The sequence below is a fragment of the Lysobacter sp. 22409 genome (genome assembly GCF_052045105.1).
Classification (GTDB): Bacteria; Pseudomonadota; Gammaproteobacteria; order Xanthomonadales; family Xanthomonadaceae; genus Lysobacter; species Lysobacter antibioticus_B.
The window spans coordinates 1-57,671 of the sequence record NZ_JBQEOE010000027.1 but is presented as its reverse complement, the minus strand read 5'-3'; the positions used below and the strand labels follow the sequence as shown (position 1 = coordinate 57,671).

Genomic DNA, 57,671 nt, shown 5'->3' with positions numbered 1-57,671 from the left:
TTCCTGGCCCTCAACGTCGCCCGCACCCTCGGCGGCAGCATCACCGCGCAGAACCGCAGCCCGCGCGGCGCCATCGTCGCGATGACTCTGCCGCTGTCGGCGCTGACCCTGGTCGAGGCCGCCGATGAGCCCTGATCTCAAGAGTGAAGATCCCGGCCCGCCCCGGGACGCACCGCGCGAACTGCTGATCGTCGAAGACGATGCGGCCTTCGCCCGCACCCTGACCCGCTCGTTCGAGCGCCGCGGTTATCTGGTGCGCAACGCAACCGACCTCGGCGAAGTCGATGCCCTGCTGCGCGAACACTCGCCCGGTTTTGCGGTGGTCGACCTCAAACTGGCCGGCGGCGACTCCGGCCTGGCCTGCGTGCAAGCCCTGCACGCCCACGACCCGGACATGCTGATCGTGGTCCTGACCGGCTACGCCAGCATCGCCACCGCGGTCGAAGCGATCAAACTCGGCGCCTGCCACTACCTGGCCAAGCCCTCCAACACCGACGACATCGAAGCCGCCTTCGGCCGCGCCGGCGGCGACGCCACGGTCGAACTGACCGAGCGCCAGACCTCGATCAAGACCCTCGAGTGGGAGCGCATCCACGAGATGCTCGCCGAAACCGACTTCAACATCTCCGAGACCGCCAGGCGGCTGGGGATGCACCGAAGGACCCTGGCGCGGAAGCTGGGGAAGCATCGGGTCAAGTAGATCGAGCACGGAACTCGCTGACGAGCCCGGCCAATTATTCAATCGTTATCAATACCTTGAAGCGATAACTTCGCCTCTGCATCGGTGCGTCCGGGATCCTCTTCTGGCTCGGAGCGAGACGCTACCGCCGGTCGGAATCCCCCCGATGTTACGTAAACGAACACCCCCACCGTGACCGGCGCGGGGATGGCGCCGCGTTGATCGTCCTGCAACACCTCGAAAACCTCCGGCTTGGCCTGGCGCCCCACGGCGCCGCGCCGTGGTCGGTTGCGCGGGTATCTGGCGGACTGTCCCGGTCATGGAGGCGTGCGATGGAAGTCCCCCGATGGGCCGTGGTTCCGCTCGCAAGCGCGCCTGCAGAAACGCGCGACGTGCGCGAGGTGCTCGCGGCGTTGTCGTGTTGCGCCTCGGTCGAGCTGTCGCCATCGGGTTATCTGCAGGCGGCGATCCAAAGCGCGGACGGCATCGTCCTGGTCCCGGGCCTTGACGGGCTGGCGACGATTCCCGAGTCGATCGCCGCGATCCGGCACGAGCGTCCGCAATTGGCGATCGTGGTGGCGACCCGCGATGCCGGAGACAGCGAGCTCGATGCCCTGATCCTGGCCGGCGCCTCGGACTTCGTATCCCTGCCCTCGACCGTGTCGGAATGGCGGGTGCGCCTGCATCGTGCGCTGCACACCGCTGCGGCGCCTTGCCGCGGCGAGCCGGTACAGGAGGAGGAACCGCACATCCGCGGTTTCGTCCACGGCAGCAAGGTCTGCGCGGCGATCGCGGCGCGTCTGCCGACCCTGGCCCGCTGCGACGCCAGCGTGTTGATCACCGGCGAGACCGGCACCGGCAAGGAGGTCTGCGCGCAGGCCATCCATTACCTGTCGATGCGCGCCGACCGCCCCTGGGTCGCGGTCAACTGCGGCGCCATACCGGTCGAGCTGGTCGAGAACGAACTGTTCGGCCACGTCAAAGGCGCCTATACCCATGCCCACAGCGCCTGCCCGGGCCTGGTGCGCGAAGCCGAGGGCGGCACCCTGTTTCTCGACGACGTCGACTGCCTGCCGCTGTCGGCGCAGGCCAAGCTGCTGCGCTTCCTGCAGGAACGCGAATACCGGCCGGTCGGCTCCAACACCGTCCATCACGCCGACCTGCGAGTGATCGCCGCCAGCAACTGCAATCTGTGCACGCTCTCGCAGAGCGGCGGCTTCCGACAGGACCTGTATTACCGCCTCAACGTCCTCAACATCACTCTGCCGCCGCTGCGGCAACGGCCGGAGGACGTGCCGATCCTGGCGCGCCACTTCGCCGCCCATTTCGCCCGCGAGTTCGGCCGCGCGCCTGCCGGTTTCTCCTACGGTGCGCTCGAACGGCTGCTGCGCCACGATTGGCCCGGCAACGTGCGCGAGCTCAAGCACGTGATCGAGCGCGCGGTGCTGTTGTCGAGCGGCCAGGTGTTGGTCGCAGAAGACATCGAGATCGAACCGGCCTCGCCCGACCTGCCCCTGCCGCGCTCGTTCGGCCTGGCCGCCGATTCGTTCCGGGCGGCGAAACAACGCGTGGTCGAAGACTTCGAGCGCGGCTACGTCGAGCACCTGCTCGCCGCGCACGCCGGCAACGTCACCCACGCCGCGATGGCGGCCAAGAAGGACCGCCGCGCCTTCTTCGAGCTGATGCGCAAGCACCGCATCGAACCCAAGCGCTTCCGCGCGTTCGAGTCGCAGCTCACCTGATCGCAGCGCTATCCGCGACGGCGACGGCAACCGCCGTGCCCGCGGCATCGTCGCGCCTGCATGTACGGCCGAACGGGTCTCCCGGATATGCGCCGTTCGACGATGCGGTCGGCCTGTCCGTGCGCTCACAGGACAAAGCCACGCACTGCGCGGACAAAAACATCCTGGCTGCGCAGGCTTGAAAACACGGCGTTTGCGGCCGGCAATGTGACGGCCGTCGGGTTCGCGCCCGGATCAAAACATCCGCCCTCGCTCGCCGTGCCGCATCGATAACGCCCACTGCGCAAGCGTTTGCGTCATCCATCGCCGTTGGCATCGCTCTTGCATTGATCTGGTGCGCAGAGGGTCGATCGCGATGGACGAAAGCTCCGCGGTATCGGCATGTGTGAAGGCATTGGCCAGCTATATGCGAGCCAATCCGCACGCGTGCGATACCGCCGAAGGCATCCATCGCTGGTGGTTCGGAAGCGAGCACGAGGTCGCCATGGACGAATTGCAGGAGGCGCTGGACTGGATGAAACGCTGCGGGGTGATCGAGGAGACCGTGGCGGCCGACGGCCGCAGGCGCTACCGGCGGCTCGCCGGCGATGCGCTGCTCGGCGCTTTGCTGACGCAACGGCGCGGAGACTGAGGCCATGGCGAACTACCGCGCCATCGCCGCCACCAGTACCGCACTGGCCGGTCTGCTGCGCGATCGCTATCCGCGCGACGAATTCGGCGCCGGCCTCGACATCAGCCTGTACCAGGCGCGCGACTTCGAGTCGCCGATGCAGGACGGCTTCTCGATCTACCTGTTCCGCGTCGCCGTCAACGGCGCCATGCGCAACCTGACCCTGCGCCGTTCGCCCGACGGCCGTCGCTATCGTCCGTCGCTGCCGCTCGACCTGCACTACATGATCACGCCCTGGGCGCAGGACAGCGAACGCCAGCAGCGCATGCTCGGCTGGGTGATGCGCTTGATGGAAGACACCAGCGTGCTCAGCGCCGGCCATCTCAATCACTACATGCCCGAAACCGACACCTTCGGCGCGCAGGAAGGCATCGAGGTGGTGTGCGACCCGCTGTCGCTCAACGACTATCTGACCCTGTGGGATCGCCTGCGGCGCCTGCCGTCCTCGGCGACCTATGCCCTGCGCATGGTGCTGATCGATTCCGACGTCAGCGTCGACGACGCCGCCGCGGTGCAGAGCCGCCGCTTCGAAGTGCACGAGGCGATCACGTGAGCGCGGTCCTGTTCGAACTCGAAGTGCTGCAACGCAATGCCGCGCTGGGTCTGCGTTTCTGGGACATGGCGACGGCCAGCTCGGTCATCGACGGCCTGGTCGTCGAGGTCTACCCACGCAGCGCCCCGAACGCGCGCAAACGCGCCCTGCCCAATCCCAGCGGTATCTACGTGGCGCATCGGGTCAGCGGCCTGATCGATTTCGAGTTCGACCAACGCGAACCGGTCGAACAACCCTGGATCGATGCGTTGAACGCGTCGCCGCCGGCCTCGGGCTACCGCATCGAAGTCAGCGACCCGTTCGGCCGCTTTCTGCCGTTGGCCTTCGATGCCGAATTGCCTGCACGCGGGCTGTTCACCTGGCTGGCGCCATGGATCTCGCCGCCGCAGCCGCTCGCCCTGCCCGGCACGGCCTCGTCGCCGCCGCAGTTGCTGATCGAACGCATCCCGCTGTTCTCGGCGCCGAGCCGCCCCCTGCCGCAACCGCTCGCCGTGACCTATGCGCAGTTGCGCGAGGCCGGCACCCAGCGCGTGCCGGCCTGGAGCCTGCTCGCGGTCGACATCGACGGCGCGCCGCGCGGCATCGGCATGGCCGACCGCGACGGCCGGGTAGCGGTGATCTATCCCTACCCCGAGCCGCCGCGCACGCCGCTGTCGTCGCCGCCGGAAGCGCGCAGCGATTTCCGCTGGATGGTCGAGCTCAGCGCGTTCTGGTCGCCGGCCTCGCCGCCGATCGAAGCGCCCGCCGTACCCGATCTCGCCGACGTGCTGGCGCAACTGGCCACGCCGTGCACGGTGATCGATTCGCTGTCGTCGCCGGCGCCGCCCCGGCGCCTGGAGTACCGCCGGCCGATGACGGCCAGAACCGAAGGGCAGCCGGCGGCGGACGCTTCCTGGCTGTTGGTATCCACCGCATGACCGCGCCGCGCCACTACGCCGACACGCGCGCCAAGACATGCGCCGTCTTAGGCAAGGAGAACTGCTATGTCTGAGTACCTGGCTCCCGGTGTCTTCGTCGAGGAAGTCTCCTTCCGCGCGAAATCGATCGAGGGCGTGAGCACCACCACCACCGGCTTCGTCGGTCCCGCCCGCTACGGCCCGCTCGACATCGAGCCGGAAATCGTCACCAGCCTGGTCGAGTTCGAACGCACCTATGGCGGTCGCGACAAACTGGTGTTCCAGGACGCCGGCGAAGTCGACAACCACCTCTGGCACGGTGTGCGCGCCTTCTTCGAGGAAGGCGGCAAGCGCCTCTACGTCAGCCGCGTGTTCACCCCCATCGACGCGACCGACGAACGCCCGGGCTGCGCCCGCGGCGGCCTGCCCGGCAGCCCCTCGTCGATGATGGTGTACGCGCGCTTCCCCGGTCGCGCCGGCAACGCACGGGTCGGCTTCACCTTCAACGTCGGCCAGAGCCTGCTCTCAGACGTCGACGGCGTCACTTTCGCCAACTCGCTGCAATCGCGCGACGTGGTGTGGATCCGGCCGCGCGCCGGCGCGCCGTCGCCGGCGGTCGAGGACGGTTATTACCTCGCCCTGTGGGATGCGGCCAACGAAAGCTGGGCCTTCGTCTCCAGCGGCGACGACATCGGCACCGCCGAGGCCACCCTGACCGACCTCAGCGCCGCCAACTACGAGCTGCGCGTGGTCACCGTAACGGTGGTCGTGCAGCCGCTAGGCGGCGGCGACGCCTTCGTCGCCCCCGACCTGCCGCTGGACCCGCTGCACCAGCGCGCCGGTTCGCCGGATTCGCTGTTCGCGTATTTCGCCGAGTTCCCGGCCAGCCTCAGCCGCGCCCGCACCCTGCCGATCGTGATCCGCGCCGAAGACGTCGCCGCCATCGGCACCGGCACCGAATTGCTCGGCGCCTTCTTCGATGCCGACCCGAACGCGTCGCTGTCGCCGCCGGCGGGCTTGCGTGCGGCCATGCAGAACTCGCAGAGCACGCCGGCCGAACGCAGCCTGGCGATCCTGATCGACGACGGCGACGACGGCCTGCGCCCGTTCGCGTCCGCCTACGAGGGCGAGGTCGACAGCGCCGACCGCAAGACCGGCCTGCGCCAGTTCGAGGACCTGGAAGACATCTCGATCGTCGCCGCGCCGGGCTCGACCTTCGGCTACGGCGCCGGCTATGCGACCCATGCGCCGTCGATCGTGCGCGCCCTGATCCGCCACGCCGAACGCATGAAGTACTGCATCGCCGTGCTCGACAGCGGCGACAACCAGGCGATCAGCGAAGTGCGGGCGATGCGCGCCCAGCTCGATTCCAAACACGCCGCGCTGTACTACCCCTGGGTGCGCGTGCTCGATCCGCTGACCCAGCGCGAGACCCATATGCCGCCGTCGGGCTTCGTCGCCGGCATCTACGCCCGCAACGACGTCAACCGCGCGGTCTACAAAGCGCCGGCCAACGAGGTCGTCAACCTGGCCCTGGGCTTCGAGCGCTTCCTCAACAAGGCGCAGCAGGAAGTGCTGAACCCGGAAGGGATCAACTGCTTCCGCTATTTCGAAGGCCGCGGCATGCGCCTGTGGGGCGCGCGCACGATCAGTTCCGACCCGGAATGGAAGTACGTCAACCTGCGGCGCTACTTCGCCTATTTGGAGCGCTCGATCGACAAGGGCACGCAGTGGGCGGTGTTCGAGCCGAACGGCGAACAGTTGTGGGCCAACGTGCGCCGCACCATCGAGGACTTCCTCCTCAACGAATGGCAAAGCGGCGCCTTGCTCGGCGACAAACCGGAGAAGTCGTATTTCGTCAAATGCGACCGCTCGACCATGTCGCAGAACGATCTCGACAACGGCCGCCTGATCTGCCTGATCGGCGTGGCGCCGCTGCGGCCCGCCGAGTTCGTCATCTTCCGCATCGGCCAGTGGACGGCCGACCGCAAAGTCTGATCGGAGAGCAACGTCATGGCCACCCTTCGCGACCGCCCGTACGTGCAGTTCAATTTCCTCGTCGACCTGGGCGACGGGGTCACCGACGGGCCACAGGCCGGGTTCCAGGAGCTCAGCGGCATCGGCATGGAAGTCACCGTGTCCGAATACCGCACCGGCAACGCCAAAGAAAACAGCGTGATGAAGATCACCGGCATGAACAAATCCACCGACGTGACGATGAAACGCGGCGTGATCGGTTCGCTCAACCTGTACCAATGGCTCGACCAGATCCGCAACGGCGACCAGAAGGCCATGCGCACGGTGACGATCCATCTGCAGAACGAGGACCACACCCAAATCGTGCAGACCTGGAAGCTGTTGCGTGCGCGGATCATCAAACACACCAGCGGGCCGTTCAACGCCAAGGGCACCGATGTGGCGTTGGAAGAGCTGACCCTGTCCTACGAACGGCTCGAGATGGAGTGAGGATCGTGGCGAACGCGCGCCGGCTGCCGGGCATCCAGGTCGACGTGGCTCCGCCGCTCGCGGCGGAGGCGTTGCCGCGCCTGGACGTGGCGGTGTTCGTCGGCTTCGCCTCGACCGGCCCGCTGCACCTGCCGGTCGCGGTCGAAAGCGCGGCGCAGTACGCGACCGTGTTCGGCGCGGACGCGGCACTGGCCTGGGACGAACGCCGCGGCGAGCGCGTGTATGCGCATCTCGGCCCTTCGGTACGCGCCTTCTTCGCCAACGGCGGTCGCCGCTGCTGGGTGATACGGGTGGCGCGCAGCGCCGAGATGGAACGCGTACGCACCGAGGTCGACGCCGACGCCGATCCCTCGCTCGCGGTCGCCGACGGCAACCGCTTCGCTCTGTCCGGAATGCTGTCGATTGTCACGGCCGGCGGCGAGGCCGAACCGGCCATCGTCGCCACGCGCTGCGAAGGTTCCTGGTCGGATCCATTGCGTGTCAGCGTGTCGGTGCAGTCGCGCGGTTTTGCCCTCGACGCCTGGTCCGGCGTCGATTCGCCGGCTTCGGGCCGATACGAATTCCTGACCCGGCACGCGCTGCGCGGCGGCGACCTGCTGCAGTTCGGCCGCAGCGTCGGCGAATGCGCCTATGCCCAGGTCGAAGCGGTCGCGGCCGGCGCGACCCCTGCGGCGCCGTACCAGGTCTCGGTGCGTATGCTGGCCGCGTTCGAACGCATCGTCGCCGAGCCCTCGCCGCCGGGCGAGCTTGCCGGTGTCGCCCACCTCGCCGGTCTGGAACTGCCGCTCGCGGCGACTCTACTGGCGCCGCCGAGCTTCGACAGCGATCCCGATTCGGCCGCCGAACCCGCACCGCTTGCCTTGCGCTTCGACGAGCCGCTGCCCGAATACGCCTTCGAGGTCGGCGCCTGGGTACGTTTCGATGCCGCCGGCGCGGTCCACTGGTTGCGCATCGACGAAGCCGACCGCGCGCCGGACCTGTCGGCGAGCCCGCCGTCGGCGACGACCTTGCAGGTGCTTGCGACCGTGCATGGGCCAGCCTGGCGCAGCGCCGATCTCGCCACCGCGCCGCTCGGCACGGTGGCCTCGGCGCAAGTGTTGGAAATCGAACTGCTTGCGACCTCGGAGAACGGTCCGCAAACGCGGCTGCGCCAGTTGGCATTGACGCCGAGCCGGCCCGGCAACTTCTGGGAACTGCAGCGCGATAGCGAGTTCTATCGCGTGCACGACGATCTAGCCGCCGCGGCGCCGGCGCAATTGCAACGGTTTCCATTGGCGCCCGATGAAGCGCCATTCCCCCTGGCCTGGCTGCCGCTCGGTGCCAGCGGTCTGTTCGGCGCGGCGGTCGGCCCGCTGCACCGCGAGCAGACCGCGCTCGAACGCGATGGCCTGGCAGCGTTCGACAGCGGATTGTTTCTCGACCCGGAACTCGCCGACGACGGCGTCGACGCCCTGCTCGCGCATGCCGACGACATCCGCCTGATCCGCGAGCAGACGCGCCCGCTATACGGGCTGCACGCCGTGTTCGGCATCGGTGCCGGCGGCTTGTTCAACGAGGCCAGCCTGATCGCCGTGCCCGACGCCATACACTGCGGCTGGCAACGGCGCGCTGCGGACGACCCGGAACCCGCGCAAGCACCGCCCCTGACGACGCCGGCGCATTGGCGCGCGCATCGCGGCGCCTGCCTGGCGACGGTGCCGGCCGACTCCGTCTTGGCGACACCCGATTTCGGTCGCTTCCTCGATTGCCGCACACGCCTGATCGAAGCGCCGCTGCTCGACGGCCCCGATGCGCCGATGCCGCCCGGTACCTATCGCTTGAGCTGGACCGAGAGCGAGCCCGGTGCGGTCTATGCTCTGTTCGAAGCCGGCAGCGCCGATTTCAGCGACGAGCGCGAGATCTACCGCGGCGCCGACGGCGAGTACGTGGCGATGAGCCAACGTGAAGGCCTGTATCACTATCGCGTGTTCGCCTGGGTCGGCGACGAAAGCAGTCAGGGCTCCAACCCGGTCACGGTGCGCGTGCGCGCCGACGACTGGGAACAGGTGGCTCCCGAATCGGCCGGCGACCTGCACGAGGCCGACTGGCTCGAGGTGCATCGGGCCAGCCTGCGCTTGGCCGCGGCCTGCGGCGATCTGTTCGCGGTGCTGTCGATGCCGCGCCATTTCCGCACCGCTCAGGCCCTGCGCTACACCCAGCGCCTGCGCGCCGTGCGCACGCCGACCGATCAAGCCGGGCCGAGCGATCCGCACGCCTTCGGCTTCGACGAAGCCCGCGCTCTGAGCTACGGCGCCCTGTACTTCCCCTGGTTGCAATCGGACGCGCGCGCGAGCGGCGCCGACAACGCCGGTCAACGCCCCTTGCGGGTGGTGCCGCCGGACGGCGTCTCGGTCGGCGTGCTGTCGAAGCGGGCCTCCATGCGCGGCGCCTGGATCGCCGCCGCCAACGAACCGATGAAGGATGTGGTCGCATTGACCCCGCCGATCGCCGACAGCGACCGCCAGGCGCTGCAAGACGCGCAGATCAATCTGCTGCGCAACGATCCGCGCGGCTTCTTCGCCCTGTCCGCCGACACCCTGGCCCTGGACGAAGCGCTGCGGCCAATCAACGTGCGCCGCTTATTGATCCTGCTGCGGCGCATGGCGCTGCGCCACGGCACTCGCTACGTGTTCGAGCCCAATGGGCCGGTGCTGTGGCGTTCGGTGCAGCGCGGCTTCGACTTGCTGCTGACCGATCTGTTCCAACGCGGCGCCTTCGCCGGCGCCACCGCCGCGCAGTCCTTCCGCGTGGTCACCGACGAGGGCGTCAACACGCCGCAGTCGGTCGACGCCGGCCGCTTCGTGGTCGAACTGCGGGTGGCGCCGTCGCTGCCGATGCGTTTCATCGCCGTGCGCCTGGCCCAGAACGGCGAGCGCCTGGCCGTGATCGAGGAGCTCTGAGCATGGCCGCCCAGCCCTACCCGTTCACCAATTTCAACTTCGCCGTCGAGATCAACCGCGGCGACGACGCCAAGCCGCTGGTCAATGCCGCGTTCGCCGAATGCGACGGCCTGGAAGTGAACATGGAAGTGAAGACCATCCGCGAAGGCGGCGCCAACGACCGCCAGATCCGCCTCAACGGCATGGTCAGTTACGGCCAGCTCACCCTCAAGCGCGGCATGACCGAAAATTTCGACCTGTGGCGCTGGTTCAAGGACAGCGTCGCCAACCCGCGTTTGCGCGCCAATGCCGAAGTGGTGCTGTTCGCCGCCGACGGCAGCACCGTGCGCGCGCGCTTTCAGCTCTCGCGCTGCGTCCCGGTCAAGCTCAAGGCGCCGGCGCTGAACGCGCGCGACGGCCAGGTGGCGATCGAGGAACTGCAGGTGGCCTACGAGACCCTGGCCCTCAAGGAGCTCGACGCATGAAACGCGCGGAGGCCACGTCATGAGCCTGGAAAAAGCCCAGCTGATCGAACTCGACCAGAGCTTCGCCAACGAGAAATCGGGCGGGCGCAAGGTCGCGGTGCAGTTCAATCCGGAAACGCTGAAGGTCACCTTCGCCAACCAGATCGTGCAACCGCAGGGCGGCGACCAGGCCGCCGGCAACGCCGGCCGTCAGTTCGTCGGCGCCGGCACCACCAAGCTCGCGCTGCAGTTGTGGTTCGATGTCACCGCGATGGAGAAGGACGCGGTCGACGATGTCCGCCGCCTGACCCAGGACGTGGTCTATTTCATGACCCCGCAGAAGTCCGAAGAAGACCCGAAGAAACTGTCGCCGCCGGGGCTGCGCTTCCACTGGGGCACGTTCCTGTTCGACGGCATGGTCGAGGGCATGGAAGAAACCCTCGAGTTCTTCTCGCCCGACGGCAAGCCGCTGCGCTCCAGCATCACCATGACCCTGTCGCAGCAGAAGATCCTCGAAGCCAAGTTCGAGGGCGAAGGCAAGGTGCCCAACCAGCCCGGCCAGGCGCCGTTGAAGAGCGCCAACGAGGGCGACTCGCTGCAATCGATGGCCGGCAAGAGCGGCAAGCCGGACTGGCAGGGCATCGCCTCGGCCAACGGCATCGAAGACCCGCTGCGCATGTCACCGGGCCAGTTGGTCGATCTCAATCTTTCCGCCGGCGCTTCGATCGGCGGCGGTGTCGGCATCGGCGTCGGTGTCGGCATAGGCGTCGACGCGGGCATCGGCGGCAGCGCCTCGGTCGGCGCCGGTTTCGGAGCCGGCATCGGCGGCAGCGTCGGTGTCGACGCCGGTGCCAGTGTCGGCCTCAACGCATCCCTCGGCGGCAGCGCCGGCGGCTCGATCTCGTTCGGATAAGGACCACCGCCATGGCCGTAGTCATCAACGAATTCGAAGTGTTGGCCGAGCCGCGACCGGCGGCGAAGTCCGATGCGAACAGCGGCGCCAAGTCCGAGGGCGAGGCGCCGGAGAAGCTCGAACCGCGCGACGTGCAGATGGCCTTGCGCTACATCGACCAGCAATCCCTGCGCGTCTGGGCGCATTGACGGAGCCATAGCCAGCCCATGGGCGATACCGCGACATTGCCGATCAAAGCTTCGCGTCCGTCGGTGGAAATCGACGGCAAGCGCGAGGCCACGCTGACCAGTTCGCTGATGTCGCTCGACATCGTCGAGTCCGAGGCCGGCCTGGCCCGCTGCGAGCTGGTGTTCGGCAACTGGGGCGGCCCGGACAAAGGCGGCTTCCAGCACTTCGGCCGCGACCTGCTCGAGTTCGGCAAACCGCTCACCATCAAACTTGGCGACGGCAAGTTGTTCGAGGGCCGCATCAGCGCGCTGTCGGCGAAGTTCCCCGACGGCGGCACGCCGCAGATCGGCGTCTGCGCCGAAGATCGTCTGCAAGACCTGCGCATGACCCGGCGCACCCGCGCCTTCGCCGACGCCAGCCTCGCCGACATCCTGCGCAGCATCGCCGGCGACCACGGCCTGCAGGCGCAGGTCGACGTGCAAGGCGAAACCTACAAATTACTGGCCCAGGTCAACCAGAGCGACCTGGCCTTCCTGCGCGACCTGGCCCGGCGCGAAGACGCGCAGATCTGGGTCGAGGGCACCCAGCTCAAGGCCGCGCAACGCGCGCAACGCAACGGCCAGTCGCTCGAGCTGTCCTGGGCCGGGCCCTTGCGCGAGTTCGAAGTCTGCGCCGACCTTGCCCATCAGCGCACGCGCCTGGTCGGCGCCGGCTGGAGCGTCGCCGACAAGCGCGTGGCCAAGCACGAGGCCGATGAAGCCGCGATCCGCGCCGAACTCAACGGCGGCCCCAGCGGCGCCGAGACCCTGCAACAGGCCTTCGGCGCACGCGTCGACGCGCTCGCCCACGGCCTGCCGAGTTCCGACGGGGAAGCGCGCGCCTTGGCCGAAGCCAGCTTCCGCCACATGGCGCGGCGCTTCATCACCGGCCACGGCGTGGCCGAGACCAAGGATGCCCTGCGGGTCGGCACCAAGCTGAGCATCAAGGGCGTGGGGCCGCTGTTCGAAGGCGACTACACCGTGACCGAAGTGCAGATCCGCTTCGATCCCAAACTGGGCGTGCGCACCGAATTCTGGTGCGACCGGCCCGCGATCGGACGGGGCTGAACCATGCGCATCGTCGAGCTGCCGCCGTTCGAACAACTGCTGAGCGAACGCCTGCCGAGCGGCTGGGGCGGTCGCTGGTACGGCGTGCTGGTGGCGCTGGTCACCGACATCAAGGACCCCGACAACCAGGGCCGCGTGCAGATCACCCTGCCCTGGTCGCCCGACGCCAGCGGCCAGCGCTACGAAGGATGGGCGCGGCTGGCGACGATGTTCGGCGGCAACAACCGCGGCAGTTGGTTCGTGCCCGACGTCGACGACGAAGTACTGGTCTGTTTCGAACACGGCGACCCGCGCCGCCCCTACGTGATCGGCGGCCTCTGGAACGGCCGCGACCAGCCGCCCGAGTCGATGGACGGCGCCGGCAATAACTACAAGAAAGTGCTGCGCTCGCGCAACGGCGTGAAGATCACCCTCGACGACCAGGACGGCCGCGAACAACTGGTGCTGGAAACGCCCGGCGGCCAAAGCTTCACCCTCAAGGACGGCCCCGGCGCGGTCGAGATCGAAGACAGCAACGGCAACTCGGTGAAACTGGAAATGTCCGGCATCACCGTCACCGCCGCGGCCAAGGTCACCGTCAACGCCAGCCAGGTCTCGGTCAGCGCCGGCATGGTCACGGTCGACTCGGCGATGTCGCGTTTCTCCGGCGTCGTGCAAGCCGACACGGTGATCTGCAACAGCATCATCAGCGCCTCCTACACCCCAGGCGCGGGGAACATCTGGTGAAGCCGATGACCGCCACGCGCCGAGCTCGCCCGCCATACCCGCGGAGGGCGCCATGAACGCCCATCCCTTGCGCTGGCAAGCGCCGCAACCGCTGTGGTCGCGCTTCGGCGACGCCGCCGGCGCCGCGGCCACGCCGGAGCAGGCGCGCCCGGCGATCCTGCGCTTCGCCAGCGACGACTTCATGGAGCAGTTGCTCGGCACCCTCGCGCGCGACCCGACCCGCATCGACAAACTGGTCGCGCGCTACGAGACCTGGCGCAAGCCGATGGTCGACCCGCCCGACCTGGTCGAACGCGCGCCGATGCCGCAATTGGTGCAGGCCTCCAGCCGCAGTGCCGCAGCCAGGCTGCCGAAGCCGCGGGTAGCCCCGGCCGACGCGGATGCGCCGCCATTGAAGCTGTATCAGCCCGCGCATCAGCGCCATTACGTGGCCACCGCGAGCCTGGTCTGCGGCATCCAGGGCCTGCCCGAGCACGCGCTGGTGCGCGGCGGCGGCGAAGAAGTCGGCATGGTGCTGCGGCGCCTGATGCCGGTGCCCGGCGACGCCAGCGGAACGCTGCACGAGTTCGCCTACCTGAAGGATCTGCAGGGCGCGCGTTGGCAGCGTTGCAACGACAACAGCGACTTCGTGCCCGGCGAGGACCGCCTGCCGGCGTTCGCCTTGAGTTTTCTCGACGACGGCCAGCATCGACGTGCGCTGTGGGCCGGCAGCGTCCCGGTCGGCCGGCGCGAGGAGTACCTCGGCTGCCGGGTCGATACCGCGCCTTCGCCGGCGTACGCGGCCGCCCAGCGCGAACAACTGTCGCCGAGCGTTCCGGCCCCGGCGAACTCCAAGCTCGCGCGCACCTCGCAGTTCCAGATCGACGTCAGCGAGCCGTGGAAGACCATGATCCGCTCGGCCTTCAAGCTCGCCGCCGCGCCGGCCTCGACGCCGACCATCGGCGACGAAGCCGAACCGCCCGGCGATCGCGTCACCCGTGCGTTCAATTTCAATCTGCAGCAGCAAAGCGCGTCGTGGCTGGTGCTGCTGGATTGCGCCGACCATCTGCAGACCTATCTGCCCGATGTCTGGAACGCGATCGACAACAACGGCGCCGGCTATGCCGCGCTGTCGAGCAACCGCCGCGCGCTGTACGACTGGCTCGGTACAGTGGTCATGAGCGCGCCCTTGATCGCCGCACTGCAACCGACCGCGCAATACCCGGTCGCCGCCTCGATGCGCGCCGCACTCAAGGCCATTCGCGCGCCCGGCGTGCGCGAAAAGCTCGAAGCGAGCACCGCGACCTTCGCCGCCACGCCCGACACCCGCAGCCTGCCGGACTGGCCGCGCTTCAGTTTCTGCCTGGCCGGGGTCGAGCAAAGCCTGGCCGCGAACGGGCCGTACAGCGCGCTCGACAGCCTCGGCGACGATGCCTCGATCGATCCCGACCCGGTCGCCGGCAACGTGCCGGGCCAGGACGTGGCGCGCAAGGTCGACCGGTTCACCGCGCTGTACGCGCGCGCACTCGAAGCCACCACCGAAACCGACGCGCCGCCGGTGCCGTTCGCGTTGCAGGTCAAGAACGCGCTCGGCAACAACCTCGGTGCCAACCTCGGCGACGGCGGCTGGTTCGTGCTGCGCTTCGTCCACGGCCGCCGCGACTGCGGCCCGCTGCATCCGCCGCTGTTGTCGGCGCCGACCGAACGCTTCCGCCTGGCGAGCTTCTTCGATTCCGATGCGCCGGCGCGGCCGATCCGCATCTCGCTGCCGGCCGACACCAGCCCCGCCGGCCTGCGCAAGTATCAGAAGAACACCGCCTTCGTGCTCTCGGACATGCTCTGCGGCCAGGTGCAACGCGCCAAGGGCATGGGCCTGGTCGACCTGGTGCTGTCGGTGCTGCCGTGGCCCTTCCACAAGGACCTGCCCGCCGGCGACGGCGCGCCGTGCCAGAGCGGCGGCATCAACATCGGCATGATCTGCTCGCTGTCGATTCCGATCATCACCATCTGCGCGCTGATCCTGCTGATCATCATCGTCATCCTGTTCGACCTGATCTTCCGCTGGCTGCCCTACTTCGTGATCTGTTTCCCGGTGCCCGGGCTCAAGGGCAAAAAGGACTCCTCATGAGCATCTTCGGTCGGAGCCTGTCGTTCCCGCCGCGGGTCGGCGCCGACGGGCGTTTCGTCTGGTCGTCGGGCGAGGACAACATCCGCGAATCGATCGCGGTGATCCTCAAGACCGAGCCCGGCGAGCGCGTCGGCGTGCCCGAGTTCGGCGCCGGCCTGGCGCGCTTCCTGTTCGAGCCCAACAACCCGGCCACCCATGCGCGCATGCGCGATGCGGTGCAACGCGCGCTGACCCGCTGGGAGCGGCGCATCGAAGTCGAAGCGGTCGAGGTGGCCGCGCACGCCACCGAAGCCGAGACCGCGGTGGCCACGATCACTTACCGGCTGGTGGCGACCGCCTCGCGCGAACGCATCAGCCTCGCCATTCCGCTGGCCGTGACCTGAGGCCCGCATCCATGCCGCTGACGCCCCCGCCCATCGACGATCGCCGCTTCGCCCAACTGGTGGAAGACACGCTGGCGCGGGCGAGCGTGCACACGCCGGAGTGGACCAACTTCAACCAGAGCGACCCGGGCGTGACCCTGGTGCAGTTGTTCTCCTTCCTCACAGAGAACCTGCTCTACCGCGCCAACCTGACCCCGGAGCGCAACCGCCTCAAGTTCCTGCAGATACTGCGCATTCCCCTGGCCAGCGCGAGCGCCGCGCAAGGCCTGGTGGCGATCGCCAACGAGCGCGGCCTGCCCAAGGTCGAAACCTTGCCGGCCGACCTGGAAGTACGCGCCGGATCGGTACCGTTCCGCACCCAGCTCGGGCTGGACGTGTTGCCGGTCGAGGCGCGCGTCTACTTCAAGCGCCGCCTCGACGATCCCTCGCAGGAACTGCTGGATTACTACCGGCTGCTGTACGCGTCCTATCAACTGCCGTTCCCGTCCGAGGTGCAGCTGTACAAGACCCTGGCGCTGGATCGCAAGGTCGTCGACAGCGTCGACCTCAATGCCGACACCGTCGACCGCTCGTTGTGGATCGCCCTGCTGGCGCGCAAGACCGATGCGCCCGGCGATCCCGAGGACCCGTGGAAGTCGGTGCGCGATGCGCTCGGCGGCCGCACCCTGACCCTCGGCCTGGTGCCGGCGCTGGATGCGGTGAGCGCGCAACTGCTGCCGGCCGGCAACGCGCAAAGCCGGCAGCTGCTGCGCTTCGAATTGCCGAGCGTGCCGGCCGACGGCCGCGTACCGCGCGACGCCAGCGACCGTCCCGCACCGAGCTATCGCCAACTCGAACCGCGCACCGAAGTCGATCTGTTGTCGGTGCCCGGCGTGGTGCAACTGGCGCTGCCGCCGGCCGCGCAACTGAAAGTCTGGCAGGACATCGACCCGCTCGAAGGCGGCGTCGGCGACATGCCGCCGACCCTCGACGACGCGGCTCTGGCCGGACGCGTGATCACCTGGCTGCGCGTGCGCGCCGACGGTGCGGCGCAAGCACGGATGCGCTGGGCCGGCATCAACGCCACGCCGGTGCGGCAGATCCAGCGTATCGCCGCCGAACCGCTCGCCGACGGCGACGGCCGGCCCGATCAAGTGCGGCGGTTGTCGCGCAGGCCGGTGCTGCGCCATTCGGTCAGCGTGTCGACCCGGGTCGGTGCGGCGGCGCCGCGTCGTTGGAGCGAAATCGACGACCTGGCCGCGGCCGCGCCGGAAGTGCCGGTCTCCGATCCGCGTTCGAGCGCGCGCGACCTGGCCTGCGTCGAAACCGGCCCGACCGAGGTGTTCGAGCTCGATCCGGAAGCCGGCGAACTGCGCTTCGGCGATGGCCTGCGCGGGCGCCGCCTGCCGCTCGGTGCACGCGTATTCGCCGCCTACGAATTCTGTCTCGGTGCACAGGGCAACGTCGCCGAAGGCAAGATCGACAACGCCCCGCAGCTGCCGTCCGGCTTCGCCGTGCTCAACCCGGTACAGACCTGGGGCGGCGCCGATGCCGAATCGGCCGACACCGGCGAGAAGCAGGTGCGCCGGCATCTGCAACATCGCGACCGCATGGTCAGCATCGACGACTTCGAGTCGGTCGCCTATCGTGCGCCCGGCGTGCAGATCGGCCGCATCGAGGTGTTGCCGGCCTTCCATCCCGACCTATCGCCGAACGAACCGGGCTCGGCGCCCGGCGTGGTCACCTTGATGGCGATCCCACGCTCCGACCCGACCCAACCCGATGCGCCGCGCGCCGACCGTCTGTTCCTCAACGCGCTGTGCCGCCATCTCGATCCGCGTCGCTTGGTTACCACCGAACTGGTCGTGCGCGGCGCCGAGTACAAGGGCATCTGGATCTCGGTGGGCATCGAAGCCGCGGCCGGTTATGCGATCGCCCAGGTCGTCGACGACGTCAAGCGCCGTCTGCGCGAAGTGCTGGCGCCGATCGGCCCGGCCGGCGCGATGCCGCGCAACGGCGCTTTGTTCACGCCGCGCGGCGCCGACCCGGCACGCGGCTGGCCCTTGCGCACCGCCGTCGCCAGCCGCGTCTTGCTGGCCGAAGTCGCGCGCGTGGCCGGCGTGACCTCGGTCGCCGACGTGCTGCTCGCCGAAGGCGAACTCAGCGCCAGCGACGTGGTCGAGATGAGCGGGCTGGAACTGCCGCGCATCCTCGGTATTTCGGTCGTCGCCGGCGAAGCCATGTCGCTGGATGCCCTGCGCGGTGGCGGCAGCGCCGGCGGCAGCGGTTCGACGGGCTCGACCACGCCGCTGTTGCCGGTGCCGGTCGTGCCGGAGACCTGCTGATGAACGTCAACGGCGCCCGCTTCCAGATGCTGTACGGACGCGACGACTGGGCGCGTTGCACGACTGCCGACTTTGCCGAGGCCACGTTCGCCGAGTCCGCAGCGACGCAGCCACTGGCGTTCTGGTGGGAAGTCTTCGCCAGCCCGATGCCGATCCCTCCAGCGACCCTGCCCGGATGGGACCCGTCGCGCAGCGAGATCACCCTGCAGCCGCAAGCGATCGAACTGCCGGCGACGCTCGGCGAAACGCCGCTGAGCCTGGACGCGCGCCGCCCGGCCGCCGCCGATCGTCACGGCAATGTCTATCGCGTGGCCGACGATGCCGCCTCCCTGCGGGTCGCCTCGACCGAAGGCGGCAGCGAAGCGCCGTTCTGGCCGGCCGACCCGGCCGACTGCGCGCAGACCCGCCGCGAGCGGCGCCTCGCCTTCGAGACTCATCAGGCCGCGCAGGCGCACGCCGCCGATCGCTACCTCGCGGTGGTCGTTACCGAAGACGACTACCTCGTCGCGGCGTTCGCGCGCGGCGATCTGCGCGGCCTGATGAGTTTCGACCTGATCTCCGGCGGTCCGCCGCTGGAAACCAGCTGGCCGGCGGCGGTACCGTTCGAACCCTTCGACCTGTGCCCGCGCCATGGCGGCGGCGCCTGGGTGCTGGATCGCGTGCATCGGCGCTTGTGGGAACTCGACTGCACCCTGGCCGTGGTCAACAGCGGGCAGACCGCGCTGCCGTTGAGCGCAGCGGTCGTCGACGACTTCCAACCGCATTCCGGGCCGCTGCGCGAGCAAGCGGCGGTGCAATTCCCCGCCGGCCTGGACCTGGCGGCGCTGAGTCTGCCCGTGCTCGATCCGATCGCGATCGAATCCATCGGTGCGGGCACGGTCTTGCTGCTCGACCGCGACGCGCCCCTGCAACGCTCGCGCGTGGTGCGCTTGCGCCGCGAGGGTTCGGCCTGGTCGGTCGATGCCTCGCAATGGCTCGATGCCCTGCCCGCGCTCGCCCACGACATGGTCTACGCCAGCGGCCTTGGCCATACCCCGGCCTCGGTGGCCGAACTGGCGCCGCCGCGCTTGTTCATCGCCAGCGAAGTCGGCAACCAGGTCCACGCTTTCGAAGTGATCGACAACGACGGGCAGTTCGCCCTGCGCGCGCCGGCCGAGCTGTATCCACTGCGCCGCTACGGCGGCCGCGCCCTGGTCTCGGTTGCGGGCAAGGCCCATTACGACTGCGGCCCGGGCCTGCCGCGCTGGACCCCGGTGGTGCAGCAGCACCGGCAACGCTATGCCGCGCAAGCGGTGTTCGTGACCCCGGTGTTCGACAGCAACGAGCTCGGCACGGTCTGGGACAAGCTGTTGCTCGACGCGGCGATTCCGCCCGACACCGCGATCACCATCGAAAGTCGCGCCGGCGACGAACTCAGCGGTTGGTTCGACGGCGAGTCGCAACCGGCGGCGGATGCGCAAGTCATCGGCAGTTGGCTGCTCGAACCGGTGCCGCGCTTGCGCACGAGCGGCCCGGAGCTGCCCTGGCTGCGTCGCGAAGCCGCACGCGCGACCCGCCGCGAAGCCGGTGCCGGCACCTGGGAGTTGCTGCTGCAGCAAGCCCACGGCCGCTATCTGCAACTGCGCGTGACCCTGGTCGGCCGCAACGGCACCGCCACGCCGCGCCTGCGCGCCCTGCGCGTGTGGTCGCCGCGCTTCTCCTATCCGCAGCGTTTCCTGCCGGCGTTGTACCGCGAAGACAGCGCCAACGGCGATTTCCTCGAACGCTGGCTCGCCAACTGCGAAAGCACCCTGACCCAGATCGAGGACCGCGTCGCCAACGTGCAGTCCCTGTTCGATGCGCGCACGGTGCCGCAGGACGCGCTGGCCTGGCTCGCCGGCTGGTTCGACCTGGCCCTGGACCCGTCCTGGGACGAACGCCGCCACCGCCTGCTGGTCCGCCACGCCATGGATTTCTTCCGTTGGCGCGGCACTGTGCACGGCCTGCGCGTCGCCCTGACCCTGGCCTTCGAGCCGGGCTTCGATGCCGCCATGTTCGACGGCCCCGACCCCGACGACGAAGGCGCCGGCCGCATCCGCATCGTCGAGTCCTATCAAACGCGCCTGGTCGAAACCCTGATCGCCGATGCCGCGCTCGGCAGCGCCGCGTCCGACGACGGCCTGCGCAACGTGGTGATGCAGAGCTTGTGGACGCCGGCCGAAGGCAATGCCGGCCTGGTCGATCGTTATGCCGCCTGGCTGCAAAGCACGGCATCGGCCTTGCAGCAGATGACGCCGTTCTCGCTGGCGCCGCCGCCGAACACCGCCGCGCATCCCGATGCCGCGCAGGAATGGAACGCGTTTTGCTCGGCGCACCTGGGTTTCGTGCCCAGCGTCGGCGCCGCCGAGCGCAGTCGTTGGCAGGGCTTCCTGATGTCGCGCTACGGCAGCCTGCCAGCCTTGAACCTCGCGCACGCCGGCGCCTACGCGCAGGTCTCGCAGATCCTGCTGCCGGGTACGCCGTCCGCGCGCGAAGCCGCCAGCCAGGATTGGCAGGAGTTCTGCGCGCGCAGCGACGGTGCGCGCGAACGCAAGCTGTGGCACGACTTCCTGGCCCGGCGCTATCGCCGCATCGAGCGCCTGCGCAGTGCGCACCTCGCCGCCTGGCCCGAGTTCGAACAGGTGCCATTACCCGATCGCCTGCCGGCGAGCCTGGCTGCGCAGACCGACTGGCTGCAGTTCGAGCGCCAGTTGCTGGCGATGCATCGCACTGCGCACCGCTTCTCGGTGTTGCTGCCGGTGGCGAGCGTAATCGCCGACCCCTACCTCCTCGACGAACGCCTCGCACTCGCGCGGCGCATCGTCGAACTGGAAAAACCCGCGCACACCGTGTTCGACGTGCGCTTCTACTGGGCCTTCAACCGCGTCGGCGAGGCGCGGCTCGGGCTCGACACACAGTTGGGTGCCGGCAGCCGCGCAAGCGAGCTGATCCCCGATGCCGTGGTGGGCCGCGCCTACCTCGGAGCCAGCTTCGTCGGCGGTGCGCCGCGCCATCAAGGGCGCGACCGGCTGTCGCTCGAATGCTGAGCCGCCAAGTCTCAAGGAGCGAATCATGGGCTGCTGCAACGAACCGGTGACCACGCTGACGGGCCTGCCCGCAGATCCCACGCAGCATGTCAATTACGAGCGCGGCATGGTGCTCGGCGTGGACGACTTCACCCAGGAGTTCGCCTATCTGGCCGGACGCGACCAATGGCTGGCGCGCGACGCCGTCGGCTACGGCACGCTGAGCGGACTGCGCATCCAATTCGAGAACGACGGCAGCGACGGACCGCGCCTGCACGTCGCCGCCGGTTCGGCACTGGTACCCAGCGGCAAGCTGGTGTGCGTGCCGGCCGATCAGTGCGCGGTGCTCAACCGCTGGCTGGCCAAGCCCGATAACGCCGCGCTGGTGAACCGGATGCTCGACCCCGGCTCGCCGCCGTTGTCGCCACCGCTCTCGCCGCCGCTGTCCCCGCCCGCGGTCGGCGCGGGCGAGATCTCGCTGTACCTGACCCTGTGCTATGCCGACTGCAAGACCCGGCCGGTGCCGATCCCCGGCGAGCCGTGCCGGTCCGAAGACGAATTGATGAAGCCTTCGCGCGTCGCCGACGACTTCCGCCTGGAACTGCGCCAGCACGCGCCGGCCCAGGTCGAAGAAGACGCCTTGCGCGATTTCGTGCGCTGGCTCCGCCGCAACGTCAGCGTGCTCGACAGCAGTCCGCCGCAGATCGGCGATCCCGACGCTTGGCTCGAGGCGATGCGCGGTGCCGTGCAGCCCTGGCTCGACGCGCAATCGATGTCGCCGCCGCTGTCGCCGCCGGCCTCGTTCGCAACCCTCGGCGATTATCTGTTCGATCTCGGCTCGCCGCGGCTCAGCCTTGCGCGCGAGCAACAATGCGAGTTTCTGCGCACCGCCTTCCGCTTCTGGGTCACCGAACTGCGGCCGATGTGGATGGCCATGCGCTGCCATCGCCCGCAATACCCGGACGGCGATTGCGTGCTGCTGGCGCGGATCAGTTTCGAGGTGGTCTGGGTCGGCGGTTCGCCGAGCGGCGCCTGGCAAGTCGACGGCAGCCCGGCCAGCCTGCGCATCGACGAAAGCGCGCGGCCCTTCCTCGCCCATCTGCGCCTGCTGCAGGAATGGGCGCTGTGCGGCTGCGATTGCGCCGGCACCGGCGACGCCGCCGGGGCGGCGTTCGGCGGGCCGATGCCGCTGGAGTTCGACGCGCCGATGGCGATCTCGCCGATGCAGGTGCCGATCCAATTCTCCGACCAGGACCTGGCGCTCGACGACAGCCAGTACCTGGTGATCGGCCGCAGCGCCGCCAAGCTCGCCCTGACCTTGCCGGCCTCGGTGCCGATGACCGCGGGGCGCACTTACGTGATCAAGAACCTCGACGTCGGCGCCTTGACCGTGTTCGCCGACACCCTGGTCGGCGACGGCATCGACGGCCTGCCCGAGTTCTCGGTCAAGAAGAAAAAGGCCGTCACCCTGGTCGCCGACGGCGCCGGGCAATGGCATTCGATCGGGACCGCATGAGGCCGCCATGAGCACTCTCGACAACGTCCTGCAGCTGCAACAACCCGTCAAAGAAGGCGGCATCCGCACCGTCAACTTCTTCAACGGGCGCCTGCTCACCAGCAAGGACCTGACCCGCGAGCAAGTCGCACGTCGCGAGGCCGACGCCCGGCTCGGGCTGGCGCTCGGCGACGGCGTCGCCTTCGGCCTGGAAGCCGCACGCGATGCCGACCTCGACCAGCCCAGCGCACCGGTGTTGCGGGTGCGCGCCGGGCTGGCGGTCAATCGCGCCGGCCAGACTCTGTGCCTGACCGCCGACACCAGCGTCGCCCTGACCCGGCGTTTCGATGCCGGCGAGGCCGCGGCCTGCGACTGCGTGTTCGCCAACTGCAATCCGCTCGCCGACGGTGTCTACGTCGCCGGCGCCGGCGTCTACGTGCTGACCATCGCGCCGGCGCAGACCAGCGAAGGTCGCGCCCCCACTAACGGTTTGGACCCGAGCAACGTGCGCTGCAACACCGACACCACCGTCGACGGCGTGCAGTTTCGGTTGCTTGCGCTGAATCCATTGCGCTTCGCCGACCTCGACCCGTCCTCGTCGCAGTTCCGCAATCGCCTGGCGTATCGCTGCTTCGGCATCGAGGCACGCGACGCCAACGCGCTCGATCCTTGGCAGAGCGACCCGCCGAACTACGGTCTGGTCGACGAACTGCGCGACAGCGCGCTCAGCGACTGCGACGTGCCGATCGCCCTGGTCTACTGGACCAGCGCCGGCTTGAACTTCGTCGACACCTGGGCGGTGCGGCGGCGCCTGCTCGAACCCGATGCCTTGTCGGGCTATGCCTTCCAGCGCAACCCGCTCGACCCGGCCGAACTGTCCTCGTTCGCGTTCCAGGCGCGCGTCCGCCGCCTGGTCGAAACCCATGCGATGTGCGCGCAGTTCCAGCAGCACCTGGCCGATCTGCTCGCCGCATCGGCGGCGCCCTCGGCCTTGATCGCGACCCAGTATTTCCGCTACCTGCCGCCGTTCGGGATCGTGCCGCTGCACAGTCTGTCGCTGCGCGGTTTTTCCGACACCACTTTCTTCACCGGCATCGTGCGCCGGCCCGCGCCGGGTTCCGGGCAGAGCACGCCCTTCATCGACGCGCGCCAGCTCGGCGCCCTGCAGGCGCAAGCGCTGGCCTCCACGCCGACCGACGTGAACCAGAAGGAATTCGTCTGGGTGTATCGCCCCTGGCAGAACGTCAAAGCCTCGCGCGAAGGCGAGCCGGTGCAACCGATGCTGGTCTTCGCAAGCGGACAACTCCCCGACATCGCGGTCGCGCGGTTCGACATGGCGCGCCTGGACTACAGCAACCTGGCCGGTTGCTGCGGCGCCCCATAGCCAGCACTCAGGAGAACTTCCATGGCACTTCCCTCACAGGTACAGCCCGGCGATGTGATGTCATCGGACCTGATCAACGCGATCCTGGATGCGCTCGCCCAATTGCAGGGCGGCCCCGGCGGCGGCACGCAGACGGTGCCGAACCTGTTCGGCTCGCTGCTCAGCGAGGCCCGCGCGATCCTGCTGCAACCCGGGCGCCAGCTCACCCTCGGCTTCACCCTCGATGTCGCCGGCGCGGCGGTCGATCCGCTCGCCGCGGCCAACGCCAACCTGGTGGTGCTCAACCAGAGCCCGCCGGCGCAGATGCGCGTCGCGCCCGGGACGCCGATCAACCTGGTGGTGTCGCGCGCCGCCGGCAGCGCACCGAACCCGGGCAATCAGCCGCCGACCATCTCGCGCACCGAAACCGTCAGCGGCGTGGCCTCGACCAGCTTCGCGGTGAACACGCCGCTGGCCATCGTCGGCACCAACTTCAGCGCCACCGCGGCGCAGAACACGGTGACCTTCAACAACGTGCCGGCGGCCTCGGTCAACCCCGACCCGGTCGACCCGACCCGACGCCTGCTCTTGGTGGTGCCGGCCGGCATTCCCGGCGCGCCCGCAACCGGCGGCGCACCGCCCCTGCCCGGCGTCACCATCCGCATCGTCACGCCGAACGGCACGCCGGCGACGACTCAGATCACCGTCACCGCACCGGTGCCGGCGCAGCCGACGATCAGCAACGTCGCCCCGGCGGCGCAGCTCGAAGGCAACAACATCACCATCACCGGCACCAATTTCACCGCGGCGGCGCAGGTGCGCATACGCGGCACCACCGCGGCGATCGTCAGCGCCAACGCCACCACCATCGTCGCCACCGTGCCCAACTTCCCCGACATCCCGCAAGGCCCCGTGGTTGCGGCGACCGTGATCGTCTCGGTCCCCGGCTTCAGCGACATCGCATACACCGGCACCTTCAACGTAGTGGGCGCCTGAACCAGGAGAGTTCCATGACACGCATGACACGTCATATGCGTTTTCCCCGCGCCGGGTCTTGGTTGCTCGGCGGACTGTTGGCGATAGGCTCGTCCGCCGCGTGGGCCCAGACCCTGACCTTGCAGGTGCCTTCGCGCGGGCCCAGCCCGCCGACCATGCAGACCGCCATGTCGGCGATCGAGTTCGATGCCGCTTCGATCGGCGGCGGATCGACGATCTCCGTCGACGGCACCAGCATCGCGGTCGCCGATGCCGGTTGCGCCGGCGTGGCCTGCAAGGCGGTCGGGGTCAGCCCGACCGGCGACATCGCCACGGTGACCCGCATCAGCGGCACTCAGCGCGCCCGTCTCGACATCAGCTACAAGAGCGTGTTCCCGGGTAATTTCTGCGCGCCGACCATCACCCCGGCTGGCTTGTCGATCACCTTGGAACTGACAGGTTTCACCTTCGGCGCCGGCAGGGGCTATCGCATCACCAGCTTCATGGCGCCTTCGGATGCGTCCTGCGACATCGCCTATGTGCGCGTACCGACCAGCCGGCCTTCGATCTCCGGCGCCGGTGCCGATTACCTGGGACGCCTGCCACTGAATATCGTGCTGGTGATCGACAAGTCGCCGAGCATGGACTGGGTGATTCCCGGTTCGCCGGACAAACGTTGGGATCGAATGAAGTCCTCGGTGCAATTGTTCGCGTCGGTCTGGGATGCGGTCGGCGCGCCGCCGCCGCCGGCGACGATTTCCTCCGAGGGTCACCCCGACGACAGGCTCGGCATGGTCTTGTTCGGCGGCACCGCGGTCGAATCGCCGCTCGACGGCCTCAATTTCTTCAAGCAGCGCGGCGCGATCGCCGCGCCGTGGGCCGTGCCCGTCGCGGCCGGCCTGGCCGACGACACCTACATCGGCGGCACCTCGATCGGTGCCGGCACCACGATGGGGCGCGCCCGTCTGGTTCCGGTCGAACAACTGGTCGGCGATACCGCGGTCGTGCTGTTCACCGACGGCGAGCAGAACAACCCGCCGTGCATCTCGCGCCAGGGCGAGGTGTTGGCGCCGGTCGAGAAGCCCTATCCCGGCAAGCCGCCGGGCACGACCTATCTGGACAAATGCGCGGTCGCCGCGGCGATGCCGAGCAGCGCGCTGCTGACCTTGAACGGCGGCATCCTGGCTCGCGACGTGCTGCCGCGCGGCCCGATCTTCACTATCGGCCTCGGCGAAGGCGGCATGGCCGCGAGCGCCGAACTGCTCGACGAAATCTCCGGCGAAACCGCCGGCCGTTCGGCGTTCCCGAACAACGGCGTGGCGATGGACAACAGCTTCGTCGACAACCTGGTGACTCACCTCAAGGGCGGCACGGTGTCGCTGTTGGATCGCACGCTCGGCGATCTGGCCGCCGGCACGCCGGCGTCGACGCCGTTCAACTTCATCGTCGACCCCTCGCTGACCCGCGTCACCTTCGTGCTGAGCTGGGAGGGCAGCGCCCGTGAAGCGGGGCTGGAGATCCGCCGCCCCGACGGCACCATGACCACCGCCATCCAGAATGCCGCCGGGCCGAACTTCCGCGTCGCCACCGTCAACATTCCCCAGGCCGGCCCGGCCGGCGACTGGAAGGTGACAGTGCGGCAATTCGGCACCGCCGGCCTGAAGTACCAGTTGTCGGCCTACGGCGTGGAAAGCCGCCTGGGCGCGCGCGTCACCGAAACCCCGCGCCTCGGCACCGCCAGCCCGATCGGCGTCGTCGCCGAAGTCGGCTGGGAGCACGGCCCGCTCGCCGACCTGCCGGCCGGCGCGATCCGCGCCATCATCGAACGCCCCGGCGCCAACCTCGGCACCTTGTTGCACGACGCCGGCGCCCAGCCGATCGACGGCGAGATCCGCAACGACACCTCGCCGCTGTCGATGAAACTCGACCAGCTGATCCGTACCGCCGGCCTGCTGGACAAGATCGAACCCAAGCCGGTCGGCGAAGCGATCGAACTCAAGCATGTCGGCAACGGCCGCTACGAAGGCAAGTTCGACGCCACCAACGTCGGCGGCCGCTACCGCATCCGCATCGAGTACGACTGGAACGACCCGCGCACCGGCACGATCCGCCGCCGCGACCTCGCCGAACGCCAGGTGCCGGTGATCCCGACCGCGAAGGACTCGGCGGTGCGGGTGCAGCGCGAGCCGCGCAGCGCCGATGCGGTGATCGTGATCACGCCGCGCGACAAGTTCGGCAACTACGTCGGCCCCGGCCATGAAGGCGGCTTCAACGTCAAGATCGACGCCGGCACGATCGCCGGCGCGCCGACCGACAACGGCCTCACCGGCGAGTACACGATCAAGGTGGGCGGGCTCGCCCCGGGCGACGACCCCAAGGTCAGCATCGTGTTCGCCGACCAGGTGCTGCGCGACGGTCCGCTGTCGAGCTTGGGTACCGGCACCGAACCGCCTTCGCACGAGCCGTGGTGGAAGCGCTGGTGGTGGCTGATCCTGCTCTTGCTGCTGGTGTTGTGGCTGCTGTTGCGGCGCAAGTAAACGCCGCCCTCCGCCGAGGCCCGCATGCTCCGACTGGACTCGCGATGCGATCCGAACCAACTGCGCAGCGTCAGGCTGCGCAGCGCGGAGCGCGACACGCTGCGGGCCCGGCAGGGCCTGGAGCGGGCCTTGGCTGCGGTCGACTGGAGCCTGAGCGAACTGCCGCCGAACGCACTGTTGCTGGTACGCAAGCTGCAGACCATGTCTCACTCCATGGCGGCCTTCGGCCCGCGCGTGGCGCAAGCCCTGCGCGAGCAGCAACGCTACGCGAAACGCCCCTGGCGCGACGACGGCGCAGCGAGCGCCGACGCGGTCTGGTTCGACGAAGGCGAACTGGCCGCCTGCCTGATACGCGATTGGCTGCGCGGTCACGTCTCGCAGCGTTGGTGGTGGCGCACCGTGCTGGGCCGGGCCGCGGTCGACGAGTGGCTGCGCGAGCAGGTGCTCGGCCGCGGCCAACACGTGGCGGCCACGCTGAATCTGCTGGCGCCGAACGGCGACGCCGCGGCCTGGCTGTCGCGCTTGCACGACGGCGATGCGAGGCGCGCATTGACGGCGCTGGCACGGGATTACGACGCGCCGCTCGCCCTGGCCTTCGCTGCCGCGCCCGAGACGGCGAAGACGGCAACAATCCAAACGAGCGTCGCTTCGGGTTCGTACGAGGCGCCGCATCGTCCGCATGGAGCCGGTTCCGGCGTTCGTTCCGAGCCAGACGCAAGCAGACGCACGTCGCCATCGCGTCGCGACGACACCCGCCTGCTCGCGGCACTACCCGAACTGCGCAACGAAGCATTGCGGCCGACGACGCTGCGCCTGCTCGCATTCGCCCTGGCGGTAGTGCGCGAACCGGGCTGGCTGCGCAGCGCGTCCTTCGCCGATGCGGTAACGAGGTGGACGCAATCGTGCACAGCGGTAGCGCCGACAAAGTCGTTGTTGCCGCCGCCGGCCTCAGCACCCGCGTCGAATTGGCAACCCGGCAACACGACCCCGCTCGTCGCGCCGACGGCTACGGGCGAAACGATCGCATCGCCCGTGCACGCCATCCAATCCGCGGCCGCGGACGCCGCGCGCATCGTATCGGAAGCACCGACACCGCCTATGTTCGATTCATCGGCACAACCGAACAGTGAACCGGCAGCCAAGCGCGGCAAACGCAAGCCGTCGCCAGCGCCGATTGCAGCGCAATCCGGGGCCGGTACCGACCGACCGGCCTGCGTGATGGCCAGTAAGTCGGCGGCGAGTGCTGCGCTCGAACCTGCGACCGCCACGGAGCCTGTTCGAGTCGAGGCCGCCACCGATGTCGAACCGGCGCCACCCGAGACCACGCCGCAGACCGCCTTCAACGCCGGCGGCGTGCAGATCGACAGCGACTACGGCGGCCTGCTGTACCTGCTCAACGCGGCCTTGGCGCTGGAGTTGTACGGCGATTTCAGCATGCCGCGTGCGCGCGGCCTGGCCCTGTCGCCATGGAACTGGCTGGCGCTGATCGGCGAAGCCTGGTTCGGCGCGGAATTTCGCCGCGACCCACTGTGGCGGCTGTTGGCCGATCTGGCCGGCCGCAAACCGCAGCAAGCGCCCGCATACGACTTTGTCGCACCGCTCGCCTGGGCCATCGACGAGGCTTGGCTGCAGCCCTGGGATGCGGCCGAAACGGTCGCCTACCACGCCGGTACGCGACGCTTGCGGCTGTGGCATCCACAGGGCTTCGTGCTCGCCGATCTGCCGCGGGCCGCATCGACTCCGGCCGTGCAGGCCGCCGACTGGTGCACGCAACGCACTGCCTTGCGCGAGACCAGGCTCGTTCGCATGCCGCAGGCGCCGGCGCCCTCGCCGCGCCAACGCAACCGCCGCTGGCTGCATTACCTGCTCAGCTACCTGGAAGCGCGCCTGGCGCGCGCCCTCGCCGTCGACGACGGCGATATTCCCACTCTGGTCTGTCGCCACCGAGCGCAATTGCATTGCAATCTGGTCGACGTCGAGGTGCGTCTGTCTTTGGACGCGCTGCCCCTGTGTCTGCGCCTGGCCGGGCTCGACCGCGACCCCGGCTGGATTCCGGCCGCGGGCCGCAGCGTCCGTTTCCGCTTCGTCTGAGGGCCGCGCATGAACGCCTTCCTCGCTCCGAGCGCCATCGCCTTCGCCGAAACGCCGTTCACCGCGCCCGCACACCTCAAGCTGGCGCTGTACGGAGTGATCGCGAGCATCGCCGAGGCCTGCACCGACGGCGACATCGACGACGCCGTGCAGGCCTATCCCTTCCTTGCCGACTACCTCGAAGAGATCGAGCGCGAAGTCGCCGCCGGCGCATCCTTGTCGGCACGCTGGCGAGCCGCATTGGCCGAATGGGAAGGCCGCGCCGAAGCGCAAGCGCAGCGCTTGCCCTTGTCGGCCCTGCGCCGCGCCGGCTTGAACCCGCTCGACGTCGAGCTGCTGCTGGCAATCGGCCTGATCGAAGAGGACCCGCGTTTCGGCTTGGTGTTCGAGCAGGCACAGCGGCGCGACAACCGGCCGAGCTTCGGCCTGTTGATGGCCTGGTGGCGCGATCGCGGCGACGGCGACGACCGCATCGACCAGGTACGCAAGTCGCTGCAAAGCCTGATCGAACACGGCCTGGTGCAGTTGTCCAATCCGGAAGCGCCGCGCCCGGACTGGACCCCGAGCGTGACCCTGGCGGTGTGGGACGGCCTGCGCGGCGAATTGAGTTCGACCCGCTGGCTGCGCCATATCGCCCACGCGCAACTGCCGCAGCTGAGCGATTACGTCTTCCCTCTCGCCGGACTCGATGGCCAGGCCATCCTCGACGCCCTGCGCACCGGCGCGAGCGCACCGGCGCTGTTGATCCGCGGCCCGATCCACAACGGCCGCAAGACCCTCGCCGGCGCACTCGCCCACACCCTCGGCAAGGACCTGCTGATCGCCAGCGAGGCGGTGTTCGAAGACGAAACGCGCTGGCGTCTGTTCGGCACCCTGGCGGCGATGCTCGACGCGCTGCCCGTGGTCGAAGCCGATTCCTCGCCCGGCGAGACCCGGCGCCTGGCGCCGCTGCCGCTGGTCGACACGCCCTTGTTCGTGGTTACCGGCCGTCACGGCGCCTGGGCCTGCGAAGACCGCCGGCCGATGCTCGACATCGAACTGCCGCTGCCCGGCCCCGCGCAACGGCAACGCCATTGGTCGGCGTGCCTGCCCGAGCAATCGGCCGAGACCCTGGCCGACCTGTCCGGGCGCATGCGTTTGTCCAGCGGCCACGTGCGCCAGGTCGCGGCGGCGGCAAACGCGTTCGCACGCCTCGCCCAACGCGAGCGCCCGCAACACGACGACCTGCGCCGCGCCTGCCGCAGCCTGCAGACCGCACGCCTGGAAACCCTGGCCACGCGCCTGCAGGCAGCCGGCTCGCTCGACGACCTGATCGTCGACGACGCCACCCGCGAAGAGATCGACGCGCTGGCGACGCGCTGCCGCTGGCGCGAACCGCTGGCGAGCGGTTCGGCCGAGGTCGCGATGCACGGGGTCGGCGTGCGGGCCCTGTTCGCCGGCTCCAGCGGCACCGGCAAGACCCTGGCCGCGCGCCTGCTGGCGGCCGAGCTCGGCAAGGACGTCTATCGCATCGACCTGTCGGCGACGGTCAACAAATACCTCGGCGAAACCGAGAAGAACCTCGACCATGCCTTGAGCGCAGCGGAAGAACTCGACGTGGTGCTGCTGCTCGACGAAGGCGATGCGCTGATGGCCAACCGCACCGAGGTCGGCTCCTCGCACGACCGCTACGCCAACCTCGAAACCAATTTCCTGCTGCAACGCATCGAGTCCTTCGAAGGCATCCTGGTGGTCACCAGCAACGCCGCCGACCGCATCGACCGCGCCTTCGCCCGGCGCATGGACGTGGTGGTGAACTTCCGCGCCCCCGATGCCTGGCGACGCTACGAGATCCTGCGCCTGCACCTGGCCGGCGACGGCTGCGACGAAGGCTGGCTGCAGGACGCCGCCAGCCGCTGCGCCCTCAGCGGCGGCCAATGGCGCAACGTAGTCATGCACGCGCGCCTGCTCGCTCTGCAGAGCGGCAACGCCATCGCCGCGGTGCATCTGCAAGCGGCGCTGACCCGCGAATACCGCAAGATCGGTGCGAACTGCCCGATGCGTTCGCTCGATCCGCCACGCGGCGGCCCCGGACACTGACGATGGCCGTCGCGCGCGTCGCCAAACGGGCCAACCCGCGCAACGACCCGCGCTACAAGCGCGTGGTCGACAAACTCAACGCCGACAGCCGCAAGCTCAAGCAACATCCGCCGCCGTCGCGCAAGTCCGACGAATCCGGCAAGGCCGCCAAGGGCCCGGCGAACGAGAAAGCCGCCGGCGCGCGCGCCAAGCAGGTCGACCAACTCGAAGAGGCCGAGACGCCGAAACCGGAGACCGCCAGTTTCCTGTCGATCCTGCGCGCCGAAATCGCCAAGGTCATGCCCAAGACGCTCGGCGACACCGAGAAGTTCATGAAGGGCGGCTCGGGCAACGAGATCAAGGGCTCGCTCAAGGGCGAAGTCGGCAACCAGAAACAAGCCGCCACCGGCGACCTGCAGCAGACCTCGAACGCGCCGCCGTCGGAAGCCGGCGTCCCGGCCAAGCCGGTCACGCCGATTCCGCCCGAACCTGGCGTGCCGCCGCCGCAGATCGACGCCGCCGCGGCGATGCCGGCGCCAAAACCCGCCGCCGAGATTTCGCTGGAAGAAAGCAAGACCGAAGTCGCCGATGCCAAAAAGGCGACCAAGCAGACCGACACCCGCCTGAAGAACGCCAGCGACCCGCGCTTCTCGGCGGTGATGACCGCCGAGAAAGCGGTGCAGAAGGATTCCGATGCCGGCCCCGGCAAGTACCGCGGCAAGGAAGGCGCGACCCTGGCCAAGGCCGCCGGCCAAGCCAAGGCGGTCGCCGGCAAGGGCGTCAGCAGCCTGCTCTCGGTCAAGGGCGGCAGCAAGACCAAGGTGCTGTCGAAGCAGGAACAGCAGAAGGCGCGCGAAGAGCTGGAACTGAGCAAGTTCAGCAACTTCGTCGTCGCCACCTTCAACACCGCCAAGGCCGCGGTCGACAAGCGCCTGGAGAACCTGGAGACCTCGGTCAACACGATCTTCGACCAGGGCACCGATGCCGCCCTGGCGCGCATGAAGAGTTATGTCGAAGACGCGCTGTTCGACTACAAACTCAAACGCTATCTGTTGATGCCGGGCGGCTCGCTGCTGTGGATCAAGGACCAGATCCTCGACCTGCCGCCGGAGGTCAACCGCTTCTACGAGGCCGGGCGCAATCTGTTCACCGCGGCGATGGACGCGCTGGCGGTCAAGGTCGCCAACCTGGTCGAACGCGAATTGGCCGCGGCCAAGAACGACGTCGCCCAGGCCCAGGCCAAGATCGCCACCGCGCAAGCGGCGCTGTCGCCCGGCGTGCGCGCCCGCGGCGCCCAGCTCACCGCCGAATACGCCGAAAAATTCAACGAACTCAAGTCCGGCATCGAGGACAAGAAGCAGGCGCTCGCCGAAGGCCTGGCGCAGAAGTACAAGGAAGCCTTCGACAAGGCCGACGAAGCGCTCAAGGCGATCCAGGATTCCAACAAGGGCCTGGTCACCCAGGCCAAGGAGAAGATCGCCGAAGTCGCCAAGGCGCTGATGGAGTTCAAGGACAAGCTCATGGCCATCCTGCGCAAGGGCGCGGACACCATCGACCTGATCCTCGACAACCCCGGCGGCTTCCTGTCCAACCTGATCGCCGCGGTCAAGGGCGGCTTCTCGGCCTTCGCCGGCAACATCCTCGGCCACCTCAAGCGCGGCTTCATCAAGTGGCTGTTCGGTGCACTGGCCGGTACCGGCATCGAGATACCGAGCGACCTGACGGTGGTGTCGATCCTGAAGATGGTGCTCGGCGTGTTGGGCATCACCTACGAGCGCATGCGCGCCAAGGCGGTCAAGCTGCTCGGCCCAACCGCGGTGGCGGTGATCGAGAAGCTGGTGAGCTATCTGCAGACCCTGATCGGCGGCGGCCCGGCCGCGCTGTGGGAGCAGATCAAGGGCGACCTGTCCAACCTCAAGGACATGGTGATCGGCGCGATCCAGGACTGGATCGTCACCACCATCGTCAAGAAGGCGGTGGCCAAGGTCGTGTCGATGTTCAACCCGGCCGGCGCGATCATCCAGGCGATCATGATGATCGTCAACGTGGTGATGTTCGTGGTCGAGCGCGCCGCGCAGATCATGGAGTTCGTCGAGTCGGTGATCAACTCGATCCACGCCATCGCCACCGGCTCGATCGGCGGCGCGATCAGCAAGGTCGAACAGGCCCTGGGCAACGCTGTGCCGATCCTGATCGGCTTCCTCGCCGCGCTAATCGGCCTGGGCGGCATCAGCGCCAAGATCAAGGGCTTCATCACCAAGGTCCAGACCAAGGTCGACCAAGCCATCGACAAGGCCATCAAGAAGGCGGTCGCCTACATCAAGAAGCTGTTCGGGAAGTTGACCGGGAAGAGCGACACCCCCGAGCAGAAACAAAAGCGTCTGGACGAGGGATCGGCGGCGGCGCTGGCCGCGGTCAACAAGTACTCCGGCAAAAAGGTCGGCATGATCGTGCTCAAGCCCTTGCTGTTCGCGGTCAAGGTCCGTTATCGCTTGACCACGCTGGAACCGGTCAAGCAAGGCGACAAGTGGGCGATCCGCGCCGAGGTCAATCCGGTCAAGATCACTCAGACCAACGTGCTCGTCGGGCCGACGGTCACCGAAGTGGAGATCGGCTACGAATCGCATTGGCCGTTGGACGAATTCACTTCCAAGGCCAACGCGATCAAGCGTGCGGCTGAAGGCAAGACCGCTAACCAAGCCCAGACTCTTGGGTTCGAAGCCGGCAGCACGACCAAGCAGAAGTCGACCAAGCCGCTGCGCCAGGGCGGACAGGACCGATTCCGCAGCGAAATTCATGCCGCGATCGACAAAATTCCGGTACCAGCCGACAAGGCTGCCGCGCGCGTGCTAATGACCCAGTTGCAAGCCGACCACCAGCAGGAACTGCAGATGGGAGGTACCGACACCGCTGAGAACATGGCCATGATCGAAAATCGCATGAACTCGCAGCTCGGCGCGATGTTCCGCGGTCAGCTCAAGAACCTCGCTCCCGACACCAAGCTCGATAAGGTCGTCGTCGAGACCGCGACCGGCACCGCGCCAGCCGCGGCGCATCGCCCCAGCGGCGCGGCAGCGGCATTGCAGACCATGTTGCTCCAGTACGCGGCCAAGATCGGTTCGCCAGCGACCATACGTAGCTGGTTCAAGCTTTGATATCAAATCACCACAGGAATCGAGAGCATGAACGCAGACGAGTATGAAACCTGGGTCGAGACGGCACGCGAACAAACCCGGCAACGCATGGCCGAGGCGCAGACGCGCTACGGTCTGGGGACGTTCAAGCGCTATCAGATCGACCTGCCCACCGCGACGATACGTTTCTATGATGAGAGCGACGCCGAGCGAGTCTGCGCCGACATCCAGGTCGCGGGCAGCTGGGCGCCGGAAGCGGAGTCGTGGCTGTGGGGTTGGGACAATGAGTCGGTGCCTGCCTCGGCCTCGGCCCAACTCGCCGCGGTACGGGATCGCGGCATACGCGAGGATATCGAGCAACTGCGCGAGTCCTTCGCGCCTTGCGACGAGGCCGAAGCGTGGTCGATGGCCTCCCTGGCCGCCAACGTGCTCGATGCGCAATGCGTGTATCGGGCCCCCGGAGCCAAGAACAAACTGTTCCTGTTGCTGATGGCGATACACCCGCGTCAATGAACGCTCTGTCCGCCTATCGCGGCGCTCGCTCCGGCGCGGACCTCGTCGTCTGCGGCTGCGGCCCCTCCCTGTTGCAGTTGCCTCAGCCGCAGCGCTTCGTGACCATCGGCGTCAACGACGTAGGTCGCTTGTTCGACCCGACCTATCTGGTGGTGCTGAACCCGCGCCAGCAGTTCAAGCTCGACCGCTTCCGCTACGTCGAGCAATCCAATGCGCAGGCGCTGTTCACCCAGATCGAGCTCGGGCGGGTACGGCCGCCCGTGGTGCGCTTCAAACTCGGCCAGTACGCCGGCACCGAAGCGGGCGCCGACGACGCGCTGCACTACACCCAGAACTCGCCTTATGTCGCGGTCTGCCTGGCCGCCTACATGGGCGCACGGCGGATCGGCCTGATCGGGGTCGACTTCACCGACGATCACTTCTTCGCCGCCACCGGCCGCCATGCCCTCGCCGCCCGCCTCAAGGAAATCGACGGCCAGTACGGCAAGTTGGCAGCCGCACTCGGCCGACGCGGCGTCGAGTTGCTCAACCTCAGCGCGATCAGCCGCCTGAATTCGCTGCCGGGAGCGCGGATCGACGCCTCCGGCGAATGGCTGCGCGACCCCGCCCCCCTGCACCGCCTGCCCACGCCGGTGCCCACACCGGCCTCGGTGCGGGCATCTACGCCGACAACCGCAAGACCCCGCGCGCCCGCAAGGAGCCCCGCCATGAAAGTCGCGATCGAAAAACGTACCCCCGGCCTGGTCGGCGATCTGTTCGAGACCCTTGCCGTCTCGGTCGCCGCGCTTGGTCATACGGTCAGTCGCGACCCGCGTGCGACCGCGCGCAATCCGCGCGTGCTGTCGATCGTCTGGAACGGCCGCGGCCATAGCCTGCTCGGCCCGGCGCTGTACTGCGAACACGGTTGGCTGCCGCGCGCCGACTACCAGATCAGCCCGCGCGGCATCAACGCCGACTCGCATGCCGCGCCCTTCGTCTGGGACGGCCAGCACCTGAGCGCCGAGCAGGACGCGGCCCTCGACCTGCGCCTGGCCGCGATCAAGTCGACCGGTTTCAGCGGCTACTACCAGTACATGCAGGCCAATCGCGAACACCGGATCGAGCTGCCGGCGCAGTTCCTGCTGGTGCCGCTGCAGATCGAGTCGGACACCAACATCATCCGCCACGCGCCCTCGTCACTGCGGACCATGCAGGCCTTGATCGATCACGTTAGCCGCCTCGACCCGCCGTGGCCGGTGATCTTCAAGCAGCACCCGGCCGACGCACGCACCCGCAACCGCCATCTGCGCCTGCAACTGCGCCGCAAACAGGACCTGCTGTGGCCGCAGACCCGCGGCAATATCCACGAGATGCTGCGCAGCGGCGCTTGCCGAGGCATCCTCACCCTCAACAGCAACGTCGCCCATGACGGCCTGCTCTGGGACGTGCCGGCGATCGTGCTCGGCCGCAACGTCTGGCCACGTAGCGGCGCGGTGAAGCCGTTCCTGACCGAGGCGCCGCGCGATTGGGCGCTGCTCGCCGAAAGCGCGGCCAGCGCCGAAGGCATCGCCTGCCGCCGCGCCTATGCGCAGCATCTGATCGCCCACCAATGCAGCCTGGGCGAGGCCGCCGACCCGCAGCGCGTCGCCGGTCTGCTCGAACTCGCCCTGCGCGAACGGCCGCTGGCGCCGACCGGCACGGTGATTCCGCGCGTCCTGCCGCGTACCGCCGTGCGCAAAGCCGCGTCGATGCCGGCGCCGTCGTTGCCGACCCTCAACGTGGTCGCCGAGAACAAGGGCTGGCTGTTCGAGCACTGGAAGCAGGCGCTCGCCGCGGCCGCGCCGCCCGGTTACCGCGTCGCCGCCACCCAGAAACCGCTGCCCCAGGCCGAGGCCTGGATCTTCCTGCGCGCCCGCGAAGCCGCACGCAGCCCCGATCCGATGCGCAGCGTGGTGCAGTTGCACGACATGAGCGGTGCCGAGGCGTACCGGCGCGGCGGCGCGCGTGCCGACGTCGCCCGCTGCAGCGGTCTCGTCCTCGCCCATCCCGATCAGCAAGCGATCCTGGCCGCGAGCGGCATCGACCTGTCGAAGCGACAGTGGATCGTGCGGCCAGTCGGCTGGAGCGAGGCCGCGCCGGCGCCGCCTAACGAGGACGCGGTGCCGGTACTGGCCTGGGTCGGCCGGCCGGCGAACCAGCAAGGCTGCGACGCCAGCGGCCTTGCCGACTTCATCGCCGCCGTACAACGGGCCAAGTCGCCGATGCGCATCGCCCTGGTCGGCGAACGTCTCGATGCCGCCGCCGCGAGCCTGCGCCGCGCCGGCATCGATTGCGCGGTCATGGGTCTCTCGCAATGCCCGCTGTCGCGCTGCGGCGAATGGATCGGGCGCTTCGACGGCGTGGTCGTAACCAGCGCCAGCGACTGCGGCCCCTGGCCCTTGTTCGATGCGGTGCGCGCTGGCGTGCCGGTGGTCGCCACCCGGGTCGGCTGGGCCGAGCAGTTGCTCGGCGACGGCCGTTGCGGCCATCTCGTCGACGACATCGATACGATGGCCGCGGCGATCGATGCGATGCTCGGACAACGCAGTCATTGGCGAGAGCGACGCCTGGCCTTGCCGCCGCAATGCCCCGAGTTCGGCATGGCCGCCTGGGTGGAAGCCAATCTACGGCTGGCGGTCGCGCTCGCGACCGGCGGCGAGCGAGCCGTGGCATGAAGACCCATCCGCTCCGCACCGTCGTCGCGCCGCCTAAACCGAAGCCGAAATCGGCACCGAACCCGGCACCGAGCCCGCTTGCGCGCGCCAAGCCCCGCAAGGCCGGCAAGAAGAAAGGCCCGCCGCCGCCATGGCTGGCCGACCAGGCTTTGAATCTGCTGCTGGCGCAGTACGAATTCGACAGCGTGCTGGATGTCGGCTGTGGCGACGGCCTGCAGGCGCGTCACCTCGCCAAGCACGGCAAGCGCGTCACCACGATCTCGTTCGAGTCCTACGGCGCCCATCGCCCGGACTTCGTCGGCGACTTCGAGGACTTCGCCAGCGACGAGCGCTACGACCTGGTCTGGTGCTCGCATGCGCTGGAACACCAGGCTAACGTCGGCCTGTTCCTGCAACGCCTGGTGAGTTTCGTCGCGCCAGGTGGCTTGCTCGCCATTACCGTACCGCCGGCACGGCCCTACATCGTCGGCGGCCACCTGACGGTGTGGAACGCCGGGCTGCTGCTGTACAACCTGATCGTCGCCGGCATCGATTGCCGCGAGGCCCGGCTCAAGGTCTACGGTTACAACATCTCGTTGATCGTGCGGGTGCGCAAGGCCGAGTTGCCCGCGCTGCGCCACGATATCGGCGACATCGAACGCCTCGCACCGTTCTTCCCGATGCCGGTGCAACAGGGTTTCGACGGCCGCATCGAAGAGATCAACTGGGAGCGGCCGCGCAGCGCCGCCATCGCGAGCATCGATCGTGGCGCGCACGCGGCGGCGAAGGCCGCTCCGGCGATGCTGGCGGCGGCCCCGGTGATCGATGCCGGCGCCGCGCTCGACATCGCCGCGTTTCGCGCCTTGCCCGTGCCGCACAAAAGCGACCTCGACAGCCTGCTCGCGGTGACCCGGGCGCACTGCCCGAGCGGTCATGTGATGGAGTTCGGCGTGTTCCGGGGACGTTCGCTCAGCGCCCTCGCCAATGCCCTGCCCGAACGCAGCGTGCACGGCTTCGACACCTTCAGCGGTTTGCCGATCCCCTGGCAACGCAGCGCCGACAGTGTCTATCCGGCCGGCCATTTCGATACCGGTAGCCTGCCCGAGGTGCCGGCGAATGCGCGGTTGTGGCGCGGCGAATTCGGCGCCAGCCTGCCCGCCTGGCTGGCCACGCATCCCGGCCCTGCGGCGCTGCTGCACATCGACTGCGATCTGTACGAGTCCACCGTCACCGTGTTGACCTTGATGGACGAACGCATCGTACCCGGCACGGTGTTGGTCTTCGACGAGTTGTGCGACTGGAACGAATCCGGCGTGTATCCGGCCTGGCGCGAGGGCGAATGGCGGGCGCTGCGCGAATGGCTGCAACGCCGACCGCGCCAGCTGCGGCTGTTGGCGCGCGGGCCGAAGTTCTCCGCAGCGATCCAGGTGCTCGCCTCGCCGTCCTGAGCATCCGACGAGCGCGGCCACGCCCGCGAGCCGCGTCCGCGATCACGGAACGCGGCATTGAATACGATTGCAGCCGTTCCGGAGCAGCGCAGCAACGGCCTTAGAGTGAGGCGGCGCGCGCAGACTGCGCGCCTTCCGACTCGACAGGAGTGCGTGGCGATGCGCGATCAGACGCGGTGGTGGAACGGCGTGGCGAGTGTGGTGCTGGCAACGATGTTGGGCCTGCTGGGCAACGGCCAGGCACGCGCCGCCATCGATGCCCAGCAGTTGGGCGCGCGCTACGACGCCAGCCAGAGCAATCTCAACTTTCGCGTTTATTCCTCGCGCGCCACCCGCATCGAGGTGTGGTTGTACAAGACCGCCTCCGGCGCGCAGGAAGTCGCTCGCCTGAGCATGACCAAGGACGCGGCAACCCAGGTTTGGTCGAAGTCGGTCGCGACCAGCACCATCAAGACCAGCTACGGCATCACCGGCACGGTCTACTACGGGTATCGCGCCTGGGGCCCCAACTGGCCCTACGACGCCGCCTGGAGCAAGGGCAGCGGCACCGGTTTCGTCAGCGACGTCGACAACGCCGGCAACCGCTTCAATCCGAACAAACTGCTGATCGACCCCTACGCGCGCGAGCTCAGCCAGGACCCGAACACCGCCGCCTGCGCCGACGGCACCCTCTACGCCAGCGGCGCCAGCCATCGCAACAAGGACAGCGGCGCCTGCGCCGGCAAGAGCGTGGCCCTGCCCGCCGATGCCTCGTCGATCGGCAGCAAGCCGACCCGCGCGCTCAAGGACGAGGTGATCTACGAAGTGCACGTGCGCGGCCTGACCCGTAACGACGCCAGTGTGCCTGTCGCCGAACGCGGCACCTATGCCGGCGCAGCGCGCAAGGCCGCCTACCTGGCGGGGCTCGGCGTCACCGCAGTCGAATTCCTGCCGGTGCAGGAGGCGCAAAACGACCAGAACGACGTCGACCCCACCTCGACGACGAACGATAACTACTGGGGTTACATGACCCTGAACTATTTCGCCCCGGACCGCCGCTACGCCGCCGACAAGAGCGCCGGCGGGCCGACCCGCGAATGGAAAGCGATGGTCAAGGCCTTCCACGACGCCGGCATCAAGGTCTACATCGACGTGGTCTACAACCACACCGGCGAAGGCGGCCCCTGGGGCGGCAGCGACGGACTGACCGTGTACAACCTGCTGTCCTGGCGCGGCCTCGACAACCCCGCCTATTACTCGCTGACCGCCGACCTCAAATACCCCTGGGACAACACCGGCGTCGGCGGCAACTACAACACCCGCAACACCGTGGCCCAGAACCTGATCGTCGACTCGCTGGCCTATTGGCGCGACGCGCTCGGCGTCGACGGCTTCCGCTTCGACCTGGCCTCGGTGCTCGGCAACAGCTGCCAGCACGGCTGCTTCAACTTCGACAAGAGCGACGCCGGCAACGCGCTCAACCGCATCGTCGCCGAACTGCCGCCGCGCGCGGCAGCGGGCGGCGCCGGTCTCGACCTGATCGCCGAACCCTGGGCGATCGGCGGCAATTCCTATCAGGTCGGCAACTTCCCCGCCGGCTGGGCGGAATGGAACGGCCTGTACCGCGATGCCCTGCGCAAGAAGCAGAACAAGCTCGGCGTCGAGGTGGTCACGCCGGGCACCCTGGCCTCGCGCTTCGCCGGGTCCAGCGACCTCTACGGCGACGACGGCCGCAAGCCCTGGCACTCGATCAATTTCATGGTCGCCCACGACGGCTTCACCCTCAACGACCTCTACGCCTACAACGACAAGCAGAACAACCAGCCCTGGCCGTACGGGCCTTCCGACGGCGGCGAAGACCACAACCTGAGCTGGGACCAGGCCGGCGTGGTCCTCGAACAACGCAAGGCCGCGCGCACGGGATTGGCCTTCATGATGCTGAGCGCCGGCGTGCCGATGATCACCGGCGGCGACGAAGTGCTGCGCACCCAATTCGGCAACAACAACACCTATAACCTGGACTCGGCGGCGAACTGGCTGTACTGGACCCGCGACAGCATCGAGGCCGACCACGAGACCTACAGCAAGCGCCTGATCGCCTTCCGCAAGGCGCATCCGGCGCTGCGTCCGGTCAATTTCTACAGCGGCACGGACGGTAACGGCAACGTCATGGAGCAGTTGCGCTGGTTCAAGCCCGACGGCGCCCAGGCCGATGCGGCGTATTTCAACGGCAGCGGCAACCACGCCCTCGCCTGGCGCATCGACGGCAGCGAGTTCGCCGACCCGGCCAGCGCGATCTACGTCGCCTACAACGGCTGGTCGGGGCCGGTGAACTTCGTCCTGCCCTGGCCCGGCAACGGCAAGCAGTGGTACCGCGTCACCGACACCGCCACCTGGAACGAAGGCCCGAACGCAGTCGCGGTGCCGGGCTCGGAAACCCTGATCGGCGGCGAGAACGCGACCTATGGATTGCAGGCGCGTTCACTGCTGCTGTTGATCGCGAAGTGATCGCGAGCGCCGCACCTGCGAGGTGGCCGTGATCGCCATGCCGTCGCGTTGTATGGGCTGATCCGCGACGGGAAAACGTCGGGCGACGCGTGTCGCCCGTCACGCTCCGCATCGCGGCCGCGTCGGTTCCGATACGCCGGGAGGCCCGCATGTGGCAGTTCCAGACCATCCGCAATCCAAGCGAGGCCTCGCTGTGGTTCAGCGACGGCCTGCCGATCGACAGTTGGCGCGGCGGCAAGGGCGTATCGAGCCGCTTGATCGTCGACGGCGAGGGCTTTCTCGACGTCACCGATTTCCAGAACGGCTTTCCGTTCGGTCCGGTGATGGATTTCATCGACTTCAACGGCGCCGATTTCGACTACACCCCGAACCCGAGCGCGAGCTTCGACCTGTACCTGCCCGGCGACGGCAGCTTCACGGTGACCGCGGCGGCAACCGGGGTTACCCGATCCGGACAGCTCAAGCCCTTGCCGGTGGTCGCGGCCGCCGATGCGGCCTACCTGGACCAGATGATCGCCGACAAGTACGTGCCCTATCAGGACATCCCCGATGCGCCGGGCAAGAGCTTCGCCCAGATCGCCGCGCTCGGCGCGCAGTTGTTTCCGTTCTCGCCGTACAGCTTCCAACTGGCGATGTCGATCTACGACTGGACCACGGCCTCGTTCACTCGCCTGGTGTTCATGAAGATCTTCGAATACACCGGCATGAGCCAGTCGCCGTTGCCGCTGGACCAGGACAGCATCGCCACGGCAATCTGGGAATCGAACTGGAACACCTACAACCCGAGCAACGCCGACTACATGAATTCCTTCATGATGACGCCGGCCTCGTCCCTGGCCGACGTGCAGTCGCAACTGGCCGCGGTGGCGACCCGGTTGCAGCAGTTCAGCGACGTCGAGAACCGTTTGCTCTCCGCTGCCTATCAGGCTATGCCGCGCACCAGCATCGTCGACCAGCCGCAGCTCTTCAGCGGGCAGATGGACATCTACCAACTCGGCATGGAGCACTTGGGCATCGAGTTCCTGCAGTGCCCGCTCAATGCCGGCCCCGACACGGTGCCGCTGCAGATCGACTTCAACCAGGCCATCGCCGATTACATCCGGCCCGGCGACACCATCACCACCAAGATGGTCTGGAGTTTCGGCAGCAGCATGAGCGAGGCGATGCAGTACCAGAACGGCATCGTCCTGGTCGCCAACCCGCCCGACGGCGCCTGGGTCTGGGATGCCGCCAGCTACATCACGCCGCTGTCGGACGACCCGGACAAGATCGAATACACCTTCGCCCCGGGGACCTCGTTCCTGGTGCAGTCGGTCGAACAGACCCAGAACAACGGCGTCGACGTCTGGGTCATCACCTTGCTCGTGTCCGGCGCTTGAGCGCCGCCGGCGCACTCAGCGCAGCGGCGGTTCGCGCAGCCGCTTGCGGTAATCGCTCGGCGCGCTGCCGAACACACGCCGGAAGCCGCGGCTGAAGGCCGGCTCGGAGCCATAACCGACCTGCGCGGCGATCTGCGAAATGCGCAGGTCGGTGCGCAGCAGCAGGTCTGCGGCGAGCTGCATCCGCCATCCGGCCAGATAGCGCATCGGCGGTTCGCCGACGCGTTCGGCGAAGCGCTGGCCGAGCGCGGAACGCGACTGATGCAGCCGTGCGGCCAACGCCTCGACGGTCCAGTCGAACGCCGGTTGCGCGTGCAGCAAGGCCAGGGCGCGGGCGACCAGCGGATCGCGCAAGGCGGCGATCCAGCCGCGTTGCTGCGTTGGCGCCTGCGCCAACCAATGCCGCACCGCCCAGATGAAAACGATGTCGATCAAGCGCGCGATCATGATCCGGCTGCCGATGTTCGGCTGCCGCGCCTCCTTGCGCATCGCCGCGAAGCTCAGCGCCAGCCATTGCTCGGGCGAGTCCTCGCTGGGGCCGTCGGCGCCGCCGGTGCGGACGTGCAGCCATTCGGGCAAGGCCCGCACCAGCGAGGCGCCGCTGAGCGCCTCGAACTCGAATACGCCGCTGGTCAGCTGCGCGCACGCACCGCGCTGTGCGCCCGTCTCGACCGCGTCTGCCAGGATCCGATGCGCGTGCCCTTGCGGCAGGATCAGCAAATCGCCCGGCTGCGCGACGATCCGCTGACGGCCGCCCTGCGCAGCTTCGATCACGAACAGGCAAGGCGCGTCGGCGACGAAATGGAACATCGCCCGGCCGCGCGGATGGCGCAGTGCCTGGCCGAGGCGCAGTCGAGTCTCGCCGAGCAGTTCGCCATGGAGTCGCGCCAGGCGAAAGGCCTCGAAGAACACATCGGTTTGGATCGGATCGGTCTGAAGCGGGTCTGCGGACGGGTCGGTTCGTGCGGGGGGTTTGCGGGCCTTGCGCGCCTGCGCGGGCGGCGGCGCGACGACAGGATCGACGTTTCGGGCGGCGCGGACGCTCTGGCGTTTCGGCATCGGAGTGCGGCGTTTCGGTCACGCCGCGGCCGCGGCTGGGCTCTAAGTTAAGCGCTCGGGCCGGCACCGCCACAAGCCCCGCCGCGGCGACGTTGCGAACCTGCAACCGTGGGCCACGGCTTCACGGCGGGCATACACGCGGGCATGAAACGCTCGCCGCTCGCGAGGTATGAAGCGCTCGCTGATCGCGAGCTTGGGCCGCCGGCCCCGTCGGGTCGCCACGCCAACGGGCGATTCAGGCATCCAGTGCGTTGGCACCACCATTCGGGAACACCAACATGAGCAGTCAACCGACCATCGTCCTCGTCCACGGCTTCTGGGGCGGCGCGGCCCACTGGAGCCGCGTCATCGTCGAGCTTGCCCGCAAGGGCCACGCCCTGCGCGCAGTCGAGCTGCCGCTGACCTCGCTCGCCGACGACGTCGAGCGCACCCGCAAGATGGTCGCCCAGGTCGACGGGCCGGTGCTGCTGGTCGGCCATTCCTATGGCGGCGCGGTCATCACCGAGGCCGGCAATCATCCGAACGTGGCCGGGCTGGTCTATATCGCTGCGTTCGCGCCGGACGCCGGCGAAAGCCCCGGCGGCATCACCCAGCAGGCAGTGCCGCAGGCGGCACCCGACCTGGCCCCGGACAGCGACGGCTATCTGTGGCTGAGCGCCGACAAGTTCCACCAGGACTTCTGCCAGGACCTCAGCGCCGACGAAGGCCTGGTCATGGGCGTGACCCAGAAGGCGCCGTTGGCCAGCACCTTCGGCGACACCGTCGCTACCCCGGCTTGGAAGAGCAAGCCGAGCTGGTACCAGATCTCCAGCCAGGACCGGATGATCGCACCGGAAAACCAGCGGCGCATGTCGGCGCGTTTGAACGCGCGCAAGGTGATCGAGCTCGATGCCAGCCATGCCTCGCTGGCTTCGCGCCCGGCCGAGGTGTCCGCCCTGATCGAGGAAGCCGCCGCGGCGGTGGCGTCGCGCTGACCGTGGTTTCGGCGAGCGGGATGCTGGCGTCCCGCTACGCTGGAGCTTCGTCGTGGCTGCAAGGGCGTGGTCGCGGCTCGCGCCGNCAAGCCGCGACCGCGAAAACCCGGAATCGACGCCGGCATCGGACACAGCTCGGACAACGAGAGCCGACTGAACCGTCTGTTCGCACGCCGGCCATCTCAACAAAGCAGGACATCGAATGACGGGGGTATTTGCGGATCATGGTCGCGGCTTGCGCCGCGCCTACCCTTGGCGACTCAAGCGCCCTCGCGCGCAGGCCCATGCGACATCGCCAGATACCGGCTCGGCGGCATGCCGATCAGGCGCTTGAACATGGTCGTGAACGCCGAGGCGCTTTCGTAACCCAGGTCCAGCGCCAGGGTCGTGATCGGCTCGCCCGCGGCCAGCCGCGGCAAGGCGGCGAAGATCGCCGCCTGTCGGCACCATTGGGCGAAACTGGTGCCGGTTTCGCCGCGGAAACGGCGGGTGAAGGTGCGCCGGCTCATCGCCAGGTCGCGGCACCAGTCGTCGATGGTGTCGTGCGGCGAGGGATGCGCGAGGTAGGTGCGGCAACGCTTGGCCAGGCGCGGATCGGCCGGAAAAGGAATGTCCAGCGGCAACACCGGCGCGCGTTCGATTTCCTGCACGATCAGCGAATAGATCAGGTCCGGCCGCGACCCGCTCTCGGCCTGCAACGGCAGGTCTAGGGTTTCCAACAACAGCTCCCGCATCAGCGGCGACACCCCGACCACCCGACAGTCCCGCGGCAAGGCCGCGCTGAGCTCGGGCTCGATATAGACGCTGCGCGTGCTGATCGCGACCAGCACATGCACGTCGTGGGCCATGCCGGCCGGAATCCAGGCCGCGCGTTCCGGCGGCACGATCCAGCGCCCGGTCTCGGTGCCGACCACCATGATCCCGTATGCGGCGTACAGCAGCTGCGAGCGGCGATGGCGGTGCCGGGCGATGCGATGGTGGCTCGGGTGGTCGTTCGAGGTCGCGACGATACGGCCCGGCAAGGCGTCGACCTGGGTCGCAAGGACATTGCGCATTGGCCCGATCTCGAAGATTGTTGACCTGAACAATAATGCGGGCATGCGCACGGCGGCGTCTACTGGTCGCCATGACCACCCTCGATACCCCGAACGCGTCGAACGACGCATCGATCGATACGCTCGCGACCGCCGCCCTGCCCGCTTTCGAAGCGGATCACAAACCCGCCGAAGCGGCCGGCCGCATCGCTTTGCCGATCCTGGCGATGCTCAGCGTCTGCCATCTGCTCAACGACATGATCCAGTCCTTGCTGCCGGCGATCTATCCGCTACTCAAGGACGCGTTCAAGCTCGATTTCGGCCAGATCGGCCTGATCACCCTGACCTTCCAGGTTACCGCTTCGCTGTTACAGCCCTTGGTCGGCATCTACACCGACAAACGGCCGATGCCCTACTCGCTCGCCATCGGCATGGGCTTCACCCTGACCGGCCTGTTGCTGTTGTCGCGCGCGTCGAGCTTCCCGATGCTGTTGCTCGCCGCGGCCCTGGTGGGTTCGGGCTCGTCGGTGTTCCATCCGGAGTCCTCGCGGGTGGCGCGCATGGCCTCGGGCGGCCGCCACGGCCTGGCTCAGTCGCTGTTCCAGGTCGGCGGCAACGTCGGCTCCGCACTGGGTCCCCTGCTCGCCGCCTTCGTGGTGATGCCGCGCGGCCAGGGCAGCGTCGGCTGGTTCGCTTTCGCCGCGCTGACCGCAATCGTGATCCTGAGCCGCATCGGCGTGTGGTACCGCGAACAGATCCCGGCGCAACGCAAGAAACAGGCTAGCGCTGCGCGCGCGTCGCTGCCGCGCAAGACCATCGCCCGCAGCATGGCGGTGCTCGCGGTGCTGATCTTCTCCAAGTATTTCTACATGGCGAGCCTGTCGAGCTACTACACCTTCTACCTGATGGAAAAATTCCAGCTCAAGGCGCAGGACGCGCAGGTGCACTTGTTTGTCTTCCTCGGCGCAGTCGCCGCCGGCACCTTGCTCGGCGGGCCGATCGGCGACCGCATCGGCCGCCGCTACGTGATCTGGTTTTCGATCCTCGGCGTGTTGCCCTTCACCCTGCTGCTCCCGCACGCCAACCTGTTCTGGACCACTGCACTAACCGTGGTGATCGGCCTGGTCCTGGCCTCGGCGTTCTCGGCGATCCTGGTCTATGCGCAGGAGCTGGTGCCGGGCCGCACCGGCGTCATCGCCGGCCTGTTCTTCGGCTTCGCCTTCGGCATGGGCGGCCTCGGCGCCGCGGCCCTGGGCCAGCTCGCCGACCGCATCGGCATCGAAGCGGTGTACGCCCTGTGCGCCTACCTGCCGGCGATCGGCCTGCTGGCCTGGTTCCTGCCGAAACTGGAGAAGCCGGCCGCCGCTGCCTGACGACCGCGAGCTGCGACGCTGCGGCGCCCGTCTCGCAGCTTGAGAATGTTTCGTCGCATCATGCGCTATGCACCAGCATTCGTTGTTCGAGGCCGACCCGCAGCAACCGATCCGCGACGCCGAAGGCGGCGTGCGTTATCTGCCGGGCGTGTTCGATGGCGAGTGGTCGATGCGCTTGTTCTCGGCCCTGCTCGAACAGGCCGCGTGGACCTCGCAACAACGCATGATGTACGAGCGGCTGATCGACGTGCCGCGGCGCATGGCGATGTATCGCCTCGATCGCGACGCACTGCCGCCGATGCTCGCCGACACCGCCGAACGCATCGGCGAATTGTTGACGACCCCCTTCAACAGCGTCGGCCTGAACCTGTATCGCGACGGCCGCGACAGCGTCGCCCTGCACAACGACAAGCTGCACAACCTCGCACAGGGCCGGCCGATCGCAGTGTTATCGCTCGGCGCAACACGGCGCATGACCGTGCGGGCCAAGCGCCCGCCGCACGCAACCTGGCAGCTGCAGCTCGAATCCGGCAGCCTGGTGGTCATGAGCCATGCCTCGCAGCAGCATTACGACCATGGCATCCCCAAGGCGCCCGGCGTCGTCGACCCACGCATCAGCCTGGCGTTCCGGGTGCGTACCGATTGAGTGCGTCCGCCCGGCGGATCAGCCCATGGTCGAGGCGTGCCCGGTCGAAGCCTGCAGGGCCGCCGCCAGCGCCGCGTCGCCGGATACCAGATCGTTCCAGCTCAGCGCGATGCCCTTGCGCCGGCCTTTCTCGGACAGTTTGAGGCCATCGGGATCGACCGTCAGCGTGTACAGCTTGCCGTCGATCTCCACTTCGCGTCGCATCGGCTTGTCGAGTCGGGTCATGGTCGTATCGCTCCTGTGTGCGGTCGGATGCCGAAGCCTTGCTTGCCGATCTGCTTGCCGATCTGCGCCGTTCGAACGCTGGCGCGATCCGAACTCTCAGTCTCTCGAACCGCTCGCTCGATACCACGCCAGCAAGGCCTCGGGCAGGCGCGGTTCCAGCTCGACGCCCAAGGCCGCATGCGCATCGAGTGAGTCCAGTAACTTGCGCCGCAAGGTCCGCAACCCGGGTTGGTCGAGCAACGAGACATCGCCTTGCAGTTGCGTCATCAGGGCGGCGCTGCGGTCGTACAAGTCATCGCCCTGCGCGGCGAGTTGCCGCCCCAGCCATTCGCGCAGCGGGCGATGCACGGTATGGCCGACGGCTTGCAGGCGCACCGCCTCCTCGGCCAGCGCCCGATAGGCGCCGCGATACCACTCGCTGTGGCCGCCGGCCTGCGCGTTCACGGTCAACGGCGCCGGTGCGTTGTAGTCGCTCAGGCGACGGCGCAGGTCCAGTTCCAGCTTGCGCGCATCGCCGACGGTCTCGGTTTCGACCAGGAAGGCCAGATCGAGATCGAAGAACTCGAAAAACCGCGCTTGCAGCGCTTGGATGCGCCCTAGCGGCCCGCGCGAGAAGCCCAGCTTGAGCTGGTCCTCGTAAGCGCAAGGCAGCACGTACAGATAGCAGACGCCTTCGCTGGCACTGTGGATGACCGCGGGGTCGGACGAGCGGATGGCGCGCATGGCGCTAGCATCGCCGATCGCCGGTGAAGCCGAAAGCATGCTCATAGGACGTTCCGCAACGGCTCTGAAAACTGTGCGCAAGTTCGAGGATTTGCGGATCGGCCCCGGTTGCCGGCGCCCCAGGCTCATGCCCGGTCCGCGACCCCGCTGACGCCGGCGCTGCGGGCGCAATGCACGCAGCAGTAGAAGGTGCCGTCGTCCTCGATGCCGTGCCCGACGATGCGGCAGTCGCAGTGCGCGCAGCGCGGCGCCATGGCGTGGATCGCGCACTCGAAGGAATCGAAGGTGCCGCTGCGCGTCCCCATCGAAACGGTGAAGGTCTTGTCGTACTGGTTTCCGCAAACCTCGCAAACGGCCATGACGGGCTCCTGTGGTGTGGCGGCGCGGCGTCCGGCGAGATCGGCCTCGCCCACCGGCGCCGGCTAGCTGCCCGTCGGTTTCCCGCGGGCCGATGGACGAACGAATTCGCGTTCGTCGGATTGCAACGGGCAAACTTTCAGGATCTCGTCGAGCCAAAGATAGGCGACGCGGTCGCCGCCGCGGATGTCTTCCAGTCGCAGCACCGCATTGCTGCCTTCGTTGCCGTGGGCGTCGAGAAAGGTCTGCAGACTCGGCCGGGTCGCGACGACCCCGACCTGCCGACTGCCATCGACCAGAACGATATCGACCAAGCCTTCGTCGGGAAGCCGCTCGATCAAAAGGCTCAATCGGCGGATCTCGGCGGGATCGGTGTGAACACGGTCGGCTAGCTGGGTCATCGCTCCGTCCTATGGACTGTCCGTATGTGGACTGTCCTATGAGGAACTGTCCTTATGAGAGTCGGCAGGCCGGGGAATGCCGGCCGTCGCCTACTTGTTGTGGGCGCTCCTGGCCGAGACCAGCCCGGTGCTGTCGACCTTCTTGACGCCGTCGATCTTGCGCGCGATCTCGACGGCCTTGTCGGCCTCGGTCTTGCCGTCTACGTGACCGGACAGTCTGACTACGCCGTTGACGGTCTCGACATTGATATCGGTGCCGGTCACGCCCTTGGTGGCCAACAACTCGGCCTTGACCTTGGTGGTGATCCAGGTATCGCTGACCGGCTGCGCCGACTCGTTGCCGGTGCCCGTGGCCGGATCGTTGCCAGTGGGGCTGCCGCTGGATTGCGGCGCCGCCAGGGCGGTGCCGGAGACAGCCAGGGTCAGGGTGAGAATCGCGAGACGCATAGATTTCATGATGGAGTCCTCATATATGGGATCGAGACATTCGGGATCGAGACACGGGATCGAGACATACGAGATCGGGCATGGGACCGCGCCCTGCGCCAGGCCATGAAGCCGCGGCCATGGTCGGAACGCTTGCTGCGTACGGCACGGGCCAGTTCGATGCCTTCGGGTGATGGAACTGCGATGGAGCTCAGTGATGGTCTTTGCGGCCCGAGCCGGATTTCTTGCCGCCGCCGTCCTGCTTGTTGACGGTGGCCCAGGCGCGCTCTTCGGCTTCCTTCTGCGATACGCCGTCTTTCCTGTATTGCTGCTCGATATGCTCGGCCTGGCGTTTCTGCTTGTCGGTATAGGACGACTTATCTCCACGAGACATGACCGGTCTCCTGATCGGAATCGTTGGAATCACGATGCCGACGCTAACCGCCGGAGAGTTAAGGCCGGGACAGCGCGTCGTTAGCGCGGGGTGTGCGGTTCATCTGCGCGCCGTCGCGACGGCAGCCGGTCACCGACGCCTCACATGACCCGGGTTATCAAGAGCGCTTACCCAGCCGGAGCGCATTCATGGAGCTGTTGAGTCAGCTGTGGGTCGTCGGCGGCACCGCCTACGCAATGGTGCTCGGCGGCACCATCGGCCTGGAGCGCGAACTGAAGAATCGACCGGCGGGATTCCGCACCCACATGCTGGTCGCGGGCGCCTCTTCGCTGCTGGTCGGCGTGGGCCAATTGGCGATCATGGACCCGCGTTTCCGCATTCCCTTCCTGGTCAACATCGATCCCTTGCGCCTGGTCGAGGCGGTCGTCGCCGGCGTGTCGTTCATCGGCGCCGGCACGATATTCGCCCAGCGCGGCGGCCAGGCGGTGTCCGGCGTCACCACCGCGGCCTCACTGTTGATGGTCGCAGTGATCGGCGCCAGCACCGGCCTGCGTTATCACCTGCTCGCCTTCGCAGCGACCGTGCTGACCTTGCTGGTCCTGTTCCTGCTCAACTTCGCCGAGCGCAAGGCCGGCACGAAACCACCGGACCAATCGACCTGAGGTTTCATATCGTCGGCAAGCGTTGTCGGCTCTCGGCGAAACCCTCCCAGGGATCGCTGCGCAGGCGCGCAGCGCGACGTAATGCCTTGGCCAGATCGAAGTCGGTCGAAGAACGCGCTCGCGAGAATTCGTCCCAGCGCAGCGGCATCGCCACCGGCGCGCCTTCGCGCGCGCGCAGCGACCAGCTCGCCACGCTGGTGGCGCCGCGCGCATTGCGCAGCCAGTCGATGAAGATGCGCCCCTTGCGGGCGACCTTGGATGCCGTCGCGACATAGCGCAGCGGCGCCTGCGCGACCATGGCGTCGGCGAAGGCCTCGCTGAAGGCTTTGACCTCGGCCCAGTCCGGGCCGGGCCGGATCGGCACTACCACGTGCATGCCCTTGCCGCCGGACAAGCGCGGCCAACTGTCGAGCCCGATCTCGGCGAGCCGGTCGCGCACATCGCGCCCGGCCCGCTTGAGCTCGCTCCAGGCGATGTCCTCGGCCGGGTCCAGGTCGAACACCAACCGGTCCGGCCGGTCCGGCGCCTGTCGTTTCGCGCCCCAGGGATGGAATTCCAGGGTGTTCATCTGCACCAGCGCCAACACGCCTTCGATGTCGCGCACGTAGACGTAGTCGGCCTGGCCGGCGGACTCGCGCAGGCGAACCGGGTGCACGCCCTCGCCCAGGCTGTCGGCGTGGTGTTTCTGGAAGAAACACGCTGATGCGATGCCATCCGGGCAGCGCAGTAAGGACAGCGGACGTTCGATCAGTTCCGGCAGCAGCCAGGCCTCGACCGCGCGGTAATAATCGGCGACCTCGCCTTTGCTGATCTTCGCGGCGGGATAGACGATGCGTTCGGGATGGCTGAGCCGGGTGTCGCTCATCGCAGTTTCCTCGATGGATCGGGCGCGGATGGGCCGGGCGCGCCCCGCCCTGGCGCGTCGCGGCGCAGGCTCGGCCTGCGCGGCTGCGACGGCGGCGCTCAGGTCGGCGGCCCGTTTGTCCTCGCGCAGCCGCACGAAGCTGGCCTGGCGGATCAGGCCTTCCTTGCCGCGTCCGCGCGAATGCACGTCGACGACGAGTTCCGGCACGACCCAGCGCACCGAACCTAGCGGAAACGGCACGTGCCCGGGCAGTTCCACCGCCGCCTGTTCGCTGTGCAGCGCCTGCAGGCGCTTGCTCAAGCTGCGCAAGGCCGCATCGCTGAAACCGCTGCCGACGCGACCGACATATACCAGGCCGTCGGCGCCGGGCCGGGCCAACAGCAGGGAGCCGAAACCCTGGCGGCCGTGCTTCGGCGGCGTATGCCCGACGACGATGAATTCCTCGTCGGCGACGTGCTTGAGCTTGATCCAGGCCTGGCTGCGGCCGCCGTGGTAAGGCGCATCGGCGCGCTTGCAGACGATGCCTTCCAGGCCGGCCTTGACGCTCGCCGCCAGCACCTGCCCGGCGTCGCCTTCGACATGTTCGCTGAAGGCCAGCACGTCCGAGGTCGAAGCCGCCAACACCTCACGCAGCAGGCCTCGGCGCTGCGCCTGCGCCGCCCCGCGCAGGTCGATGCCGTCCAGATACAGTAGGTCGAAAATCACATAGCGCAGCGAATCCAACTGCCCGGATTCGAGCAGGCGCTGCAACTCACCGAAATCGCTGCGGCCGCTGCGATCGGAGGCGATCAACTCGCCGTCGAGCACCGCGCTGCGCAGCGGCAGGCCGGCGATGGCCTCGGCCAGGTGCACGAAGCGCTCGCTCCAATCGACCTTGTTGCGCGATTGCAGGCGCACGCCACGATGGACATAGGCGAGCATGCGATAGCCGTCCCACTTGACCTCGAACTGCCAGTCGCCGCCGTTCGGCGGGTGCTCGCGCAACGTCGCCAACTGCAGTTCGACGTCTTTCGGCATCGGCGCCGCGACGGCGCCGGCGATCTTCGCGGCGGCGCTGCGCCAGGCCCCTGAACCGCCTGCCCCGGCCCCGCGTGCGTTGGCGGTGGTCGCTCGGGATTTCCTGGCGAGCTGTTTCGCTGGTGGCGGCGCAGGCTTGGCGGCCGCGGCGGGCTCGTCGAGCATGCGATCGGCGTCGCTGTCGCGCGCATGCTCGTCGCTGCGCTTGATCAGCAACCACTGCTGCTGTTTACCGATGGGCCGGGTCCGCACCAGGGTGAAACGGCCGTGCAGGCGCTCGCCGTCGAGCTCGAAGTCGAGCTTACCGGCGGCGATCTGGTCGAGGGCGTCGTCGTCGGTGCGCCAGGTGCCCTGATCGAAAATGTCGACATGGCCGGCGCCGTACTGGCCTTCGGGAATGTCTCCCTCGAAATCGGCATAGGACAGCGGGTGGTCTTCGACCTCGACCGCGAGACGGCGCTCGCCGGCACGCAACGACGGCCCCTTCGGCACCGCCCAGCTCTTCAGCACGCCGTCGGCTTCCAGGCGAAAGTCGTAGTGGCGGGCCCGCGCATGATGCAACTGGACGACGAAGATCGGCGCCTTGCGCCGCCCGCGACGCGCGCGGCCGCGGTCGGCGTCCGGCTCCGGCGTGGCGTCGAAGCGACGTTTGCGGACGTAGTCGCGCAGCGTCACGGCGCAGTCCTCAGAGCCGCGCCGTCACGCCGACTTGCGCGTGCGCTTCTTGGCCGCCTTCGCGGTCTTCTTGGCCGGGGCTTTTTTGGCCGCGCGCTTAGCCGCACCCTGCCCGCCCTTTTTCTCCAGGCTGCGCTTGAGCAGTTCGGCGAAGTCGATGACGTTGGTCGCGGCGTTCTCCGGCAGCTTGGTTTCGTCGGCAGGCTTGCCATGCACGACCTTCTTCGACTTGACCCGCTGCTCGATGACTTTGTGCAGGCGTTGGCGGAAGTCGTCCTTGTAGCTGTCCGGCTTCCACTCGCCGCTCATCGACTTGATCAACTGCTCGGCCATCTCGACCTCGCGCGGCGATATCTTCCACTTCGTCATGCTGCCCTCGGGCAGTTTGTAATCGCTGGGGTCGACCAGTTCCTGGGCGTAGCGCAGGATCATCAGCATCAGGGCGTCGCCCTGCGGCACTACCGCCGCCAGGTATTCGCGGGTGCGGATCACCACCCGGCCGACGCCGACCATGCCGGTGCGCTTGAGCACCTCGCGCAGCAGGACGTAGCCTTTCTCGGCTTTCTTGCCGGGTTCGAGCACATAGGGCTTCTCGTAAAACTCGGCGCCGATCGAGGCGGCGTCGACGAAGGTGTCGATATCGACGGTTTCCTTGTGGTCCGGTGCGGCCGCGGCGATGTCGGCCTCCTCGATCACCACATAGCTGCCCTTGTCGTACTCGAAGGCCTTGACGATATCCTTCCACGGCACTTCTTCGCCGGTCTCCTCGTTGACCCGCTCGTAACGGATCGGCGCTTTGTTGCGGCTGTCCAGCATGCGGAAATGCAGGTCGACGCGACGCTCGCCGGTCATCAGTTTGACCGGGATGTTGAGCAATCCGAACGACAGGGTTCCGGTCCAGATCGGGCGCGCCATGGCTACCTCGCAAGGCCGGCCTGAATCGCCGGCGGGAACATCGGGTCTCGACTGTGCCGCCGCGGGCGTTGAACCGGAGTGAACGGCGACACCTTGCGAAGGCCGTCTCTCCCGATTTCGCGCCCGCAGGTCGGCGAGCGTCGCGCCGCGGAGGCGCCGCTACGGGTCGCGACGTTCCTGAGTTGCCGCGACCGGCTGCATCCGCGTGAGCGAACCGTGGCCGGCCGCGACAACCCAGGGCCGCGCTCCCCTGCAATCACAACATCTGGCTGCGGGCTTTCTCGGCCCGAGCCGCGCCGATCGCGGTCTCGACCTGCTTGATTTCCTCGGGCGGCGGCAGAACCGCCGGCAACCCGAGCGACTCGATCCACAGCTCGCGGGTCCAGCCGGTCGTGTGATAGAGGTGATGGTCTTCGTCGGACTCGACCGCTTCATGAGCCTGCTTGAGCACCTCGAGGCCATCGCCCTTCGCATGCTCGACCAGGTGCCCGATCAGCTCCCAATTCATGTGGTCCTTGGTCTCGGCCAGCACCACGCATTCGGCGGCGACCCGTTGTGCGGCATCGGGATCGCCGGCTTTCTGCGCCATCCGGATGGCTTGCTCCAGCGCTTGGCCGATGTGGCCGACGACCTCGCGTCCGGGGCTGCGTTGTTTCGGGTCCAGGCCCAGTTCCTTGAACACGTTGAGCAATACTTTCTCGTGGGTGCGGGTTTCGGCGAGATAACCTTGCCACTCTTTGTGCAGGTCTTCGTTGACGGCGCATTCGACCGCCGCCTCGTAAATCTTGATACCGCCCTGTTCGGTTTCGAGCGCTTGCAGCAGCAGCTCACGAACCTGCGGGGCGTGCGGCTGGGTCTTCTTCATCCTGTTTCTCCTGATGGGGGGAAAGGGTTTGTCCATCGGCGCCGATGGGGTGGCGCTTGCGAGCGCCGCGGGCGAGCCGTTCGTAGCGCTCGCGGAACTTCTCCAAGGTGTCTTCGTCGAGCTCTTCCAGGTCGAGCAAGGCGTTCTCGGCGGCCTCGGTGGCACGAATCAACTCATCGAGTTTGATCTGCACCGCGGCCGAGTCGCGGTTCTGCGAGTTCTGGATCAGGAACACCATCAGGAAGGTGATGATGGTCGTCCCGGTATTGATGACCAACTGCCAGGTGTCGCTGAAACCGAACAAGGGACCGCTGACCACCCAAACAAGCACCACGCCGAGCGCGAGACCGAAACACAGCGGATGCCCGGTGAAGCGGGAAGCCGCTTTCGCTCCGCGCTCGAAGGCGTGGCGCAGCGTCATGGGGGCGAACTCCGCTGTTCGAGCCGGCCCCAGGCCGCCTCCACCACCGTGCGGGCTTCGTCCCAATCCAGGCGCGAGGCGCCGCGGGTACGGCGATAGCACACGCCGATGCCGTCCTGCATCTCCTCCAGGGTCCGGCCTCGACTGCGCATGTAAGCGTCCAGGCCCAGTTTCACCGCCGGCTCGTAATCGCTGTAGCGCAAGCCCGGCCGATCGATCAGACCGCGATAGTGGCTGCGCCAATAGGCCAGTTCCGAATCGAGGTCCAGCACGGCCAGCGACAGCGCCGAATCCGCGGCATCGGTGGTCGACGAGTCGATCGTCGAAATATCCGTCTCGTGAAAACGGTTCGTATAGACGGTCATGGTCGACTCCTAGAACAAGAACCCGGGCACATGGCGAGCGATCAGTGCACGGGCAGGACCGAACGGGGTGAGGATCACCCGGTGCCGCGACGACGCCGCGACACGCTCGCTGTTCGACGAATCGATTCCAGGCCCCACAGTGCCACCACGGACCGCGAAGGCGACGTTACGGTCGCAACGATTTATTTTCGATGCATTCATCAACGTCATGGGGATTCCATGCATCGGCTTAACGCTTCAGCGAGAAACGGCGACGCAGTTCGCAGGCATGCCTGTCGATTCGGAGAAACGGATCGACAGGCACGCTGAACAGGGCTGGGGATTAATGACCATCCACTAGCTGCAACCCTTGCATCTCGGGGTAGGAGCGGCGCGAGCCGCGGCCGGGCTTTCGTGCGGCGACGTAGTTGCTCCATTTTGGCTGTCGCGGCTTGCGCCGCTCCTACCCTTTGGTTCGCGCGCATTTGTTGCTGTTGCTGTTGCTGTTGCTGTTGCTGTTGCTGTTGCTGTTGCTGTGCGCAGCCTAAGACTCGCGAAGGCAAAGGACACCCGGAGGGCGGCGCGCAGGGACGCGCGCCGTGCAACACCGGGACAGGGATGTCCCGTGTGTTGCATGCCTGCGTATGCAACGAACGTGCGGGCTTGTGATCCAAAGAGAAAGCATTTTTCTTTGGTTACCTTTCTTTTGTTGCTTATGACAAAAGAAAGTAACCCGCCGCTTTAGTGGCGGAAGCTCTTATCGTTTGATCTTGATCTTTCTGGAAGTTTCAAGTTTCTGATCATTAAGATCAAACGCAAGGAGCTTTCGCCCGCAAGCGGGCGAGTTACTTTCTTTTGTCTAAAGCAACAAAAGTCCGTCTGGATTCCCTTCGGTCAAAAGTAGCCAAAGAAAAATGCTTTTGCTTTGAATCACAGGCCCGCACGATCGGTGCATCCGCGGGGATTTTTCATACGGGACATCCC

47 protein-coding genes (1 of these 47 running past the window's edge) are annotated in these 57,671 nt (G+C 67.9%); 34 read left to right on the top strand and 13 right to left on the bottom strand.

The genetic code is table 11. The annotated features are described in order from the left end of the window. The 30 genes from ACTJJK_RS14585 to ACTJJK_RS14440 form a co-directional block, all read left to right on the top strand. Positions 1-135, top strand: partial view of an ATP-binding protein gene (locus tag ACTJJK_RS14585; RefSeq protein ID WP_223620224.1) — the end only. It extends 1,191 nt beyond the left edge of the window; only the last 135 of its 1,326 coding nucleotides appear in the window; the start codon falls outside the window, past its left edge; the stop codon is at positions 133-135. After that, a complete protein-coding gene (locus ACTJJK_RS14580) occupies positions 125-700 on the top strand; it encodes a response regulator transcription factor (protein WP_051885069.1) in 576 nt (191 codons plus the stop codon). Before ACTJJK_RS14585 ends, ACTJJK_RS14580 begins: the two co-directional genes overlap by 11 nt. Before the next feature lie 311 nt (positions 701-1,011). After that, positions 1,012-2,421 (top strand): sigma-54-dependent transcriptional regulator, encoded by a 1,410-nt coding sequence (locus tag ACTJJK_RS14575; protein ID WP_440730583.1) that lies wholly within the window; start codon positions 1,012-1,014, stop codon positions 2,419-2,421. A 355-nt stretch (positions 2,422-2,776) separates the two neighbouring features. Continuing rightward, a complete protein-coding gene (locus ACTJJK_RS14570) occupies positions 2,777-3,052 on the top strand; it encodes a hypothetical protein (protein ID WP_057918042.1) in 276 nt (91 codons plus the stop codon). Between the two features lie 4 nt (positions 3,053-3,056). After that, the gene (locus tag ACTJJK_RS14565) at positions 3,057-3,644 is read left to right on the top strand and encodes a DUF4255 domain-containing protein (RefSeq protein WP_223620222.1); all 588 of its coding nucleotides are present in this window, start codon (positions 3,057-3,059) and stop codon (positions 3,642-3,644) included. Continuing rightward, positions 3,641-4,561, top strand: coding sequence for a hypothetical protein (locus tag ACTJJK_RS14560; RefSeq protein WP_440730582.1), 921 nt, complete (start codon positions 3,641-3,643; stop codon positions 4,559-4,561). The genes ACTJJK_RS14565 and ACTJJK_RS14560 overlap by 4 nt, the downstream gene beginning before the upstream one ends. Positions 4,562-4,627: 66 nt before the next feature. Then, positions 4,628-6,538 carry a phage tail sheath family protein gene (locus tag ACTJJK_RS14555; protein ID WP_440730581.1) on the top strand — a complete coding sequence of 637 codons (1,911 nt, stop codon included), beginning with the start codon at positions 4,628-4,630 and terminating at the stop codon, positions 6,536-6,538. 15 nt (positions 6,539-6,553) lie between these two features. After that, on the top strand, positions 6,554-7,006 hold the full coding sequence (locus ACTJJK_RS14550; RefSeq protein ID WP_031372403.1) for a phage tail protein: 453 nt from the start codon (positions 6,554-6,556) through the stop codon (positions 7,004-7,006). Positions 7,007-7,011: 5 nt separating this feature from the next. Continuing rightward, positions 7,012-9,945 carry a phage tail sheath C-terminal domain-containing protein gene (locus ACTJJK_RS14545; RefSeq protein WP_440730580.1) on the top strand — a complete coding sequence of 978 codons (2,934 nt, stop codon included), beginning with the start codon at positions 7,012-7,014 and terminating at the stop codon, positions 9,943-9,945. A gap of 2 nt (positions 9,946-9,947) precedes the next feature. Next, on the top strand, positions 9,948-10,409 hold the full coding sequence (locus tag ACTJJK_RS14540; RefSeq protein ID WP_031372401.1) for a phage tail protein: 462 nt from the start codon (positions 9,948-9,950) through the stop codon (positions 10,407-10,409). Positions 10,410-10,428: 19 nt separating this feature from the next. Next, positions 10,429-11,301, top strand: a complete 873-nt coding sequence (locus tag ACTJJK_RS14535; protein WP_200875839.1) for a CIS tube protein — start codon at positions 10,429-10,431, stop codon at positions 11,299-11,301. Positions 11,302-11,312: 11 nt separating this feature from the next. Continuing rightward, positions 11,313-11,489, top strand: coding sequence for a hypothetical protein (locus ACTJJK_RS14530; protein ID WP_161786121.1), 177 nt, complete (start codon positions 11,313-11,315; stop codon positions 11,487-11,489). An 18-nt stretch (positions 11,490-11,507) separates the two neighbouring features. Continuing rightward, positions 11,508-12,575 (top strand): phage late control D family protein, encoded by a 1,068-nt coding sequence (locus tag ACTJJK_RS14525; protein ID WP_031372399.1) that lies wholly within the window; start codon positions 11,508-11,510, stop codon positions 12,573-12,575. A 3-nt stretch (positions 12,576-12,578) separates the two neighbouring features. Then, a complete protein-coding gene (locus ACTJJK_RS14520) occupies positions 12,579-13,301 on the top strand; it encodes a phage baseplate assembly protein V (RefSeq protein ID WP_031372398.1) in 723 nt (240 codons plus the stop codon). Between the two features lie 52 nt (positions 13,302-13,353). Next, positions 13,354-15,408, top strand: a complete 2,055-nt coding sequence (locus ACTJJK_RS14515) for a hypothetical protein (RefSeq protein WP_031372397.1) — start codon at positions 13,354-13,356, stop codon at positions 15,406-15,408. Beyond that, the gene (locus ACTJJK_RS14510; RefSeq protein ID WP_031372396.1) at positions 15,405-15,791 is read left to right on the top strand and encodes a GPW/gp25 family protein; all 387 of its coding nucleotides are present in this window, start codon (positions 15,405-15,407) and stop codon (positions 15,789-15,791) included. Before ACTJJK_RS14515 ends, ACTJJK_RS14510 begins: the two co-directional genes overlap by 4 nt. 11 nt (positions 15,792-15,802) lie before the next feature. Then, positions 15,803-18,115 (top strand): baseplate J/gp47 family protein, encoded by a 2,313-nt coding sequence (locus ACTJJK_RS14505; RefSeq protein ID WP_031372395.1) that lies wholly within the window; start codon positions 15,803-15,805, stop codon positions 18,113-18,115. Further along, positions 18,115-21,180 (top strand): phage tail protein, encoded by a 3,066-nt coding sequence (locus ACTJJK_RS14500; protein ID WP_031372394.1) that lies wholly within the window; start codon positions 18,115-18,117, stop codon positions 21,178-21,180. Before ACTJJK_RS14505 ends, ACTJJK_RS14500 begins: the two co-directional genes overlap by 1 nt. A gap of 25 nt (positions 21,181-21,205) precedes the next feature. Continuing rightward, positions 21,206-22,675, top strand: a complete 1,470-nt coding sequence (locus ACTJJK_RS14495; protein WP_031372393.1) for a hypothetical protein — start codon at positions 21,206-21,208, stop codon at positions 22,673-22,675. A 7-nt stretch (positions 22,676-22,682) separates the two neighbouring features. Then, complete coding sequence (locus ACTJJK_RS14490) at positions 22,683-24,038, top strand: hypothetical protein (protein WP_031372392.1); 1,356 nt, start codon at positions 22,683-22,685, stop codon at positions 24,036-24,038. A gap of 21 nt (positions 24,039-24,059) precedes the next feature. Further along, entirely contained in the window at positions 24,060-25,013 is a 954-nt protein-coding gene (locus ACTJJK_RS14485) for an IPT/TIG domain-containing protein (RefSeq protein ID WP_152566257.1), read from the top strand. Between the two features lie 35 nt (positions 25,014-25,048). Then, complete coding sequence (locus ACTJJK_RS14480; protein ID WP_152566256.1) at positions 25,049-27,529, top strand: vWA domain-containing protein; 2,481 nt, start codon at positions 25,049-25,051, stop codon at positions 27,527-27,529. Positions 27,530-27,553: 24 nt separating this feature from the next. Further along, positions 27,554-29,620 carry a hypothetical protein gene (locus ACTJJK_RS14475; protein WP_440730579.1) on the top strand — a complete coding sequence of 689 codons (2,067 nt, stop codon included), beginning with the start codon at positions 27,554-27,556 and terminating at the stop codon, positions 29,618-29,620. A 9-nt stretch (positions 29,621-29,629) separates the two neighbouring features. Then, positions 29,630-31,699 (top strand): ATP-binding protein, encoded by a 2,070-nt coding sequence (locus ACTJJK_RS14470; protein WP_051885067.1) that lies wholly within the window; start codon positions 29,630-29,632, stop codon positions 31,697-31,699. Positions 31,700-31,701: 2 nt separating this feature from the next. Continuing rightward, entirely contained in the window at positions 31,702-34,833 is a 3,132-nt protein-coding gene (locus ACTJJK_RS14465; RefSeq protein ID WP_440730578.1) for a phage tail protein, read from the top strand. 27 nt (positions 34,834-34,860) lie between these two features. After that, positions 34,861-35,325, top strand: a complete 465-nt coding sequence (locus ACTJJK_RS14460) for a DUF6882 domain-containing protein (protein WP_440730577.1) — start codon at positions 34,861-34,863, stop codon at positions 35,323-35,325. Continuing rightward, positions 35,322-38,018 (top strand): glycosyltransferase, encoded by a 2,697-nt coding sequence (locus ACTJJK_RS14455; protein WP_440730576.1) that lies wholly within the window; start codon positions 35,322-35,324, stop codon positions 38,016-38,018. The genes ACTJJK_RS14460 and ACTJJK_RS14455 overlap by 4 nt, the downstream gene beginning before the upstream one ends. Then, positions 38,015-39,445, top strand: coding sequence for a methyltransferase domain-containing protein (locus ACTJJK_RS14450; RefSeq protein WP_440730575.1), 1,431 nt, complete (start codon positions 38,015-38,017; stop codon positions 39,443-39,445). The genes ACTJJK_RS14455 and ACTJJK_RS14450 overlap by 4 nt, the downstream gene beginning before the upstream one ends. Before the next feature lie 159 nt (positions 39,446-39,604). Continuing rightward, positions 39,605-41,932 (top strand): glycogen debranching protein, encoded by a 2,328-nt coding sequence (locus ACTJJK_RS14445; protein ID WP_440730574.1) that lies wholly within the window; start codon positions 39,605-39,607, stop codon positions 41,930-41,932. Between the two features lie 149 nt (positions 41,933-42,081). After that, the gene (locus ACTJJK_RS14440) at positions 42,082-43,311 is read left to right on the top strand and encodes a hypothetical protein (RefSeq protein WP_440730573.1); all 1,230 of its coding nucleotides are present in this window, start codon (positions 42,082-42,084) and stop codon (positions 43,309-43,311) included. A gap of 15 nt (positions 43,312-43,326) precedes the next feature. Here ACTJJK_RS14440 and ACTJJK_RS14435 read toward each other — a convergent pair whose 3' ends face one another. After that, the gene (locus ACTJJK_RS14435) at positions 43,327-44,370 is read right to left on the bottom strand and encodes an AraC family transcriptional regulator (RefSeq protein ID WP_440730572.1); all 1,044 of its coding nucleotides are present in this window, start codon (positions 44,368-44,370) and stop codon (positions 43,327-43,329) included. A 278-nt stretch (positions 44,371-44,648) separates the two neighbouring features. On the opposite strand from ACTJJK_RS14435, the gene ACTJJK_RS14430 reads away from it, so the two are divergent. After that, positions 44,649-45,344 carry an alpha/beta hydrolase gene (locus tag ACTJJK_RS14430; protein WP_440730571.1) on the top strand — a complete coding sequence of 232 codons (696 nt, stop codon included), beginning with the start codon at positions 44,649-44,651 and terminating at the stop codon, positions 45,342-45,344. Positions 45,345-45,604: 260 nt separating this feature from the next. Here the strand turns inward: ACTJJK_RS14430 and ACTJJK_RS14425 are convergent, their stop codons facing one another. Further along, positions 45,605-46,399, bottom strand: coding sequence for an AraC family transcriptional regulator (locus ACTJJK_RS14425; protein ID WP_031372376.1), 795 nt, complete (start codon positions 46,397-46,399; stop codon positions 45,605-45,607). A 71-nt stretch (positions 46,400-46,470) separates the two neighbouring features. Here ACTJJK_RS14425 and ACTJJK_RS14420 point away from each other — a divergent pair, with 71 nt between their 5' ends. Together ACTJJK_RS14420 and ACTJJK_RS14415 are read left to right on the top strand one after the other, a co-directional pair. After that, entirely contained in the window at positions 46,471-47,751 is a 1,281-nt protein-coding gene (locus ACTJJK_RS14420) for an MFS transporter (RefSeq protein WP_152566254.1), read from the top strand. Positions 47,752-47,818: 67 nt separating this feature from the next. Beyond that, on the top strand, positions 47,819-48,397 hold the full coding sequence (locus ACTJJK_RS14415; RefSeq protein ID WP_223620201.1) for an alpha-ketoglutarate-dependent dioxygenase AlkB family protein: 579 nt from the start codon (positions 47,819-47,821) through the stop codon (positions 48,395-48,397). Positions 48,398-48,415: 18 nt separating this feature from the next. Here ACTJJK_RS14415 and ACTJJK_RS14410 read toward each other — a convergent pair whose 3' ends face one another. The 6 genes from ACTJJK_RS14410 to ACTJJK_RS14385 all read right to left on the bottom strand — a co-directional run bounded on the left by ACTJJK_RS14410 (position 48,416) and on the right by ACTJJK_RS14385 (position 50,923). Next, complete coding sequence (locus ACTJJK_RS14410; RefSeq protein ID WP_031372373.1) at positions 48,416-48,622, bottom strand: hypothetical protein; 207 nt, start codon at positions 48,620-48,622, stop codon at positions 48,416-48,418. Between the two features lie 96 nt (positions 48,623-48,718). After that, positions 48,719-49,390 carry a GIY-YIG nuclease family protein gene (locus ACTJJK_RS14405; protein WP_440730570.1) on the bottom strand — a complete coding sequence of 224 codons (672 nt, stop codon included), beginning with the start codon at positions 49,388-49,390 and terminating at the stop codon, positions 48,719-48,721. Positions 49,391-49,470: 80 nt separating this feature from the next. Further along, entirely contained in the window at positions 49,471-49,704 is a 234-nt protein-coding gene (locus ACTJJK_RS14400) for a hypothetical protein (protein WP_031372371.1), read from the bottom strand. Between the two features lie 63 nt (positions 49,705-49,767). Next, the gene (locus ACTJJK_RS14395) at positions 49,768-50,103 is read right to left on the bottom strand and encodes a DUF3247 family protein (RefSeq protein WP_081930933.1); all 336 of its coding nucleotides are present in this window, start codon (positions 50,101-50,103) and stop codon (positions 49,768-49,770) included. Positions 50,104-50,193: 90 nt separating this feature from the next. Next, entirely contained in the window at positions 50,194-50,559 is a 366-nt protein-coding gene (locus ACTJJK_RS14390; RefSeq protein ID WP_440730569.1) for a BON domain-containing protein, read from the bottom strand. A gap of 181 nt (positions 50,560-50,740) precedes the next feature. Next, entirely contained in the window at positions 50,741-50,923 is a 183-nt protein-coding gene (locus ACTJJK_RS14385; RefSeq protein ID WP_031372368.1) for a hypothetical protein, read from the bottom strand. 188 nt (positions 50,924-51,111) lie between these two features. Between ACTJJK_RS14385 and ACTJJK_RS14380 the strand changes: the two genes are divergently transcribed. Further along, positions 51,112-51,585: an MgtC/SapB family protein gene (locus tag ACTJJK_RS14380; protein ID WP_031372367.1), complete on the top strand. Its 474-nt coding sequence runs from the start codon at positions 51,112-51,114 to the stop codon at positions 51,583-51,585. Positions 51,586-51,589: 4 nt separating this feature from the next. On the opposite strand, the gene ligD is transcribed toward ACTJJK_RS14380, so the two are convergent. From ligD to ACTJJK_RS14355, 5 genes are all read right to left on the bottom strand, one after another. Further along, positions 51,590-54,142 (bottom strand): DNA ligase D, encoded by a 2,553-nt coding sequence (gene ligD / locus ACTJJK_RS14375; RefSeq protein ID WP_440730568.1) that lies wholly within the window; start codon positions 54,140-54,142, stop codon positions 51,590-51,592. Between the two features lie 24 nt (positions 54,143-54,166). Beyond that, entirely contained in the window at positions 54,167-55,057 is an 891-nt protein-coding gene (gene ku / locus ACTJJK_RS14370) for a non-homologous end joining protein Ku (RefSeq protein WP_440730567.1), read from the bottom strand. Positions 55,058-55,313: 256 nt separating this feature from the next. Next, positions 55,314-55,922 (bottom strand): hypothetical protein, encoded by a 609-nt coding sequence (locus ACTJJK_RS14365; protein WP_440730566.1) that lies wholly within the window; start codon positions 55,920-55,922, stop codon positions 55,314-55,316. Beyond that, a complete protein-coding gene (locus ACTJJK_RS14360) occupies positions 55,885-56,343 on the bottom strand; it encodes a low affinity iron permease family protein (protein ID WP_223620196.1) in 459 nt (152 codons plus the stop codon). The genes ACTJJK_RS14365 and ACTJJK_RS14360 overlap by 38 nt, the downstream gene beginning before the upstream one ends. Beyond that, positions 56,340-56,708 (bottom strand): hypothetical protein, encoded by a 369-nt coding sequence (locus tag ACTJJK_RS14355; protein WP_223620195.1) that lies wholly within the window; start codon positions 56,706-56,708, stop codon positions 56,340-56,342. Before ACTJJK_RS14355 ends, ACTJJK_RS14360 begins: the two co-directional genes overlap by 4 nt. Positions 56,709-57,671 lie beyond the last annotated feature (963 nt).

What these genes read in the sequence shown, in the direction of transcription:
- ACTJJK_RS14580 (WP_051885069.1), top strand. Translation starts at nt 125, where the DNA reads ATGAGCCCTGATCTCAAGAGTGAAGATCCCGGCCCGCCCCGGGACGCA.
- ACTJJK_RS14575 (WP_440730583.1), top strand. Translation starts at nt 1,012, where the DNA reads ATGGAAGTCCCCCGATGGGCCGTGGTTCCGCTCGCAAGCGCGCCTGCA.
- ACTJJK_RS14570 (WP_057918042.1), top strand. Translation starts at nt 2,777, where the DNA reads ATGGACGAAAGCTCCGCGGTATCGGCATGTGTGAAGGCATTGGCCAGC.
- ACTJJK_RS14565 (WP_223620222.1), top strand. Translation starts at nt 3,057, where the DNA reads ATGGCGAACTACCGCGCCATCGCCGCCACCAGTACCGCACTGGCCGGT.
- ACTJJK_RS14555 (WP_440730581.1), top strand. Translation starts at nt 4,628, where the DNA reads ATGTCTGAGTACCTGGCTCCCGGTGTCTTCGTCGAGGAAGTCTCCTTC.
- ACTJJK_RS14550 (WP_031372403.1), top strand. Translation starts at nt 6,554, where the DNA reads ATGGCCACCCTTCGCGACCGCCCGTACGTGCAGTTCAATTTCCTCGTC.
- ACTJJK_RS14540 (WP_031372401.1), top strand. Translation starts at nt 9,948, where the DNA reads ATGGCCGCCCAGCCCTACCCGTTCACCAATTTCAACTTCGCCGTCGAG.
- ACTJJK_RS14535 (WP_200875839.1), top strand. Translation starts at nt 10,429, where the DNA reads ATGAGCCTGGAAAAAGCCCAGCTGATCGAACTCGACCAGAGCTTCGCC.
- ACTJJK_RS14530 (WP_161786121.1), top strand. Translation starts at nt 11,313, where the DNA reads ATGGCCGTAGTCATCAACGAATTCGAAGTGTTGGCCGAGCCGCGACCG.
- ACTJJK_RS14525 (WP_031372399.1), top strand. Translation starts at nt 11,508, where the DNA reads ATGGGCGATACCGCGACATTGCCGATCAAAGCTTCGCGTCCGTCGGTG.
- ACTJJK_RS14520 (WP_031372398.1), top strand. Translation starts at nt 12,579, where the DNA reads ATGCGCATCGTCGAGCTGCCGCCGTTCGAACAACTGCTGAGCGAACGC.
- ACTJJK_RS14515 (WP_031372397.1), top strand. Translation starts at nt 13,354, where the DNA reads ATGAACGCCCATCCCTTGCGCTGGCAAGCGCCGCAACCGCTGTGGTCG.
- ACTJJK_RS14510 (WP_031372396.1), top strand. Translation starts at nt 15,405, where the DNA reads ATGAGCATCTTCGGTCGGAGCCTGTCGTTCCCGCCGCGGGTCGGCGCC.
- ACTJJK_RS14505 (WP_031372395.1), top strand. Translation starts at nt 15,803, where the DNA reads ATGCCGCTGACGCCCCCGCCCATCGACGATCGCCGCTTCGCCCAACTG.
- ACTJJK_RS14500 (WP_031372394.1), top strand. Translation starts at nt 18,115, where the DNA reads ATGAACGTCAACGGCGCCCGCTTCCAGATGCTGTACGGACGCGACGAC.
- ACTJJK_RS14495 (WP_031372393.1), top strand. Translation starts at nt 21,206, where the DNA reads ATGGGCTGCTGCAACGAACCGGTGACCACGCTGACGGGCCTGCCCGCA.
- ACTJJK_RS14490 (WP_031372392.1), top strand. Translation starts at nt 22,683, where the DNA reads ATGAGCACTCTCGACAACGTCCTGCAGCTGCAACAACCCGTCAAAGAA.
- ACTJJK_RS14485 (WP_152566257.1), top strand. Translation starts at nt 24,060, where the DNA reads ATGGCACTTCCCTCACAGGTACAGCCCGGCGATGTGATGTCATCGGAC.
- ACTJJK_RS14480 (WP_152566256.1), top strand. Translation starts at nt 25,049, where the DNA reads ATGCGTTTTCCCCGCGCCGGGTCTTGGTTGCTCGGCGGACTGTTGGCG.
- ACTJJK_RS14475 (WP_440730579.1), top strand. Translation starts at nt 27,554, where the DNA reads ATGCTCCGACTGGACTCGCGATGCGATCCGAACCAACTGCGCAGCGTC.
- ACTJJK_RS14470 (WP_051885067.1), top strand. Translation starts at nt 29,630, where the DNA reads ATGAACGCCTTCCTCGCTCCGAGCGCCATCGCCTTCGCCGAAACGCCG.
- ACTJJK_RS14465 (WP_440730578.1), top strand. Translation starts at nt 31,702, where the DNA reads ATGGCCGTCGCGCGCGTCGCCAAACGGGCCAACCCGCGCAACGACCCG.
- ACTJJK_RS14460 (WP_440730577.1), top strand. Translation starts at nt 34,861, where the DNA reads ATGAACGCAGACGAGTATGAAACCTGGGTCGAGACGGCACGCGAACAA.
- ACTJJK_RS14455 (WP_440730576.1), top strand. Translation starts at nt 35,322, where the DNA reads ATGAACGCTCTGTCCGCCTATCGCGGCGCTCGCTCCGGCGCGGACCTC.
- ACTJJK_RS14450 (WP_440730575.1), top strand. Translation starts at nt 38,015, where the DNA reads ATGAAGACCCATCCGCTCCGCACCGTCGTCGCGCCGCCTAAACCGAAG.
- ACTJJK_RS14445 (WP_440730574.1), top strand. Translation starts at nt 39,605, where the DNA reads ATGCGCGATCAGACGCGGTGGTGGAACGGCGTGGCGAGTGTGGTGCTG.
- ACTJJK_RS14440 (WP_440730573.1), top strand. Translation starts at nt 42,082, where the DNA reads ATGTGGCAGTTCCAGACCATCCGCAATCCAAGCGAGGCCTCGCTGTGG.
- ACTJJK_RS14435 (WP_440730572.1), bottom strand. Translation starts at nt 44,370, where the DNA reads ATGCCGAAACGCCAGAGCGTCCGCGCCGCCCGAAACGTCGATCCTGTC.
- ACTJJK_RS14430 (WP_440730571.1), top strand. Translation starts at nt 44,649, where the DNA reads ATGAGCAGTCAACCGACCATCGTCCTCGTCCACGGCTTCTGGGGCGGC.
- ACTJJK_RS14425 (WP_031372376.1), bottom strand. Translation starts at nt 46,399, where the DNA reads ATGCGCAATGTCCTTGCGACCCAGGTCGACGCCTTGCCGGGCCGTATC.
- ACTJJK_RS14420 (WP_152566254.1), top strand. Translation starts at nt 46,471, where the DNA reads ATGACCACCCTCGATACCCCGAACGCGTCGAACGACGCATCGATCGAT.
- ACTJJK_RS14415 (WP_223620201.1), top strand. Translation starts at nt 47,819, where the DNA reads ATGCACCAGCATTCGTTGTTCGAGGCCGACCCGCAGCAACCGATCCGC.
- ACTJJK_RS14410 (WP_031372373.1), bottom strand. Translation starts at nt 48,622, where the DNA reads ATGACCCGACTCGACAAGCCGATGCGACGCGAAGTGGAGATCGACGGC.
- ACTJJK_RS14405 (WP_440730570.1), bottom strand. Translation starts at nt 49,390, where the DNA reads ATGAGCATGCTTTCGGCTTCACCGGCGATCGGCGATGCTAGCGCCATG.
- ACTJJK_RS14400 (WP_031372371.1), bottom strand. Translation starts at nt 49,704, where the DNA reads ATGGCCGTTTGCGAGGTTTGCGGAAACCAGTACGACAAGACCTTCACC.
- ACTJJK_RS14395 (WP_081930933.1), bottom strand. Translation starts at nt 50,103, where the DNA reads ATGACCCAGCTAGCCGACCGTGTTCACACCGATCCCGCCGAGATCCGC.
- ACTJJK_RS14390 (WP_440730569.1), bottom strand. Translation starts at nt 50,559, where the DNA reads ATGAAATCTATGCGTCTCGCGATTCTCACCCTGACCCTGGCTGTCTCC.
- ACTJJK_RS14385 (WP_031372368.1), bottom strand. Translation starts at nt 50,923, where the DNA reads ATGTCTCGTGGAGATAAGTCGTCCTATACCGACAAGCAGAAACGCCAG.
- ACTJJK_RS14380 (WP_031372367.1), top strand. Translation starts at nt 51,112, where the DNA reads ATGGAGCTGTTGAGTCAGCTGTGGGTCGTCGGCGGCACCGCCTACGCA.
- ku (WP_440730567.1), bottom strand. Translation starts at nt 55,057, where the DNA reads ATGGCGCGCCCGATCTGGACCGGAACCCTGTCGTTCGGATTGCTCAAC.
- ACTJJK_RS14365 (WP_440730566.1), bottom strand. Translation starts at nt 55,922, where the DNA reads ATGAAGAAGACCCAGCCGCACGCCCCGCAGGTTCGTGAGCTGCTGCTG.
- ACTJJK_RS14360 (WP_223620196.1), bottom strand. Translation starts at nt 56,343, where the DNA reads ATGACGCTGCGCCACGCCTTCGAGCGCGGAGCGAAAGCGGCTTCCCGC.
- ACTJJK_RS14355 (WP_223620195.1), bottom strand. Translation starts at nt 56,708, where the DNA reads ATGACCGTCTATACGAACCGTTTTCACGAGACGGATATTTCGACGATC.